At 67.1% G+C, this 56,545-nt stretch carries 49 protein-coding genes and 2 tRNA genes (2 of these 51 cut by a window edge); 34 read left to right on the plus strand and 17 right to left on the minus strand.

The genetic code is table 11. The annotated features are described in order from the left end of the window. Positions 1-1,082: the 3' portion of an NRAMP family divalent metal transporter gene (locus tag AC3WT0_RS04340; protein WP_492751748.1), read on the plus strand. It extends 214 nt beyond the left edge of the window; only the last 1,082 of its 1,296 coding nucleotides appear in the window; its start codon lies beyond the left edge, outside the window; it ends in the stop codon at positions 1,080-1,082. A gap of 250 nt (positions 1,083-1,332) precedes the next feature. Here the strand turns inward: AC3WT0_RS04340 and AC3WT0_RS04345 are convergent, their stop codons facing one another. Beyond that, complete coding sequence (locus tag AC3WT0_RS04345; RefSeq protein WP_492751749.1) at positions 1,333-2,118, minus strand: thioesterase family protein; 786 nt, start codon at positions 2,116-2,118, stop codon at positions 1,333-1,335. Between the two features lie 92 nt (positions 2,119-2,210). Then, a tRNA-Gln gene (locus AC3WT0_RS04350) sits at positions 2,211-2,284 on the minus strand. Positions 2,285-2,425: 141 nt separating this feature from the next. Between AC3WT0_RS04350 and AC3WT0_RS04355 the strand changes: the two genes are divergently transcribed. The 4 genes from AC3WT0_RS04355 to AC3WT0_RS04370 are packed head-to-tail and all read left to right on the plus strand — an operon-like array spanning position 2,426 to position 6,687. Next, positions 2,426-3,481 carry a Ppx/GppA phosphatase family protein gene (locus AC3WT0_RS04355; protein WP_492751750.1) on the plus strand — a complete coding sequence of 352 codons (1,056 nt, stop codon included), beginning with the start codon at positions 2,426-2,428 and terminating at the stop codon, positions 3,479-3,481. Further along, positions 3,478-4,149 (plus strand): RlmE family RNA methyltransferase, encoded by a 672-nt coding sequence (locus tag AC3WT0_RS04360; RefSeq protein ID WP_492751752.1) that lies wholly within the window; start codon positions 3,478-3,480, stop codon positions 4,147-4,149. The genes AC3WT0_RS04355 and AC3WT0_RS04360 overlap by 4 nt, the downstream gene beginning before the upstream one ends. 43 nt (positions 4,150-4,192) lie before the next feature. Next, positions 4,193-5,710 carry an alpha/beta hydrolase family protein gene (locus tag AC3WT0_RS04365; RefSeq protein WP_492751753.1) on the plus strand — a complete coding sequence of 506 codons (1,518 nt, stop codon included), beginning with the start codon at positions 4,193-4,195 and terminating at the stop codon, positions 5,708-5,710. Positions 5,711-5,742: 32 nt separating this feature from the next. After that, on the plus strand, positions 5,743-6,687 hold the full coding sequence (locus AC3WT0_RS04370; protein WP_492751754.1) for an alpha/beta hydrolase: 945 nt from the start codon (positions 5,743-5,745) through the stop codon (positions 6,685-6,687). A 104-nt stretch (positions 6,688-6,791) separates the two neighbouring features. On the opposite strand, the gene AC3WT0_RS04375 is transcribed toward AC3WT0_RS04370, so the two are convergent. From AC3WT0_RS04375 to AC3WT0_RS04385, 3 genes are all read right to left on the minus strand, one after another. Next, positions 6,792-7,517: a DsbA family protein gene (locus AC3WT0_RS04375; protein ID WP_492751756.1), complete on the minus strand. Its 726-nt coding sequence runs from the start codon at positions 7,515-7,517 to the stop codon at positions 6,792-6,794. Beyond that, on the minus strand, positions 7,517-8,896 hold the full coding sequence (locus tag AC3WT0_RS04380; RefSeq protein ID WP_492751757.1) for a M48 family metalloprotease: 1,380 nt from the start codon (positions 8,894-8,896) through the stop codon (positions 7,517-7,519). Before AC3WT0_RS04380 ends, AC3WT0_RS04375 begins: the two co-directional genes overlap by 1 nt. A 263-nt stretch (positions 8,897-9,159) precedes the next feature. After that, the gene (locus tag AC3WT0_RS04385; protein ID WP_492751759.1) at positions 9,160-11,799 is read right to left on the minus strand and encodes an Rne/Rng family ribonuclease; all 2,640 of its coding nucleotides are present in this window, start codon (positions 11,797-11,799) and stop codon (positions 9,160-9,162) included. 513 nt (positions 11,800-12,312) lie between these two features. Here AC3WT0_RS04385 and AC3WT0_RS04390 point away from each other — a divergent pair. The 6 genes from AC3WT0_RS04390 to AC3WT0_RS04415 all read left to right on the plus strand — a co-directional run bounded on the left by AC3WT0_RS04390 (position 12,313) and on the right by AC3WT0_RS04415 (position 19,703). After that, a complete protein-coding gene (locus tag AC3WT0_RS04390; protein ID WP_492751761.1) occupies positions 12,313-13,518 on the plus strand; it encodes an N-acetylmuramoyl-L-alanine amidase in 1,206 nt (401 codons plus the stop codon). Positions 13,519-13,703: 185 nt separating this feature from the next. After that, the gene (locus tag AC3WT0_RS04395) at positions 13,704-16,199 is read left to right on the plus strand and encodes a penicillin-binding protein 1A (protein ID WP_492751763.1); all 2,496 of its coding nucleotides are present in this window, start codon (positions 13,704-13,706) and stop codon (positions 16,197-16,199) included. A gap of 116 nt (positions 16,200-16,315) precedes the next feature. Further along, on the plus strand, positions 16,316-17,443 hold the full coding sequence (prfB, locus tag AC3WT0_RS04400; RefSeq protein WP_492751765.1) for a peptide chain release factor 2: 1,128 nt from the start codon (positions 16,316-16,318) through the stop codon (positions 17,441-17,443). Between the two features lie 77 nt (positions 17,444-17,520). Further along, complete coding sequence (locus AC3WT0_RS04405) at positions 17,521-18,243, plus strand: class I SAM-dependent methyltransferase (protein ID WP_492751862.1); 723 nt, start codon at positions 17,521-17,523, stop codon at positions 18,241-18,243. Between the two features lie 70 nt (positions 18,244-18,313). Next, the gene (locus tag AC3WT0_RS04410) at positions 18,314-19,108 is read left to right on the plus strand and encodes a thymidylate synthase (RefSeq protein WP_492751766.1); all 795 of its coding nucleotides are present in this window, start codon (positions 18,314-18,316) and stop codon (positions 19,106-19,108) included. Between the two features lie 130 nt (positions 19,109-19,238). Next, on the plus strand, positions 19,239-19,703 hold the full coding sequence (locus AC3WT0_RS04415) for a dihydrofolate reductase (RefSeq protein ID WP_492751767.1): 465 nt from the start codon (positions 19,239-19,241) through the stop codon (positions 19,701-19,703). Positions 19,704-19,714: 11 nt separating this feature from the next. On the opposite strand, the gene AC3WT0_RS04420 is transcribed toward AC3WT0_RS04415, so the two are convergent. Continuing rightward, a complete protein-coding gene (locus tag AC3WT0_RS04420; protein WP_492751769.1) occupies positions 19,715-20,248 on the minus strand; it encodes a hypothetical protein in 534 nt (177 codons plus the stop codon). A 221-nt stretch (positions 20,249-20,469) separates the two neighbouring features. Between AC3WT0_RS04420 and AC3WT0_RS04425 the strand changes: the two genes are divergently transcribed. From AC3WT0_RS04425 to AC3WT0_RS04445, 5 genes are all read left to right on the plus strand, one after another. Next, entirely contained in the window at positions 20,470-21,645 is a 1,176-nt protein-coding gene (locus tag AC3WT0_RS04425) for a dipeptidase (protein WP_492751771.1), read from the plus strand. Between the two features lie 146 nt (positions 21,646-21,791). Further along, a complete protein-coding gene (locus tag AC3WT0_RS04430; RefSeq protein WP_492751772.1) occupies positions 21,792-22,733 on the plus strand; it encodes a bifunctional riboflavin kinase/FAD synthetase in 942 nt (313 codons plus the stop codon). A gap of 13 nt (positions 22,734-22,746) precedes the next feature. Continuing rightward, positions 22,747-25,653: an isoleucine--tRNA ligase gene (gene ileS / locus AC3WT0_RS04435; RefSeq protein ID WP_492751774.1), complete on the plus strand. Its 2,907-nt coding sequence runs from the start codon at positions 22,747-22,749 to the stop codon at positions 25,651-25,653. Further along, positions 25,646-26,149 (plus strand): signal peptidase II, encoded by a 504-nt coding sequence (gene lspA, locus AC3WT0_RS04440; protein ID WP_492751775.1) that lies wholly within the window; start codon positions 25,646-25,648, stop codon positions 26,147-26,149. The genes ileS and lspA overlap by 8 nt, the downstream gene beginning before the upstream one ends. Next, positions 26,142-26,579 carry a DUF3035 domain-containing protein gene (locus tag AC3WT0_RS04445; RefSeq protein ID WP_492751777.1) on the plus strand — a complete coding sequence of 146 codons (438 nt, stop codon included), beginning with the start codon at positions 26,142-26,144 and terminating at the stop codon, positions 26,577-26,579. The genes lspA and AC3WT0_RS04445 overlap by 8 nt, the downstream gene beginning before the upstream one ends. 148 nt (positions 26,580-26,727) lie before the next feature. Here the strand turns inward: AC3WT0_RS04445 and AC3WT0_RS04450 are convergent, their stop codons facing one another. From AC3WT0_RS04450 to sseA, 3 genes are all read right to left on the minus strand, one after another. Then, on the minus strand, positions 26,728-27,471 hold the full coding sequence (locus AC3WT0_RS04450; protein WP_492751779.1) for a TorF family putative porin: 744 nt from the start codon (positions 27,469-27,471) through the stop codon (positions 26,728-26,730). Between the two features lie 187 nt (positions 27,472-27,658). Beyond that, on the minus strand, positions 27,659-28,900 hold the full coding sequence (metC, locus tag AC3WT0_RS04455; protein ID WP_492751781.1) for a cystathionine beta-lyase: 1,242 nt from the start codon (positions 28,898-28,900) through the stop codon (positions 27,659-27,661). Beyond that, complete coding sequence (gene sseA, locus AC3WT0_RS04460) at positions 28,855-29,694, minus strand: 3-mercaptopyruvate sulfurtransferase (RefSeq protein ID WP_492751783.1); 840 nt, start codon at positions 29,692-29,694, stop codon at positions 28,855-28,857. The genes metC and sseA overlap by 46 nt, the downstream gene beginning before the upstream one ends. A gap of 146 nt (positions 29,695-29,840) precedes the next feature. On the opposite strand from sseA, the gene queF reads away from it, so the two are divergent. From queF to AC3WT0_RS04480, 4 genes are all read left to right on the plus strand, one after another. Continuing rightward, complete coding sequence (gene queF, locus AC3WT0_RS04465) at positions 29,841-30,287, plus strand: preQ(1) synthase (protein ID WP_492751784.1); 447 nt, start codon at positions 29,841-29,843, stop codon at positions 30,285-30,287. A gap of 165 nt (positions 30,288-30,452) precedes the next feature. Next, positions 30,453-30,857: an acyl-CoA thioesterase gene (locus tag AC3WT0_RS04470; RefSeq protein ID WP_492751785.1), complete on the plus strand. Its 405-nt coding sequence runs from the start codon at positions 30,453-30,455 to the stop codon at positions 30,855-30,857. Between the two features lie 125 nt (positions 30,858-30,982). Further along, positions 30,983-31,681 carry a hypothetical protein gene (locus AC3WT0_RS04475; RefSeq protein WP_492751787.1) on the plus strand — a complete coding sequence of 233 codons (699 nt, stop codon included), beginning with the start codon at positions 30,983-30,985 and terminating at the stop codon, positions 31,679-31,681. Then, complete coding sequence (locus AC3WT0_RS04480; protein WP_492751788.1) at positions 31,678-32,301, plus strand: hypothetical protein; 624 nt, start codon at positions 31,678-31,680, stop codon at positions 32,299-32,301. The genes AC3WT0_RS04475 and AC3WT0_RS04480 overlap by 4 nt, the downstream gene beginning before the upstream one ends. 37 nt (positions 32,302-32,338) lie before the next feature. On the opposite strand, the gene AC3WT0_RS04485 is transcribed toward AC3WT0_RS04480, so the two are convergent. Both AC3WT0_RS04485 and AC3WT0_RS04490 read right to left on the minus strand, forming a co-directional pair. Then, positions 32,339-33,457 carry a dipeptidase gene (locus tag AC3WT0_RS04485; RefSeq protein WP_492751790.1) on the minus strand — a complete coding sequence of 373 codons (1,119 nt, stop codon included), beginning with the start codon at positions 33,455-33,457 and terminating at the stop codon, positions 32,339-32,341. Between the two features lie 63 nt (positions 33,458-33,520). Next, positions 33,521-34,186 carry a nitroreductase gene (locus AC3WT0_RS04490; RefSeq protein WP_492751791.1) on the minus strand — a complete coding sequence of 222 codons (666 nt, stop codon included), beginning with the start codon at positions 34,184-34,186 and terminating at the stop codon, positions 33,521-33,523. 96 nt (positions 34,187-34,282) lie between these two features. Here AC3WT0_RS04490 and AC3WT0_RS04495 point away from each other — a divergent pair, with 96 nt between their 5' ends. The 3 genes from AC3WT0_RS04495 to AC3WT0_RS04505 all read left to right on the plus strand — a co-directional run bounded on the left by AC3WT0_RS04495 (position 34,283) and on the right by AC3WT0_RS04505 (position 37,030). After that, positions 34,283-35,452 (plus strand): acetyl-CoA C-acetyltransferase, encoded by a 1,170-nt coding sequence (locus AC3WT0_RS04495; protein ID WP_492751793.1) that lies wholly within the window; start codon positions 34,283-34,285, stop codon positions 35,450-35,452. 231 nt (positions 35,453-35,683) lie between these two features. Continuing rightward, complete coding sequence (locus tag AC3WT0_RS04500; RefSeq protein ID WP_492751795.1) at positions 35,684-36,466, plus strand: SDR family NAD(P)-dependent oxidoreductase; 783 nt, start codon at positions 35,684-35,686, stop codon at positions 36,464-36,466. Between the two features lie 132 nt (positions 36,467-36,598). Beyond that, positions 36,599-37,030, plus strand: a complete 432-nt coding sequence (locus tag AC3WT0_RS04505) for an acyl-CoA thioesterase (RefSeq protein WP_492751797.1) — start codon at positions 36,599-36,601, stop codon at positions 37,028-37,030. A 55-nt stretch (positions 37,031-37,085) separates the two neighbouring features. Here AC3WT0_RS04505 and AC3WT0_RS04510 read toward each other — a convergent pair. Together AC3WT0_RS04510 and recJ are read right to left on the minus strand one after the other, a co-directional pair. Further along, positions 37,086-37,160, minus strand: a tRNA-Glu gene (locus tag AC3WT0_RS04510). 49 nt (positions 37,161-37,209) lie between these two features. After that, positions 37,210-38,967 (minus strand): single-stranded-DNA-specific exonuclease RecJ, encoded by a 1,758-nt coding sequence (gene recJ, locus AC3WT0_RS04515; protein WP_492751798.1) that lies wholly within the window; start codon positions 38,965-38,967, stop codon positions 37,210-37,212. Between the two features lie 82 nt (positions 38,968-39,049). Between recJ and AC3WT0_RS04520 the strand changes: the two genes are divergently transcribed. After that, a complete protein-coding gene (locus AC3WT0_RS04520) occupies positions 39,050-39,841 on the plus strand; it encodes a c-type cytochrome (RefSeq protein WP_492751800.1) in 792 nt (263 codons plus the stop codon). A gap of 88 nt (positions 39,842-39,929) precedes the next feature. Further along, positions 39,930-40,124: a hypothetical protein gene (locus AC3WT0_RS04525; protein ID WP_492751801.1), complete on the plus strand. Its 195-nt coding sequence runs from the start codon at positions 39,930-39,932 to the stop codon at positions 40,122-40,124. A 46-nt stretch (positions 40,125-40,170) separates the two neighbouring features. On the opposite strand, the gene AC3WT0_RS04530 is transcribed toward AC3WT0_RS04525, so the two are convergent. Further along, positions 40,171-40,803, minus strand: coding sequence for an Npun_F0296 family exosortase-dependent surface protein (locus tag AC3WT0_RS04530; protein ID WP_492751802.1), 633 nt, complete (start codon positions 40,801-40,803; stop codon positions 40,171-40,173). Positions 40,804-41,146: 343 nt separating this feature from the next. Here AC3WT0_RS04530 and AC3WT0_RS04535 point away from each other — a divergent pair, with 343 nt between their 5' ends. Genes AC3WT0_RS04535 through AC3WT0_RS04550 form a run of 4 tightly spaced genes read left to right on the plus strand, consistent with a single transcriptional unit; the run spans position 41,147 to position 47,154 of the window. Beyond that, a complete protein-coding gene (locus AC3WT0_RS04535; RefSeq protein WP_492751803.1) occupies positions 41,147-42,091 on the plus strand; it encodes an ABC transporter ATP-binding protein in 945 nt (314 codons plus the stop codon). Continuing rightward, positions 42,088-42,849: an ABC transporter permease gene (locus AC3WT0_RS04540; protein WP_492751804.1), complete on the plus strand. Its 762-nt coding sequence runs from the start codon at positions 42,088-42,090 to the stop codon at positions 42,847-42,849. Before AC3WT0_RS04535 ends, AC3WT0_RS04540 begins: the two co-directional genes overlap by 4 nt. 54 nt (positions 42,850-42,903) lie before the next feature. After that, positions 42,904-45,228, plus strand: a complete 2,325-nt coding sequence (locus AC3WT0_RS04545) for a heavy metal translocating P-type ATPase (protein ID WP_492751806.1) — start codon at positions 42,904-42,906, stop codon at positions 45,226-45,228. Positions 45,229-45,288: 60 nt separating this feature from the next. Continuing rightward, positions 45,289-47,154, plus strand: coding sequence for an ABC-F family ATP-binding cassette domain-containing protein (locus AC3WT0_RS04550; RefSeq protein ID WP_492751807.1), 1,866 nt, complete (start codon positions 45,289-45,291; stop codon positions 47,152-47,154). A 44-nt stretch (positions 47,155-47,198) separates the two neighbouring features. Here AC3WT0_RS04550 and AC3WT0_RS04555 read toward each other — a convergent pair whose 3' ends face one another. Beyond that, complete coding sequence (locus tag AC3WT0_RS04555) at positions 47,199-47,771, minus strand: TetR/AcrR family transcriptional regulator (protein ID WP_492751809.1); 573 nt, start codon at positions 47,769-47,771, stop codon at positions 47,199-47,201. Between the two features lie 81 nt (positions 47,772-47,852). Here AC3WT0_RS04555 and AC3WT0_RS04560 point away from each other — a divergent pair, with 81 nt between their 5' ends. After that, complete coding sequence (locus AC3WT0_RS04560; RefSeq protein ID WP_492751811.1) at positions 47,853-49,598, plus strand: CocE/NonD family hydrolase; 1,746 nt, start codon at positions 47,853-47,855, stop codon at positions 49,596-49,598. A gap of 8 nt (positions 49,599-49,606) precedes the next feature. Here the strand turns inward: AC3WT0_RS04560 and AC3WT0_RS04565 are convergent, their stop codons facing one another. After that, positions 49,607-50,389, minus strand: a complete 783-nt coding sequence (locus tag AC3WT0_RS04565) for an SDR family oxidoreductase (protein ID WP_492751813.1) — start codon at positions 50,387-50,389, stop codon at positions 49,607-49,609. A gap of 170 nt (positions 50,390-50,559) precedes the next feature. On the opposite strand from AC3WT0_RS04565, the gene AC3WT0_RS04570 reads away from it, so the two are divergent. The 3 genes from AC3WT0_RS04570 (at position 50,560) to AC3WT0_RS04580 (ending at position 53,595) form a co-directional block, all read left to right on the plus strand. Next, entirely contained in the window at positions 50,560-50,910 is a 351-nt protein-coding gene (locus tag AC3WT0_RS04570) for a winged helix-turn-helix transcriptional regulator (protein ID WP_492751815.1), read from the plus strand. A 133-nt stretch (positions 50,911-51,043) separates the two neighbouring features. Continuing rightward, positions 51,044-52,378, plus strand: coding sequence for an amidohydrolase (locus tag AC3WT0_RS04575; RefSeq protein ID WP_492751816.1), 1,335 nt, complete (start codon positions 51,044-51,046; stop codon positions 52,376-52,378). A 233-nt stretch (positions 52,379-52,611) separates the two neighbouring features. Further along, positions 52,612-53,595: an endonuclease/exonuclease/phosphatase family protein gene (locus tag AC3WT0_RS04580; RefSeq protein WP_492751818.1), complete on the plus strand. Its 984-nt coding sequence runs from the start codon at positions 52,612-52,614 to the stop codon at positions 53,593-53,595. A gap of 117 nt (positions 53,596-53,712) precedes the next feature. Here AC3WT0_RS04580 and aceA read toward each other — a convergent pair whose 3' ends face one another. Then, a complete protein-coding gene (gene aceA, locus AC3WT0_RS04585; protein WP_492751819.1) occupies positions 53,713-54,996 on the minus strand; it encodes an isocitrate lyase in 1,284 nt (427 codons plus the stop codon). 162 nt (positions 54,997-55,158) lie between these two features. Here aceA and AC3WT0_RS04590 point away from each other — a divergent pair, with 162 nt between their 5' ends. Continuing rightward, positions 55,159-56,545 carry the 5' portion of a helix-turn-helix domain-containing protein gene (locus AC3WT0_RS04590; protein WP_492751820.1) on the plus strand. The gene runs 5 nt beyond the window's last position, so the window shows 1,387 of its 1,392 coding nt (coding positions 1-1,387); its start codon is at positions 55,159-55,161; its stop codon lies beyond the right edge, outside the window.

Genomic DNA, 56,545 nt, shown 5'->3' on the forward strand with positions numbered 1-56,545 from the left:
TGATGTGCGGCAATCTGGGGCGCGTCACCGGCAAGGGGCTGTCGGCGAACATCAAGGCCGTCTTCTCGCCGGCATTGCTGCGGGCGCTGGTCGCGCTGCTGCTGATCGCCAACATCCTCAACATCGCCGCCGACGTCGCCGCGATGGGCGAGGCGGCCGAGCTGGTGACCGGTATCGGTCGCCACTGGATGACGCTCGCCTTCGTTGCGCTGACCCTGGTCCTCCAGATTTTCGTGCCTTATCACCGTTACGTCAACATATTGAAATGGCTGACCTTATCCCTGCTCGCCTATATAGCGGTGCTGTTCACCGTGCATGTGCCATGGGGTGAGGTGCTGGCGCGCACCGTCTGGCCGCACCTGACCTTCGACGGCGATACGGCGACGATGATCGTCGGCGTCTTCGGCACGACGATCAGCCCCTATCTCTTCTTCTGGCAGGCATCGGAGGAAGTGGAGGATCTGCGCGGCGGCCCCGGGCTGATCGACGCGCCCGAGGCCGCGCCGACCGAACTGCGCCGCATCTCGTGGGATACGTGGAGCGGGATGCTCTATTCCAACGTCGCGGCCTGCTTCATCATCCTCGCGACCGCCGTGACGCTGCATGCCGACGGGCTGACGACGATCAACACCGCCGCCGAAGCGGCGAGCGCGCTCAAGCCGCTGGCGGGCGAATCCGCCTTCGCGCTGTTCGCGATCGGCATATTAGGCGTCGGGCTGGTCGGCGTGCCGGTGCTGGCCGGTTCGGCCGCCTATGCGATGGCCGAGGCGATGGGCTGGCACACCGGGCTGGAACGCAAGGTGATGGAGGCCAAGGGCTTCTATGGCGTGATCGCGGTCTCGGTGCTGGCCGCGCTGATCATCCAGTTCTCGCCGATCAACCCGATGCGCGCGCTGTTCTGGAGCGCGGTGATCAACGGCGTGGTCGCGGTGCCGCTGATGGCCGTGCTGATCCTGCTCGTCTCGCGGCGATCGGTGATGGGCGATTTCGTCGCCTCCAAGCCCATCCGCCTGCTCGGCTGGGCCGCGACCGGCCTGATGGGCGGCGCGGCGGCGCTGATGATCGGATCGATCTTCTTCTAGGCGAGGGCGTTCGCCCTTTCTCCGTTCGCGTCGAGCCCTTCGGCTGGCTGGCAAGCCAGCCGCTCAGGACGGGCTTCAACCCATCGGGTTGAAGTCGAGACACGTGTGCGCGATGCCGAACGTCCCTCGACTTCGCTCGGGACGAACGGAGATTGGCTCGTCATTGCGAGCGCAGCGAAGCAATCCAGCCTGGCGTCCAGCATTTCTGGATTGCTTCGTCGGCTGCGCCTCCTCGCAATGACGGGAGGAGTCAGGCGTAAACGGCGACCGTCTGGCGGCCGACGAGCGCGAGGCGGCCGCTTTCGTGCCAGAGCTTCATGTCCTGCACGCTGTAGCCGTTGCCGACCGTCTCGCCGCGCGTCTCGAACAGATACCAGTCGCCGCCGGGGAGATCGTCGCCCGTCGGTAGTTCGACCGACCAGGTCATCGTCGAGATCGGGGCGAAGCTGGTGAACATGCTGAGCGCCGCCGGGGGCAGCGCGTCACCCAGCGCGATCAGCGATGCCGCGCCGTCGGGCGCGCCACCGCGATGGCGCACCCAGACGCGCAGGAACGGCGTATCGGTGCCGCTGCCCGGCGGGCGTCCCTCGACGAGTATGCCTTCGAAATTGACGGTGAAGCCCGGCACGCCGCGCACCTGGAAGAAGAGTTCGCCCGCGTCGCGCGACGGGACCGCCGGCATCGGCACGTCATCATAGCTGTAGGCCGAATCGCGATCGCGCCCGTAGCAGAGCAGCGCCTGCGTCGCCGGGCCCGCCTCGCCGCTTGCCGCGACCGAGACGAAGGCGCTCGACTTGCCCTGGCGGACCATGGTGGTGCGATAATCGAGCGCGCCGACCGCCGGCCCGACGAAGGCGAACTGCGCCGAGCGCAGCATCGGCAGACCGGGATGATCGAGCCCCGCCGCCTTCACTGCGAACGCCGCTGAAAGCCCGCCATAGAGCGTCTGGCCCTGCCGCCAGCCCTCGCCGGGTTCGGCACGCCAGCCTTCGCCCGCGCGCGTCAATCGTTCCAGTGCTTCGCCGAGTGCGCCCACAGATGCTCCGATCCTATATTCCGAACCGGCGACCAGCCTTAGGCCTGGGGAGCCCGTCCGATACAGGCCTGCGGCGGATCGGACGGAAAAATTGGATGCCCCGCGTGGATTCGAACCACGATAAACGGAATCAGAATCCGTTGTCCTACCATTGAACGACGGGGCATCGGAGGCGCGCCAGATAGGGCGGCGAATCCACTCTGTCAACGCCGATACCGCCCTTGCCGCGACGAAGCGCACCCGATAGGCTGCGACCCAAGTACCGGCGGCGCATGCCGTTTCGGATGAGAACAGATTGGTGCGGCAAATGGTGGGACGGTCCACTGCGATGCCGCGGCGGGCCGGAAATCCGGTGCGCGCGGCGAAAGAACAGGCGGTGGGCGGCGTGGCCCCCGGTCGCCGCTGCTACGGAGCGTTGGACCTCGGCACCAATAATTGCCGCCTCCTGATCGCCCGCCCGGCAGTCGAAGGTTTCGTGATCGTCGACGCATTCTCGCGCATCGTGCGGCTGGGCGAAGGGCTTGCCGCCACCGGCCGCCTGAGCGATGCGGCGATCGAGCGCGCGGTGGGCGCGCTTTCGATCTGCGCCGAGAAGCTGCGGCGCCGCCACGTCCATATCGCGCGATCGGTGGCGACCGAGGCGTGCCGCCGGGCGACCAACGGCCGCGCCTTCATCGAGCGCGTCCGCCGCGAGACGGGAATCGCGCTCGACATCATCAGCGCCGAGGAGGAAGCGCGGCTGGCGGTGATGGGCTGCCATGCGCTGCTCGAGCCCGGCGAGGGACCGGCGCTGATCTTCGACATTGGCGGGGGATCGACCGAGCTGGTGCTCGTGGACACCAGCGGGCCTTCGCCGCGCACGATCGACTGGTTCAGCGCGCCGTGGGGCGTCGTCTCGCTGACCGAGGTCGAGCATCAGGGCGATCTGGCGACGACCGATGAGCGCATGGACGCCTATCGGCGGATGAAGGCGCGCGTGGCGGCGAGCTTCGCGCCCTTCGCGGCGCGGCTGCCGAAGGAACCGTCGGGCCGGCGAAGGCTGCTCGGCACCAGCGGCACGGTAACGACGCTCGCCAGCGTGCATCTGGGCCTGCCCTGCTATGACCGGCAGGCGGTCGACGGGCTGATCGTGCCGGCGACGGCGATGCGCGAGATCAGCACCGGGCTGGCCACGATGCCGATCGACGAGCGCAAGGCGATGCCCTGCATCGGCCCCGAGCGCGCCGACCTGGTCGTCGCGGGCTGTGCGATATTGGAGGCGATTTTGGACATCTTCCCCGCCGACCGTCTCGGCGTCGCCGATCGCGGCATCCGCGAAGGCATTCTCCGCTCGCTGATGGCGCGCGACGGGATCGGCTGGTGAGCCGCCCAGGACCCGGCGGGCGCCAGCGCGTCCGCACCGCGCGGAACCGCACCGCGGCCTCGACCCGCTGGCTCGAACGCCAGCTCAACGACCCCTATGTCCGCAAGGCCAAGGCCGAGGGTTATCGCAGCCGCGCGGCCTACAAGCTGATCGAGCTCGACCAGCGCTTCGGCCTGATCAAGGGCGCGGCGCGCGTCGTCGACCTCGGCGTCGCGCCGGGCGGGTGGAGCCAGGTGGTGCGCAAGCTCGCCCCGCGCGCGATCGTCGTCGGCATCGACCTGCTGCCGACCGACCCGATCGACGGCGTGACCTTGTTCCAGATGGACTTCATGGCCGACGACGCGCCCGAGAAGCTGACCGAGGCGCTCGGCGGGCCGGCGGACATCGTGCTCTCCGACATGGCGGCCAACACCGTCGGCCACCCGCAGACCGACCATCTGCGCACCATGGGGCTGGTCGAGGCCGCGGTGCAGTTCGCGATCGAGACGCTGCGCCCCGGCGGCGGCTTCGTCGCCAAGGTGCTGGCGGGCGGCGCGGACAACAACCTCGTCGCCGAGCTCAAGCGCAATTTCACCACGGTGAAGCATGCCAAGCCTCCGGCAAGCCGCAAGGAATCTTCCGAATGGTATGTGATCGCGCAAGGGTTTAAGGGTCGCGCCGACGGGTAAAAGAGGCAGCCGAGGGAGAGCGATGCCGGTGCCGGAGAGAAGGATGCGCTGGGCGATCGCCCTGGGCACGATGACGCTGGCCGGCGCGGCTTCCCCGCCCCCGCCCGTCACGATGAGCGCAGACCAGGACCGGCAGGCGATGATGGACCGGCTGGGCATCGCGGCACTGCGACCGGGGCCGAGCGGGGACGAAAGCGCGCCCAACCACGCCAATTACGACGAAGCGGAGGCCAACCCCTATCCCGGCCTGCCCGATCCGCTGACCAGCTTCGACGGGCGCGAGGTGGCGACGCCCGACATGTGGTGGAAAATCCGCCGGCCCGAGATTCTCGCCGTCTATGAGCGCGAGGTTTACGGCGCCATCCCCGCCGGCACGCCCCATGTCGACTGGCGCGTGGTCGCGACCGACCGGGAGCGGCTCGGCTTTCCCGGCGTGCCGGTGATCGCACGCCAGATCGTCGGCCATGTCGACAACAGCGCCTATCCCGCAATCTCGGTCGACATCCGCATGACGCTGGTGCTGCCCGCCGGCGCCAAGGGGCGCGTGCCCGTACTCATCATGTTCGGCCGCGACGGCTTTCCCGCGCCGAGCCAGCCCGATCATGCGGAGTTCGCGCGAATCAACGCGGCGCTGCGCGCGGCGATCGTCCGCGAAGACCCGTCGCTGAAAGCGGTGCTCGACGCGCATCCGGGCTTCGTCGTCGCGCCCGAGCCGCCCTTCTTCCGCCCGCCCGAGAAGAATGAGGACGGAGACCCGCCCAATTACGAGCAGCTTGCCGCCGCCGGCTGGGGCTTCGCGATCCTCGACCCGTCGAGCATCCAGGCCGATGACGGCGCCGGGCTGACGCGCGGGATCATCGGGCTGGTCAACAAGGGCCGGCCGCGCCAGCCCGGCGACTGGGGCGCATTGCGCGCCTGGGCCTGGGGCGCCAGCCGCGCCTTCGATTATCTCGCCGCCGACCCCGCCGTCGATGCCAAGCGCATCGGGATCGAGGGCGTATCGCGCTTCGGCAAGGCGGCGCTGGTGACGATGGCGTTCGACCAGCGCTTCGCCGTCGTCCTCGTCGGATCCTCGGGCAAGGGCGGCGCGACGCCGCTGCGGCGCAACTGGGGCGAGGACGTGTCCAACCTCGCCACCGGCGGCTATTACTGGTTCGCCGGCAATCTGATGAAATATGACGCGGCGCCGATCCCCGGCAAGGCCCGCCCGCTCGACCCTGGCGACCTGCCCGTCGATTCGAACGAGCTAATCGCACTGGCCGCGCCGCGCCCGACCTTCATCAGCTATGGCGTGCCCGAACGCGGCGACGCACGCTGGCTGGACCATAAGGGAAGCTGGATGGCGACGGTCGACGCCAGCCGCGTCTTCGCGCTGCTCGGCGCGAAGGGCGTGGCAGCGGGGCGGGACTATCGCCATGCGCCGATGCCGGCGGTCAATGAAGGGCTGCTCGACGGCCAGCTTGCCTGGCGGCAGCATGACGGCGGCCATAACGACGCGCCCAACATGAAATATTTCATCGCCTGGGCAGACCGGATGCTGGGCCGCGCAAGCGACCGGTAGTCAATAATCGGACGATCGACGGAGAGGACAGGATGAAAATCACGCCCCTGAAAATGTTAGCGCTCACATTGACGATGCTCGCGGGGACGGCGGCCGCCGCCCAACCTGCCCCCGGCCCATCCGCCGCCCTGCCTTCGCGCGCGCCCTGGCCGCTCGACATGCCCGCGCCCGAGCGCGTGGCGCTATGGAGCGGCGGCGCACCCGGCACGACTGCAGCCCAGCGCGCCGAGCCCGAAGTCGCGCAGGATTATTGGGTGAAGCATGTCAATGATCCTTCGCTGACCATCTTCCCCGCCGATCCGCGTCACAATAGCGGCGCGGCGATCATCATCGTCCCCGGCGGCGCGCACAAGATGCTGGTGTGGACGACCGAAGGCGTCGACGTCGCCCCGCGCCTCAACCAGATGGGCGTCGCGGCTTTCGTGCTCAAATATCGGCTCGGCCGCGAGGAAGGATCGCCCTATTCGATCGAGCGCGACGCGGCGGGCGACCTGCGCCGTGCGATCCGCTGGGTCCGCGCCAATGCCGCGCGCTACGGCGTCGATCCGCACCGCGTGGGGGTGATGGGCTTTTCGGCGGGCGGCGAGCTGGTCACGCTGGTCGCCGACAATCCCGAGCCGCCCGCCGCGCCGCCGGCCGACGCGATCGACCGGCAGAGCGCACGGCCCGATTTCCAGATCCTCGTCTTTCCCGGACCGCTCGGCATCCCCGCAGCGGCGGCGGCGAGCGCGCCGCCCGCCTTCCTGACCGCCGGCACGCTCGACAAATGCTGCGCGATCCCGGCGCTGCGGCTCTATGAGCAGTTGCGCACGGCAGGCGTTTCGGCGGAGCTGCATATGTATGCCGATGCCGACCACGCCTTCAACATGGGCGAACGATCGAGCCTCTTGTCGATCATCCATTGGCCCGACCGGCTCGCCGACTGGCTTGCGGACGGCGGCTGGTTCGACGGACGCAGCGGATCAGGGAAGCACTGAAATCGCCGCTATTGCGGGCATAGCGAAGCAATCCGGGTCATCCCGGAGCATCGCGGGGCTGGATTGCTTCGCTGCGCTCGCAATGACGGGGAATTGTGAGGGACTCAGCTCTTCGCCGCGCGTGCCTCGGCGATCGCCTTCTTGAGCGCGTCATAGCCGACCGCGCCCGACAGCATCTGATCGCCGACCACCCAGGCCGGGGTGCCGGCGATGCCCAGCGTGCGCATCAGGCCGATATTCTTGACCAGTTCCTGCTCCACCGCCGGCGATTTCGCAGTCGTGGCGGTGGTGGCGGGGTTGAGCCCGGCCTTCGCCTCGGCGCTGGCGATCGTGTCGGCGGCGGGGCGGCCGGCATCCCACATCGCTTCGTGGAACTGGGTGAAGCGGCCCTGCTCTGCGGCGGCGAGGCTGACGCGCGCGGCATCCTCGCTTTCGGCGCTGAGGATCGGCAACTCGCGATAGACGATCCGGATCTTGTGATCCTCGGCCAGCAGCCGCTTGATGTCGGGCAGGCTCGCGCGGCAATAGCCGCAGGCATAATCGTAGAACTGGACGAGGGTGACGTCGCCGTCCTTCGCGCCGGCCCAGGCGCCGGCGAAGGGCGTTTCGATCGCCTTGCGGTTCTGGTCGACGAGGCGCGCCGCATCCTTCTGCTTCAGCTTCTCCATCGCCTCGGGAATGACTTCGGGATGGGCAAGCAGATAGTCGCGCACCGCCGAGCCCGAGGCCGCTTCGTCCGCCGGGCGCATCGCCACTGTCACCGCGACGGCAGTCAACGCCGCCGAGCCGAGCGCGACGACGCTCAGCAGCTTCCAGCCGGGAGTGCTCATTATCTTCTCTTCTTTCCGGACGCTTCGCGCGACACCATTTCGATATCCTGCGCCCGAAGCCAGTCGGGCGTGCCTTCCTTGAGGCCGATGAGCGCCTGCCGCGCGCTGAGCAACGCAAGCTGCGGCTGGCCGATCAGATTATAGCGTTCGGCCGTGGCGAGCGCCGCGCGCGGCTGATCGCCCTCGCGGTCATAGACGATGCCCAGCTGATACCAGGCGAAGGGATTGCTGTTGTCGCGCGCCACCGCGACGCGCAGCACCTGGCGCGCTTCCTCGAAATTGGCGCGGTCCTCGGTCGAGATCAGCGCATGGCCGAGCATCGCGGCGATCAGCGGCTGATCGGTTTCGGCGACCGCCTCACGCAGCGGCGCGATCGCATCCTTGGGGCGCCCCGATTCGAGCAGCACCTGCCCCTTCAGCTCGAGGAAATAGGGATCGTGCGGCGCGGTGGCGAGCAGCGCATCGACCTCGCCCACCGCCTTTTCCGGATAAGCCGATTTATGCCAGGCATAGGCGCGGGCATAGCGCGCGGGCACGCTGAGATCGCTTTCGGGATATTGGCGGAAGGTTTCTTTCGGATCCTCGATGAAGCCCGTCAGCTTCGCTTTCACGCGGCGGAAGCGCGCGTCGAGCCGGGGATCGGTCTGGCTGTTCCACGCCGCATCGCTTTGATAATGGACGGTCAGGAACGCGATGCGATCCGCCGTCATCGGGTGATCGTTGCCGAAACTGTCGGTATTGAGCGTGCGGCCGTAGCGATATTCCTGGCTCTGCAGCTTCTTGAAGAAGCTGAGCGACCCCTTGCCGCTGACGCCGGCCTTGCTGAGGAAGGTGACGCCCGCCTCGTCGGCCGAAGCCTCCTGCGCGCGGCTGAAGGTCAGGAAGCGGTTGACCGCGACCTGCTGCCCCAGCCCCATCGCGCCCAGCCCCGCCTCGCCCGCACCCGCCGCCACGGCGGCGATGCCGATGAGCAGGCTGACGATGGTGATGCCGGTGGCTTCCTTCACGCCATCGTTGAAGCGGATGATGTGGCCGCCGGTGATGTGGCCAAGCTCGTGCGCGATCACGCCCTGCAGTTCGTTCGTGTTGTCGGCAGCCTCGATCAGCGCGCTGTGCAGATAGACGATCTGCCCGCCCGCGACGAAGGCGTTGATCTCGTCGCTGCCGACGACGACGACCGAGACGTTGCGCGGATCGAGCCCCGCCGCTGCGATGATCGGACGCGAGATATCGGCAAGGTAGGATTCGGTTTCGGCATCGCGCAGGATCGACTGGGCGGCGACGGGCTGGACGCCCAGCGACAGCGAAACGGCGAGCGCGACGACCAGGCGCGGGGCCATGCCTGCAATGCCGCCTTTCAGCTCAACGCCTTTCGCCATGTGTCGCTCCTAGCGCGTGATGCCATCGCGTCAAAGCATCAACCGTTCGTGTCGAGCCCTTCGACTGGCTGGCAAGCCAGCCGCTCAGGACGGGCTTCAGTCCATCGGGCTGAAGTCGAGACACGTCCACGCCGATGCTTCTCGACTTCGCTCGAAGCGAACGGGGAAGGGAATGATTCAGCCAATTCGGGCGAGAGCCTATCCCGCAGGCGATGAACGGGCAATGACCCGGCCGGTTTCAAGCCGGCCGGGCCTTTGTCGGATCACTCGCCGCCGAAGGTCCGCTGCCACCAGCCGCGACGCGGCTGACCGGCATCGTCTTCCGCCGCCTGATCATTGGCGGGTTCGGCGGCCGGTGCGGCATCGGCCGCAGGGGCTTCCGCGGGTGCAGCGGCTTCCTCGACGACCGCAACGGCCTCGTCGGCTTTCTTGCGGCGCGTGCGCTTGGGCTTGGCCGGCGCTTCCTCCGCGACCGGCTCGGCGGGAGCAGGCGCTTCCTCAGCGACCACGGCAGGCGCTTCGGCCGCATCGGCCTTCTTCCGGCGCGTGCGCTTCGGCTTGGCCGGTGCTTCCTCCGCAACCGGTTCGGCCGGTGCCTCGACAGGCGCCGGCGTTGCCTCGGCGACCACGGCAGGCGCTTCGGCCGCATCGGCCTTGCGGGCGCGCGGACGGCGACGGCCCTTCTTGGGCGCCTCCTCCTCGGCGGGGGCTTCGGCCTCGACCGGAGCCGGTTCCGCCGCGACGACGGTTTCGGCATCGACCGCGACGACAGCCTCGCCCTCGGTCACGGCCGGCTGCTCGCCGCCACCGCGCCGACGACGCCCGCCGCGACGACCGCGACGGCTGCGGCGCTGCTCGCCCGCTTCGCCTTCGCCGGCTTCGGCCTCGACGATCGCTTCGTCCGCACCGGCCTCTTCGCCGGCCTCGGCGGCTTCGTCACCCTCCTCGGCCTCGTCGGACTGCGGCTGGCCTTCGCCCTGCTCGCGATCGCGATTGCCGCGACGCCCCCGGCGGCGGCGGCGGCGACGGCCACGGCCCTCGCCATCACGGCCTTCCTCGCGCTGGCGCGGCTGCTGCTCGCGCTCTTCCTCCTCGATCTCTTCCTCTTCTTCCTCGTCCTCGATCTCGTCGACGATGTCGTCATCGATCTCGATCGGCGGCGGGGTGAAGCGCGGCGCATGGGCGGGCGGCGGACCGTTCGATTCGACGCTCATCCGCGCGCCTTCGATCTCGCCGTCATGGACGACCTGGATGCGGACGCCGTAGCGATCCTCGATCTCGGCCAGTTCCGCGCGCTTGTGGTTGAGGACGTAGAACGCCGCTTCCTGGCTGGCGCGCAGCAGCAGCAGCGAGCCACGCCCGCGCGCCGCTTCGTCTTCCAGCATGCGCAGCGCCGAGAGACCCGCCGACGATGCGGTGCGGACGAGCCCGGTGCCTTCGCAGTGCGGGCAGGTGCGCGTCGATGCCTCGAGCACGCCGGTGCGCAGGCGCTGGCGGCTCATCTCCATCAGCCCGAACGAGCTGATCCGGCCGACCTGGATGCGCGCGCGATCATTGGCGAGCGCGGCCTTCATCGCCTTTTCGACCTTACGGACGTTGGAGCCATTCTCCATATCGATGAAGTCGATGACGACGAGGCCCGCCATGTCGCGCAGGCGGAGCTGGCGGGCGATCTCGTGCGCGGCTTCGAGGTTGGTGGCGACCGCCGTCTGCTCGATGCCGTGCTCGCGCGTCGAGCGGCCCGAGTTGATGTCGATCGACACCAGCGCCTCGGTTGGGTTGATGACCAGATAGCCGCCCGACTTGAGCTGCACCACCGGCTGGTACATCTGCGACAGCTGATCCTCGACGCCGAAGCGCTGGAACAGCGGCACCGCATCCGAATAGGCCTGCACGCGCCGCGCATGGCTGGGCATGAGCAGCTTCATGAAGTCCTTAGCGAGGCGATAGCCTTCCTCGCCCTCGACGATCACCTCGTCGATGTCGCGATTATAGATGTCGCGGATCGCGCGCTTGATGAGGTCGCTGTCGCCGTAGATCAGCGCCGGGGCCGCGGACTTCAGCGTATTCTCGCGAATCCCGTCCCACAGGCGGGCGAGATAATCGAAATCGCGCTTGATCTCGGTCTTGGTGCGCTGGAGGCCGGCGGTGCGGACGATGCAGCCCATGGTGCGGGGCAGCTTCATCTCGGCCATGATCGACTTCAGCCGCTTGCGATCGGCGGCGTTGCTGATCTTGCGGCTGATCCCGCCGCCATGCGACGTGTTGGGCATCAGCACGCAGTAGCGGCCGGCGAGCGACAAATAGGTGGTCAGCGCCGCGCCCTTGTTGCCACGCTCTTCCTTGACGACCTGGACGAGCAGCACCTGCCGCCGGCGGATCACGTCCTGGATCTTGTAGCGGCGGCGCAGGTTCATGCGCTTCTGGCGCAGATTCTCGACCGCGTCGTCGCTGCCACTGGCGTTGAGCGCCTCGGGACGGGGCGCGTCCTCGCCCAGTTCCTCGCGCGTCTCGTGGCCGCCGTCATCCTCGTAGCGCTCGACCGAATCCTCGTCGATCTCGCCTTCGTCCTCGTCGTCCTGCTCGCGGGCGCGCAGTGCCTCTTCCTCGGCCGCATGCTCGGCTTCCTCGCGGAGCAGGGCCTCGCGATCCTCCTTGGGGATCTGGTAGTAATCGGGGTGGATTTCGCTGAAGGCGAGGAAACCGTGGCGGTTGCCGCCATAATCGACGAACGCCGCCTGAAGCGACGGTTCGACCCTGGTCACCTTGGCGAGATAGATATTGCCCTTGAGCTGCTTGCGCTCAGCGGACTCGAAATCAAACTCCTCGATGCGGTTTCCCTTGACGACGGCCACGCGGGTTTCCTCCCGGTGGCGCGCGTCGATCAACATGCGCGTGGTCATTCATGATACTCCGCGCGCGCCGGATCATGGCCCTTTCGGCCGCCGGCGCGCGATTATAGGGGGACGGCGGCTGGATGCTCTGCATCGCCTCGCTCGTCCGGATGGTTACGATGGAAAGCGCCTTCGCCGCATCGGCACGGCCGGACTGTCCGTCCGTCCAAAGCCCCCGGCCATGCACATCGCCGGCGATGGCCGGGCGATGGAAAGCGGGGGAAACATGCCTCATGCAGCGTCAACCTGTTGTGTCGCCGCGTCTTTCGGCGACAATATCGAACCGGGCACGGGCGGATTACGCCCTCCGGCACTTGAGTTAGCTAGCATCGCCGATCCCGAACGGCAACCATCGCGCCGAATTATTCATGCGCGATCATGCGAAATGGCGGCGTTAACGCCCTGTTTAGACTTTCATTGCAGAAATGGTTAATAAGACATTGGAAGCGCGTCAGGGAGTGCGCGGGGGACGTCATGATTTCCGTCTGGACGGCCGGTCGGCCGACAATGCAAAGGGCGCCGATGATCGCCCTCCTGGTTTCGCTGGCAGCGATGCTTTTCGGCACGCCTGCGCACGGCACGGTCGTGCAGACCGTCGAGGCCTCGCCGAGCGCGATCACCATCCGCTTCGACGGGCCGGTCAACGCGGCATCGGCGTTCGTGATCGACGCGCCGCGCCGCATCGCGGTGGACGTGAGCGGCGCCGAGCCGGGCGCGCTGGTAACGCCAGGCGGCCCCGTGGCCAGCATCCGCCAGGGGCGCTTCGACAAGGCGACGACGCGCCTCGTCTTCGATCTTTCCAAGCCCGCCGTCGTCGCCGGCGGCAGCTATTCGGCCGACGGGCAGACGCTGACGCTGGCGCTGCGCCGCGTCGATGCCTACAGCTTCCAGACCGGGGTGCGCCGCGGGCGCGCCAATTTCGCACCGCCGGCCGCCGCCGTCGCAGGCCTGCGCAGCGCGCGCTACAACGTCTCGGTCGCGCTCGACCCGCCCCAGCGCGGCGTCGCGCTGCCGCGCGTCTATGGCACCGACCGCAGCCGCCCGCTGGTGGTGATCGATGCCGGCCATGGCGGGCATGACCCCGGCGCCATCTCGCCCGAGAAGGGCACGCGCGAGAAGGACGTGACGCTGGCCGTCGCCCGCGCGATCCGCGACGAACTGGTCAAGAGCGGGCGCGTGCGCGTCGCGCTCACCCGGTCCGACGACCGTTTCATCGTGCTGCGCGACCGCTTCGAGATCGCGCGCCGGCTGGGCGCCGACATGTTCATCTCGATCCACGCCGACAGCGCGCCTTCGCCCGATGCGCACGGCGCGACCATCTATACGCTGTCCGAGGTCGCATCGGACCGCGAGGCGGCGCTGCTCGCCCAGCGCGAGAACAAGGTCGACATCGTCCACGGCGTCAACCTGTCGGGCGAGAATGCCGACGTGACGTCGATCCTCATCGACCTTGCCCAGCGCGAGACGATGAACACCGCCGCCGGCTTCGCCCGCCTGCTCCAGCGCGAGGCAGCGAGCGACGTGCCCTTCCGCTCGACCCCGCACCGCATGGCGTCGCTGATGGTGCTGAAGGCGCCCGACGTCCCGTCGCTGCTGTTCGAATGCGGCTACATCACCAACGAGATGGATCACGACTTCATCAGCTCGAAGGATGGGCAGGAGCGTATCGCCAAGGGCTTCCGCCAGGCGATCGAGATTCACTTCGCGCGCAAGATGGCCTCGCGCTAGGTGAGCCGCCATCTCGTCATCGCGAGCGCAGCGCGGCGATCCAGCCCGATGCCCGGCATTTCTGGATTGCTTCGCTGTGCTCGCAATGACGGGGAGGCGACACAGGCGACGCGCCTGCCCCTCCCGCCCCGCCCTGTCGCATCCCCGCTGGCAAAGCGCCCGAACTTTGCTAGAGCCGCACCCACATGGTCGACGCGTCTCCCAGCAAGGTCCGGTTCCGCCTGCGCCGCGATGGCGGCGAATCCTTTCTCGCGCCCTGGCTCGCACGCTGGTGGGTGAAGGCGCTGATCGGCATCTTCGGCCTCGCGCTGATCGCCTGGCTGCTGATCTGGTTCCTCTTCGCGCGCGGTCTGCCCTCGGTCGACAATCTGCGCACCTACGAGCCGCCGCTGCCGACAAACCTGCGCGCCGCCGATGGCACGCCGGTCTACAGCTTCGCGCGCGAACGCCGCGTCCAGCTGCGCTACGACGAATATCCCAAGCTGCTGGTCGACGCCTTCATCTCGGCTGAAGACCGCACCTTCTTCACCCATGGCGGCGTCGACTATCCCGGCATCATCCGCGCGATGGTCACCAATATCGGGCGCTCGGGCCGCCCGGTCGGCGCATCGACGATCACCCAGCAAGTCGCCAAGAATCTGCTGCTCACCAACGAGCTGAGCTATGCGCGCAAGGTCAAGGAAGCGATCCTCGCCTACCGGATCGAAGGCGCGCTGACCAAGCAGCAGATCATGGAGCTCTACCTCAACCAGATTTTCCTCGGCCGTAACGCCTATGGCGTGCAGGCGGCGTCGCGCGCCTATTTCGACAAGGATGTCGATCAGCTGAGCCTGCCCGAGATGGCCTATCTCGCCATCCTGCCCAAGGCACCGTCCAACTATGATCCCGAACGCCACAGCGACCGCGCGCTCGAGCGCCGCCGCTATGTGCTGCGCGAGATGCAGCGCAACGGCTACATCACCGCCGCGCAATATGCCGCAGCCGATGCGACGCCGATCGGCGCGGTCAAGCGCACCCAGCCCAAATATGACAGCAATGGCGGCTATTTCATCGAGGAAGTCCGCCGCGAGCTGATCGAGAAGTTCGGCGAAAGCGCGCAGGACGGGCCGCACAGCATCTATGCCGGCGGCCTGTGGGTGCGCACCTCGCTCGACCCGCGCCTGCAGGATCTGGCGCAGAAGGCGCTGCAGGACGGCCTCGTCCGCTACGATCGCGGGCGCGGCTGGCACGGCCCGCTGGGCAGCATCGATCCGTCCGAGGGCTGGGTCGGCCGGCTCGCCGCGCTCAACCTTGGCGTCGACTATGACGACTGGCGGATCGCGGTCGTGCTCGACAAGGCGGGCGGCACGGCGACGATCGGCTTCCAGGACGGCACGACCGGCACCCTCCCCGCATCGGGCGCGCAGATGCCGCGCAGCGGCACCGCGACATCGGCCTTCCAGGCGATGAAGGCGGGTGACGTGATCGTGGTGAAGGCCGATGGCGGCGCATGGTCGCTGCGTACCATCCCCGCCATTTCCGGCGGCATGGTGGTCGAGGACCCGCACAATGGCCGCCTCTATGCGATGCAGGGCGGCTTCGACGCGCGGCTCCACAGCTTCAACAACGCCACGCAGGCGATGCGCCAGCCGGGTTCGACCATCAAGCCGTTCGTCTATGCCGCCGCGCTCGACAACGGCATGACCCCCGCCTCGATCATCGTCGACGGGCCGTTCTGCATCTATCAGTCGGCCGCGCTGGGCCAGAAATGCTTCCGCAATTTCGGCAATATGCGCGGCGCGGGGCCGCAGACGATGCGCTGGGGCGTCGAACAGTCGCGCAACCTGATGACGGTGCGCGCCGCGTCGCAGACCGGGATGCCCAACGTCGTCAAGACGATCAAGGCGATGAACATCGGCGACTATCAGCCCTATCTCGCCATCGCGCTGGGCGCGGGCGACACGACGGTGATGAAGCTGACCAACGCCTATGCGACGCTGGTCAACCTTGGCCGCGAGCTGAAGCCGACACTGATCGACTATGTGCAGGACCGGAACGGCAAGGTCATCTTCCGCGCCGACGCGCGCCCGTGCAACGGCTGCAACGCGAAGGACTGGGACGGCAAGCCGATGCCGCGCCCGCCGGTGCGCGGCAAGCAGCTGCTGGACGCGATGACCGCCTATCAGGTCGTCCACATCCTCGAAGGCGTCGTCCAGCGCGGCACCGCCGTGACGCTGCGTGATCTGAATCGACCGCTGATGGGCAAGACCGGCACGACGAGCGGCCCGACCAACGTGTGGTTCGTCGGCGGATCGCCCGACCTGATCGGAGGGCTCTACATGGGCTACGACCAGCCCCGTTCGCTCGGCGGCTATGCGCAGGGCGGCACCGTCGCCGCGCCGATATTCAAGCAGTTCGCCAAGGAAGCGATGAAGGACATGCCGATCGTGCCCTTCCGCGCCGCATCGGGCATCCGCATGGTCCGCATCGATCGCCGTTCGGGCCGGCGCGTCTATGGCACATGGCCGGACGACGACCCCAAGGCGGCGGTGATCTGGGAAGCCTTCAAGCCCGAAAGCGAACCGCGCCGCACCATCCGCCGCGAGGAACTGCTGGCCGAGCGCGCCAAGGAAAAGACCGCCACGGGCGCCGCGCGCGGCCGCGACAGCGACTTCCTTGAGCGCGAGGGCGGTATCTACTAAATCGCAGCAAACACCCCGCCGTTCGTCCCGAGCGCAGTCGAGGGACGTCCGCGCGAGACCCGGCGTCCCTCGACTGCGCTCGGGACGAACGGATATTTGAATAGAGGAACGAGACTATGCGCGCCGAAGCGCAAGCCCATGCCGATCAGATCAAGGATGCGCTCGCGCTCCTGCGCCGCTTCCTTGACTGGGACCGCGCGCTGCGCCGCCTGGACGAATTGAACGCCCGCGTCGAGGACCCGACGCTGTGGAACGACGCCAAGGCCGCGCAGGACGTGATGCGCGAGCGCCGCCGCCTCGACGAGGCGATCACCGCGACGCGCGCGATCGAGACCGAGCTGAACGACACCGTCGAGCTGATCGACCTTGCCGAGGCCGAGGGCGACAATGCGCTGGCCGACGAAGGCGTCGCCAACCTCGCCGAACTCGCCCAGCGCGCCGAGAAGGACAAGGTGAAGGCGCTGCTCGCGGGCGAGGCCGACGCCAACGACACCTATCTCGAGATCAATTCGGGCGCCGGCGGCACCGAGAGCAACGACTGGGCCGAGATGCTGCAGCGCATGTACACGCGCTGGGCCGAGCGCCACGGGCTGAAGGTCGAGCTGGTCGATTATCATGCCGGCGAGCAGGCGGGCATCAAATCCGCCACCCTGCTCATCAAGGGCGAGAATGCCTATGGCTATGCCAAGACCGAGAGCGGCGTCCACCGCCTTGTCCGCATCAGCCCCTATGACAGCTCGGCCCGGCGCCACACGAGCTTTTCGAGCATCTGGGTCTATCCGGTGATCGACGACAATATCGACGTCGAGATCAACGAGAGCGACCTGCGCATCGACACCTATCGCGCATCGGGCGCGGGCGGCCAGCACATCAACACCACCGATTCCGCGGTGCGCATCACGCACCTGCCGACGGGCATCGTGGTGCAGTGCCAGAACCAGCGTTCGCAGCACAAGAACAAGGCCGAGGCGTATAACCAGCTTCGCGCCCGCCTCTACGAGCGCGAGCTGGCCGAGCGCGAGGCCGCGGCCAATGCGCAGAACGCGACCAAGACCGACATCGGCTGGGGCCACCAGATCCGGTCCTACGTCCTCCAGCCCTATCAGCTGGTGAAGGACCTGCGCACCGGCGTGACCTCTACCAGCCCGTCGGACGTGCTCGACGGCGATCTCGATCCGTTCATGGCCGCCGCCCTTTCGCAGCGCGTGACTGGCGAGACCGTGGAAGTCGAGGACGTCGACTGACCGTGGGATCGCCCGCTCCCCTCCGTTCGTCCCGAGCGCAGTCGAGGGACGTTGGGTATCGCGCGGGCGTCCCTCGACTGCGCTCGGGACGAACGGTAGCCATTGCCGCTCTGCTGGTCCTCGCCGCCTGCAAGGTCGCGCCGCCGGGCAACAACAGCCACGAGGCCGCCGGCCCCGATCCGCGCTTCCCCATCGCCGCGCGCCCCGTCGCGCCGATCGTGTCGAGCCGCTGGTCGAACGAGGAAGCGCGCGACCGGCTGAGCGAGGCGCGCGAGGTGATGGACCGCGCGGGCATCGCGCAGGGGATGACCGTGGCCGACATCGGCGCGGGCGAAGGCTATTACACCATCCGCCTCGCCGCGCGCGTGGGCGCCAAGGGACGCGTGCTGGCGCAGGATATCGTGCCCGACGTCCGCGATGCGCTGGCCGAGCGCGTCAATCGCGAGCGGCTCGACAATGTCAGCGTGAAGCTGGGCGAGCCGGCCAACCCGATGCTGCCCGCCGACAGCTTCGACCGCATCCTCATGGTCCACATGTATCATGAGATCAGCTCGCCCTACGAATTTCTGTGGAACCTCCGCCCGGCGTTACGCGCGGGCGGGCGGGTGATCGTGGTCGACGCCGATCGCCCGACCAACAAGCATGGCACGCCGCACACGCTGCTCGACTGCGAGTTCGCCGCCGTCGGCTATCGCCGCGTCGACATGCAGGCGATGCCGAGCGCGGGGGGCTATCTTGCCGCCTATGAGGCGGTCGGCCCGCGCCCAGACCCGGAAACGATCACCGCCTGCGCGAATTGAGGCGCGCGGAAGCGGCGCCCCCGCCTATTCTCCCCTTGGCCTGCCCGCGCCCGCGCCATAGAAGACTCGCATGCGCCAATATCTCGATCTCATGCAGCGCGCGCTCGATCATGGCGCGATCCAGGACGACCGCACCGGGGTGGGCACGCGATCGGTGTTCGGCCACCAGATGCGTTTCGATCTGGCCGAGGGCTTTCCCGTCCTCACCACCAAGAAGCTGCACCTGCGATCGATCATCGTCGAGCTGCTGTGGTTCCTGCGCGGCGACACCAACGTCAAATGGCTGCAGGACCGCAAGGTCAGCATCTGGGACGAATGGGCGCGCGAGGATGGCGACCTCGGCCCCGTCTATGGCAAGCAATGGCGCGACTGGGCGACGAGCGATGGCGGCCATGTCGACCAGATCGCCGAGCTGATCGAGACGCTGAAAGTCAATCCCGCCAGCCGCCGCATGATCGTATCGGCGTGGAACCCCGGCGATCTCCATGCGATGGCGCTGGCGCCCTGCCACTGCCTGTTCCAGTGCCATGTCGCGAACGGCCGGCTGTCGCTCCAGCTCTACCAGCGCTCGGCCGACATCTTCCTCGGCGTGCCGTTCAACATCGCGAGCTACGCGCTGCTCACTCACATGCTGGCGCAGCAGACGGGGCTGGAGCCGGGCGAGTTCATCTGGACGGGCGGCGACTGCCACCTTTATTCCAACCATCTCGATCAGGCGCGCGAGCAACTATCACGCGAACCCGGGCCGCTCCCCACGCTCGAAATCCTGCGTAAGCCGGCCTCGATCGACGCCTATGACTATGAGGATTTCCGCCTCGTCGGCTATGAGGCGCAGGCGCATATCAAGGCGCCGGTCGCGGTCTAGTCCATGCATCCGTCATTGCGAGGAGGCGGAGCCGACGACACAATCCAGGGTGATGCCGAGCGTCGGGCTGGATTGCTTCGGCCTGCGGCCTCGCAATGACGATGATGATTCCAAGGGATTGCCGACAAAGATGATGCTCCATCCCCAGCTCACCCTCGTCGTCGCGCGCGCCGACAATGGCGTGATCGGCCGCGACGGCGCGATGCCCTGGCACCTGCCCGCCGACCTCAGGCGCTTCAAGGCGCTGACGCAGGGCGCGCCGATGATCATGGGGCGCAAGACCTTCGAGAGCCTGCCCGGTCTGCTGCCCGGCCGCCGCCATATCGTGCTGACGCGCGGCGACTGGCGGGCCGAGGGTGCGGAGGTGGTCCATGATGTCGAGGCGGCGCTGGCGCTTGTCGGCGGCCCGCGCGCCTCGATCATCGGCGGCGCCGAGATATACCGCCTGTTCCTGCCCTTCGCCGACCGGATCGAGTTGACCGAAGTCCATGCCGCGCCCGAGGGCGACACGCACCTACCCGCCTTTGCCGGCTGGGGCGAAGTCGCGCGCGAAGATTTCGACACGCACAGCTTCGTGACGCTGGAACGCGGCTGAACGCCGGGACGCTAGTCGTCCTGCCCACTCAACCTGTCGGTCAGCTTCACCGCGACGACCAGCGCGGCGATCGTCAGAAACACGCCGAAGCGGTGCGCCTGCGGCGCGCCGAGCATGGCGATGTCCGCGATCACCAGCACCGCGAAGGCGCCTGCCCATACGCCCGTGATGCGCTGGTTGATGCGCATGAATTCCGGGCTGCCCCATTGTTCGCTGGGCACGCGTTCGCGCGCATACTGGATGGTGAAAGGGCGGCCGACGAGCAACGAGCCGAGCACGATAACCAGCAAGCCGCAATCGACCATCAGCCTCACCTCGATCAGCGACCAGTCAGGCTGCGCGACGAGCGCATAGCAGAGCAGCAGCGCGAACAGCACGAACGTCGCGATCTCGAGCAATTTGGGCGAGCGGCCGGGGGTCAGCGCGTCGCGGACATTGAGCGCCAGCGAAACGACCGCGCCCGCCGCCAGCGCCGGAACGGCCCCGACGAGATGACAGACCAGCGCAAATGCAAGGAAGGGCGCAAACGCCAGCAACAGATTCATGATATCCCCCTCGGGAACCGGCCCCATGCGGCCCTGCGACCAATTTACCCGAGAATCGCCTGCGAAACAAGTTATTATACACTTGGCAAATATCGATCGCGCCGCGCCGGAGGACAGGCGCTCGTCGTTCGGGCGGCGCTTGTCGAAGCGCTTTTCTTCTGCAACCTAAGGAGCGGGAAAGAAAGGGCACCCGAAGGCCAGGCCCGAACGGAGGGGAAAAGATGACCGGAACGCGCAAGATCGTGCTGACGATCGTCCTGCTGCTCATCCTCGCCGCGATCCTGTTCTTCACCCTCGCGCCCGGCATCGTCGAGCGCGGGATGAACAAGGTCAGCCCCAAGGGCATATTGACCGTCTCGCCGCGCGCGGCGGCGCTCCACAAGAGCCTGCAGATCGCCGACACCCACGCCGATACGCTGCTGTGGAGCCGCAGCCTGCTGACCCGCGCCGATCGCGGGCAGGTCGACCTGCCCCGGCTGATGGCGGGCAATGTCGCGCTGCAGGTCTTCTCCTCGGTCACCAAGACGCCCAAGGGCCAGAATTACGACGCCAATGGCGCCGACAGCGATAACATCACCATGCTTGCCATCGCGCAGCTCCAGCCGCCGCGCACCTGGGGCTCGCTGCTCCAGCGTTCGCTCTGGCACGCCGAGAAGCTGCGCCGCGCCGAGGCGGGATCGGACGGGCATCTGCGCATCATCCGCAGCGCGACCGACCTGCGCAGCCTGCTCGCCGACCGGGCGAAGGGCAGGCAGGTGACCGGGGCAATGCTCTCGATCGAGGGGCTGCAGGATCTGGAAGGCAGGATCGGCAATCTCGACACGCTCTACGACGCCGGTTTCCGCATGGCGGGGCTTGCCCATTTCTTCGACAATGAGGTGGCCGGATCGATGCACGGCGTCGCCAAAGGCGGGCTCACCCCGCTCGGCCGGCAAGTGGTGCGCGCGATGGAGGCCAAGGGCATGATCGTCGACATCGCGCATTCGAGCCATGCCGCCGTCGCCGAGATTCTCGCCATGGCGAAGAAACCCGTCGTCTCCAGCCATGGCGGCGTGCAGGCGACCTGCAAGGTCAACCGCAACCTGACCGACGACGAGATAAGGGGCGTCGCGCGCACCGGCGGCGTGGTGGGCATCGGTTACTGGGACGGGGCGGTTTGCGACATCGCGCCCGCGTCGATCGCCAAGGCGATCGCGCATGTCCGCGACCTTGTGGGCATCGCGCATGTCGGGCTGGGCAGCGATTATGACGGCGCAGTCACCACCGCTTTCGATACCTCGCAACTGGCCCAGATCACGCAGGCGCTGATCGACCGCGGCTTTACCGACGACGAGATTCGCGCGGTGATGGGCGGCAACACGCTACGCCTGCTGATGCAGAACCTGCCTCAGCAATAAACCCCGCCGTCATTGCGAGGAGGCGGAGCCGACGACGCAATCCAGCTGCGATGTCGGACGTCGATCTGGATTGCCGCGCTTCGCTCGCAATGACGAAGCGGCACGCGAGGGATGGATTCCCGCGCAGCACCGATTATAGCGCGCGCATGGAGCGCCTCGACGGAGCCGCGCCGGTCCCTTCGCATCTGCGTGGCGGGATCGTCGCGCTCGGCAATTTCGACGGATTTCATCTCGGCCATCAGGCCGTGGTCGGGCGCGCCGTGGCGATGGCGCGCGCCGAGCATCGCCCCGTGCTGGTCGCGACCTTCGACCCGCATCCCGTGCGCTTCTTCAAGCCCGATGCCCCGCCCTTCCGGCTGACCACGCTCGACCAGCGCGAGCGGCTGTTCGCCGCCGCCGGGGCCGACGCGATGATCGTCTTCCGCTTCGACGCCGAACTGGCCGGGCTGAGCGCACGCGAATTCGTGACCGAACGGCTGATCCAGGCGATCGGCGCGGCGGGCGTCGTCACCGGCGAGGATTTCACCTTCGGCAAGGGCCGCGACGGCAACACGCGCGTCCTCGCCGAACTGGGGCGCGACTATCAGTTGCTGGTCGAGACGGTGGCGCCCGTCGCGGCGGGGGGCGAGACCATATCCTCCAGCCGCATCCGCGAGGCGCTGGAGGCCGGCGACTGCGAGACGGCGACGCGCCTCCTCACCCGCCCCTTCGCGATCGAAGGCATCGTCCAGCATGGCGACGCGCTGGGCCGGACCATCGGCTATCCCACCGCGAACATCGCGCTCGGCCCCTATCTGCGCCCGCGCTACGGCGTCTATGCGGTCAGGGGCCGCCTGCCCGACGGCCGATTGCTCGACGGCGCGGCGAGCCTCGGCATCCGCCCGACCTTCGATCCGCCCAAGGAGCTGCTCGAGCCCTATTTCTTCGATTTCTCGGGCGATCTCTATGACCAGCGGATCGAAGTGGAGCTGCACCACTTTCTCCGCCCCGAGACGAAGTTCGATAGCCTCGACGCGCTGAAAGAGCAGATCGCGCAGGATTGCGCCGATGCCGCGCAAATCCTTGCGGAGCGCCCGCGCCTCGCCTAAGCGCCGAAGCCTCATGAGCGACGCACCAGACTATCGAGACACCGTCTTCCTGCCGAAGACCGAGTTCCCCATGAAGGCCGGCCTTGCCGCCAAGGAACCGGCGATTCTGGAACGGTGGGAGAAGATCGGCCTTTACCAGCGGCTGCGCGAGCAGCGCGCGGGGCGCGAGCGCTTCATCCTTCACGACGGCCCGCCCTACGCCAATGGCGACATCCATATGGGCCATGCGATGAACAAGGTGCTGAAGGACATCATCGTCCGCAGCCAGTCGCTGCTCGGCAAGGACGCGCCCTATGTTCCGGGCTGGGATTGCCACGGCCTGCCGATCGAATGGAAGATCGAGGAACAGTATCGCGCGAAAAAGCTGAACAAGGACGACGTTCCCGCCGCCGAGTTCCGCGCCGAATGCCGCGCCTATGCCGAGAAGTGGGTCGACATCCAGCGCGAGCAGTTCAAGCGTCTTGGCGTGATGGGCGACTGGGCCGATCCCTATCTGACGATGAAATATGAGGCCGAAGCCGCGATCGCCGGCGAGCTGCTGAAATTCGCCGAGAGCGGCCAGCTTTATCGCGGCGCGAAGCCGGTGATGTGGTCGCCGGTCGAGAAGACCGCGCTCGCCGAAGCCGAAGTCGAATATGAGGACATCACCTCGACGCAGATCGACGTGGCGTTCGAGATTGTGGAGAGCCCGATCCCCGAGCTGGTCGGCGCTTATGCGGTGATCTGGACGACGACGCCGTGGACGATCCCTGTCAACCAAGCGATCGCCTATGGGCCGGAGGTTGAGTATGCGCTGGTCACACTGAACCTGCACACGCACAAGCGCGGCGAGTTCAGGGAAGGGCAGCCTCTTGCCGAGCATGAGGGCCGCGCGATCCTGATCGCCGAGCCTCTTGTCGTACAGCTATTGGATCGCTGGCGGCGCGAACTGGAGAAAGCCGACGACGGTTCGTCTGAGCACGTCTTCCTGCCGGCTGCGGAGTGGACGATCATCGGCAAAGGCTCCGACCTCGCCGGGACTGTCGTGCGGCACCCGATGCATCATCTCGGCGGCTTCTTCGCCAAGCCCCGTCCGCTCCTCGCTGGCGATTTCGTCACCACCGATGCCGGTACCGGCCTCGTCCACATGGCGCCGGACCATGGCGAGGACGATTTCGAGCTGTGCAAGGCGAACGGCATCGATCCGGTCTTCGCGGTCGAGGGCGACGGCAAGTATCGCGCCGACTGGGGCTGGCTCGGCGGCCAGGGATCGGTGATCAATCCCAAGTTCAACGCGCCCGACGGCCCGATCTGCAGCGACCTTAGCGACGTCGGCGCGCTGCTCGCGGCCAGCGCCGATTACAGGCACAGCTATCCGCATAGCTGGCGGTCCAAGGCCAAGGTGATCTTCCGCGCGACGCCGCAATGGTTCATCCCGATGGACCGCGCGACGCCGCCGCCGATCAGCCATGGCAGCGAGGAAAGCGCGACCGGCGCGAGCATCGCCCCGATGGGCAATGGCGCGACGCTGCGCGAGATCGCGCTCGACGCGATCGAGCATACGCGCTGGGTGCCCGAGAAATCGCGCAACCGCATCCATGCGATGGTCGCCGGCCGCCCCGACTGGGTGATCAGCCGCCAGCGCGCCTGGGGCGTGCCGATCGCGCTCTACGTCAATCGCAAGACGGGCCATTATCTGCGCGACGCCGCGGTCAACGCGCGCATCGTCGATGCGTTCAAGGCCGGCGGCGCCGACGCCTGGTTCACCGGCGATCATCAGGCGATCCTCGGGCCGGCCTATGATCTGGCCGACTATGAGGTCGTCACCGACATTCTCGACGTGTGGTTCGACAGTGGATCGACCCACGCCTTCGTGATCGAGGCGCGCTATGGCGAGGGCGTCCGCGCCAACCTCTATCTCGAGGGATCGGACCAGCATCGCGGCTGGTTCCAGTCCTCGTTGCTCGAATCGAGCGGCACGCGCGGCCGCGCGCCCTATGACGCCGTGCTCACCCACGGCTTCGCGCTCGACGGGCAGGGCCGCAAAATGTCCAAGTCGCTCGGCAATGTCGTCGATCCGCTGAAAGTGATCGGCGAGAGCGGCGCCGACATCCTGCGCATGTGGGTGGCCTCGACCGATTATTTCGAGGATGTCCGCATCGGCAAGGAAGTGCTGGCCGGCACCTCGGACGCCTATCGCAAGCTCAGGAACAGCTTCCGCTACCTGCTCGGCGCGCTCGACGGCTTCACCGATGCCGAGCGCGTCGCGGTGGCCGACATGCCCGAGCTGGAGCGCTACGTGCTTCACATGCTCGCGCGGCTGGACGCCGATCTGCGGCAGGCGGCAGAGAATTACGAGTTCAACCGCTATATCCGCGCGCTGACCGATTTCGCCAACGATGACCTGAGCGCCTTCTTCTTCGATATCCGCAAGGACAGCCTCTATTGCGACGCGCCCGGCGACGTGAAGCGCCGCGCCTATCGCACCGTGCTCGACACGCTGTTCCATGCGCTCGTCCGCTACGCCGCGCCGATCCTCGCCTTCACCGCCGAGGAAGTGTGGCAGAGCCGCTACCCCAGCGACGAAGGATCGATCCATTTCGAGGAATGGCCGACGATCGACGCCGGATGGACCAATGAGGCGCTAGGCGACAAGTGGACCGCGCTGCGGCTGCTCCGCTCGCAGGTGACCGAAGCGATCGAGCCCTATCGTCGCGACAAGATCATCCGATCGAGCCTTGAGGCCGAAGTGACCGTGCCCGGCGCGCACGACGGCATCGATCTGGAAGAATTGTTCATCGTCTCGAAGGTCGGCGCGGCCGATGCGATCACCGTCGCACGCACTGAGCGCGAGAAGTGCGGCCGCTGCTGGCGCCATATGCCCGAGGTCAAGACCGACGGCGAGCTTTGTGATCGCTGCGCGGAGGTGGTCAATGGCTAATCCCCGCGCGATCGGCCTCGTCGCCGCCGCGATCGTCTTCGCGGCCGATCAGGGCGTCAAATATGCGGTCACCGGCCCGCTCGCGCTGAAGGACGTGCTGAGCATCTACATATTGCCGATCTTCAACCTGACCTGGGTGGAGAATTACGGCGTGTCGATGGGCTTCCTCACCGCCGACAGCAATCTTTCGCGCTGGCTGCTCGTGGCGCTCACTGCCGCGATCAGCCTTGCCGTGCTGGTGTGGATGTGGCGCGAGAAGAGCCGGGCGGACGTGATCGCGCTCGGCCTCGTCCTCGGCGGCGCGCTCGGCAACATCACCGATCGCATCCGCTTCGGCCATGTCATCGACTATGCCGATCTGCACTTCGGTGCGTGGCGCCCCTTTTTGGTCTTCAATCTGGGCGACGCGGCGATTACCATCGGTGTCCTCATCCTGCTCGGCCGCGCCCTGTTCGTGCGCGACAAGAAGTCTGTTTCGGAGAATGCGAATGCGTAAGGCTGTTCCGGCGTCCCTGATCCTCGCCGTAGCGCTTGGCGGCTGTTCGAGCGGCCTGTTCAACCGCCGCGGGCCGGACGAGTTCGCGGTGGCGCGTCGCGCGCCGCTCGTCGTGCCCCCCGATTTCGCGCTCGCCCCGCCTTCGCCCGGCGCGCCGCGCCCGCAGGAAGCCGATTCGAGCACGCAGGCGCTGACCGCGATGTTCGGCGGCCCCGCCCAGCGCAGCGCCGGCGAGACCGCCGCGCTGCTTCAGGCCGGTGCCGATGTCGCCGATCCCGGCATCCGGTCGGCCGTCGCCGATCCGGGCACCAATGCCGTCGACAAGGGCGCCGTGACGCGCGACATCATCTCGGCGCCCGAGGGCGACGGGCAGGATGCGCGCGCCGCGACCAACGCGGCCCCGGCGCCCGGCCCCTCGCCCAAGCCGTAATGACCGCCTGAGCGCTCCTGCTTTCGCGGGAGCGCGCGGCAAAAAATCAAAGCCCGTCCCGGTCCTGATCGAACCGGAACGGGCTTTTTTCTTCTGTCGTGATTTCAGCGCTGGCGGACTGCTCCGTTCGCGCTGAAACCCGTCGCGATCAGAAGGCTACGCCGATCGAGCCGACGACGCCGGCCTTCGACGCATTGCGCCCGCTGGGCACGAACAGCGACTTGTTGGTGTCGACATAGTTCACGCCGAAGGTCATCACCTTCCACGTATAGGACACGCCGAGACCCCAGTCGGTATAGCCCTTGCCGATCGTCAGATAGCTGGGACCGAAGCTGTGGGCGATGTGCGCCGAAACGCCGATCGGCGTCTTGGGAACGGCAAGCGAGAAATCGCCGGCGAGGTAGAAATTATCCTCCTTGCCGTTGCCGACCGAAAGCGCCTTCGCCTTTGGCGCGTAATTGCCGGTGATCTTCGCGGTCGCCGGGCCAAACGTATGCGAAACCGCCACATAGGGCTCGACGAAGTCGGTATTCGCGCCGTGGCTGCCCGGATAGTAATAATAGAGGACGCCGACATCGACGGTGGTGCCGCTGAACGTCTTCTTGAAGCCGCCGATGAAGTCGATTTCCTGATCGCTGCCATTGGCGACATAGTCGTCGATCGAGGAACCCCAGACCGATGCGTAGAAGCCGCTTTTGTGCGAGACGCTGAAGCCGCCCTGCACCGCGAAGCGCTTGTCGGTCTGCGAAATGCCGCGGAAACGATAGTCGGAGACCAAGGTCGCGCTGCCGTTGATCGTGAACGCCGGCGGCGGCGCGGTATCGTCGGCAAGCGCCGGAGCGGCGCAGGCAACGAGGAATAGGCCCGAAAGGGCCTGGATGGACGTGCGCATATTCTTCCTTCCCTGGAATGTGCGTTCGTCCCACCTGCATCACGGTCTCCGCTTCTGTGGCCTCATTGGGTCGAGCGGATTGACGCGATGACAGGGATGTGACGGAATCCGTTGCGCTGCACAACGCAAAAATGTCGCGATATGTCCTTGCTGCGACAGGCTGTTGCGCGGTCGCAACAGTGAGGGATCAGTGCGTCGCCGCAAAACGGGCGAGGCCGGCCTCCAGATCGGCGATCAGATCGTCGGGGTCCTCAAGGCCGATATGCAGCCGGATCGCCGGCCCTTCGGCCTGCCAGCGCGTCGCGGTGCGGATCGGCCGCGGATCGAAGGGAATGGCGAGGCTTTCATAGCCGCCCCACGAGAAACCGAGGCCGAACAGGCGCAGACCGTCGAGCAATGCAGTCCGACCGGCATCGTCCCCGCCTTTCAGGACGAACGAGAACAGCCCCGACGCCCCCCTGAAATCGCGCGACCACAAGGCATGCCCCGGATCGCCGGGCAGCGCGGGATGGAGCACGCGCGCGACCTCCGCCCGCCCCTGCAGCCAGCGCGCGACCCTGATCGCGCCGTCCTGATGCTGGGCAAGACGCACCGCCATCGTCCTGAGGCCGCGCGCCGCCAGCCAGGCATCGTCGGGGCTGACGCACTGGCCGAGCAGATAGGTCATCGAGCGCAGCTTCTGCCAGACGCCCGGCGCGGCGGTGACCGATCCGATCATCACGTCCGAATGGCCGACGACATATTTGGTGCAGGCGAGAATCGAGAGATCGACGCCATGCGCCATCGCGGAGAAATAGAGCGGCGTCGCCCATGTATTGTCGAGGATCGTCACCACGCCGCGCGCCTTCGCCGCCGCGACGATCGCCGGCACGTCCTGAACCTCGAAGGTCAGGCTGCCCGGGCTTTCCATGAAGATCGCCGCCGTCCGATCGCCGATCAGGTCGGCGATGCCGCCGCCGATCAACGGATCATAATAGCGCGTGGCAATGCCGTGCGATTTGAGCAGCTTGTCACACAAGGCTCGCGTCGGCTCATAGGCGCTGTCGACCATCAGAAGCTCGTCGCCGGGCTGGAGGACGGCCATCAGCGCACTCATCACCGCAGCGACGCCGGACGGGTAAAGCAACGTGCCTTCCGCGCCCGGCTCAAGCTCGGTCAGCGCGGCGGCGAGCGACCATTGGGTCGGCGTGCCGCGCCGGCCATAATAGAGCTTCTCATGCGTATCATGATGCCGCGCGCGCATGTCCGCGACGCTGTCGTAGAGGATGGTCGATGCGCGCCAGACCGGCGGGTTGACCACCCCTTGCGTCCATTCGGGGCGACGCCCGGCGGTGACCGCCTTGGTCGCCGGACGATCGTCTTCGCCGTCGCCGCCCTGCCCGCTCACGCTGCGCCGAGTTCCTTCGGCGTCGAGGGATCGCCGCCCCATTCGGTCCACGAACCGTCGTAGAGCGCGACATCCTTCTTGCCGAGCAGCGCCAGCCCGAAAGCCAGCACCGATGCGGTGATGCCCGAGCCGCAGGTCGTCACGATGCCGCGATCGAGATCGACGCCCGCCGCCTCGAACTCGGCCTTGAGCGCGTCGCCCTGCTTCCACGTGCCATCGGCGTTGATGGCCAGTTCATAGGGCATGTTCCTCGATCCGGGGATGTGGCCGGGGCGCACGCCGGCGCGCGTCTCGGGCTTGTCGCCGGCGAAGCGATCGGCCGAGCGGGCATCGAGCACCTGTTCCGCCCTGCTGCCGATATTGGCCTTCATCTGCGCGAGCGTGCGGACGCCCTTGTCGTCGAACCAGACCGTATAGTGGCGGTGGCGCAGCACAGGCTTGCCCGTCTCGAGCGCGCGGCCTTCGGCCTTCCACTTCGCGATGCCGCCATCGAGGATCGCCACGTCGTGCGCGCCGAAGGTCTTGAGCATCCACCAGGCGCGCGCCGCGGTGTGATAGGGCGAATCGTCGTAGACGACGATGCGGCTGCCGTCGCCGAGGCCCAGCGACTGCATGCGACTGGCGAATTTTTCTGGCGGAGGCAACATGTTGGGCAGGTCGGTCGTATTGTCGGCCAGCTCGTCCAGATCCATGAACACCGCGCCGGGGATATGCCCCGCCTCATATTCGGCGGATGCCTTGCGATCGGCGTCGAGGAACCAGGTCGCATCCACCACGCGAAGATCCGAGGCGCCCAGCTCGTTATCGAGCCACTCCGTCGTCACCAGCAGGTCCATGCGAGTCTCTCCTTCGCGCTACATATGATTCTCCAATGTCCTAGTCGGCGGCGCGGCTGGCGTCGAGACGGCCAAAGGGCGGGGCGGGCGATGGGAGCGTTACCCCGCATTTCCGCGCCGCGCCGAAATGCGCTAGAGGCTCGCGCATGACCATCACCCATCTCGGCCAGCAAAGCCCCCTGCCCGCGTCTCCCGAGGAAGCGGTGCTCGATTATGTCCCCAATCCGCGCCCGGGCCGGCCCTATCTGGTGCGCTTCACCGCGCCCGAATTCACCTCGCTCTGCCCGGTCACCGGCCAGCCCGATTTCGCGCATCTGATGATCGACTATGCGCCGGCTGAAACCATCGTCGAATCAAAGTCGTTGAAGCTGTTTCTCGGAAGTTTCCGCAACCACGCGGCCTTCCACGAGGATTGCACCGTCGGCATCGGCGAGCGGCTGTTCGCGGAGATGAAGCCGGTCTGGCTGCGCATCGGCGGCTATTGGTATCCGCGCGGCGGCATCCCGATCGACGTCTTCTGGCAATCGGGCGAACCGCCGGCCGGCCTGTGGCTGCCGCCGCAGGACGTGCCCAACTATCGCGGCCGGGGGTGAGAGCTTCCTGCCGCCATTGCGAGCGCAGCGAAGCAATCCAGAGGGATGCCGGACACATCGCACTGGATTGCTTCGCTGCGCTCGCAATGACGGCGGCGGCGCGGTGACGCGCGCGCGATTTTTCGCTGTCACAATTTGCTCATTACATTATTGTAAGTAGTAATGATGACTCGCGCGCTTCCGCATAGCCATCCGATCGAGATCGCCCCCGGCGACATCGACTTCATGGGGCATGTCAACAATGCCTCCTATCTCAAATGGGTGCAGGAAGCGGTGATCGCGCACTGGCAGAAGCTGGCGCCGCCGCAGGCGGTGGCCGCGCATCTGTGGGTCGCGCTGAAGCATGAGATCACTTACCGCAAGCCCGCCTTCCTCGACGATCAGGTGATCGCCACCGTCGTGCTGGAAAAGGTGCAGGGCGCGCGCGCCTTCTACGAAACGCTGATCAAGCGCGGCGAGGAGGTGCTGGCCGAAGTGAAATCGAGCTGGTGCTGCCTCGACGCCGACACGCGCCGCCCGGCCCGGCTGGCGCAGGACGTGATCGCGCATTTCTGGCCCAGAGGCGAATAGGGCCGCCCGGCTTTACCGCCTCGTCGGCGCGATATTCGTTTCGCCGTCGTCTGTTCCGTTGACAGGCCGATGGCGCGCTCTAGTGTCCGCCGTTGGACCGGCATGCCGGCCTTCGGGGGAACATCATGAAGAAGCTATTGTGCGCGGCGGGCGTTGCCGCCGCTCTTTTTTCGCCTACCGTCCTGGATCCGGCCGCCGCCAAGCAGCGCACCATCATCGAACAATTATCGCCTGAGTTCGTCGACAAAAATTATGTCGACCAGGTCGAGGTCGTCGTCGCCGACACTGCGACCAAGAAAATGACCGAGCTGGAAACCAAGGCGGGCGAAAAACGGACAGCGGCCGGACTGGCGCCCTATACCGTAGATGCGCCGGCGCCGGCGCAAAACCAATATGCGACGCTGCCCTTTGCGACGATGATGCCTCTCGTCATGCGCGACGTGACGCGCCAATGGGGGCTTACGCCGGAACGCGGCGGCAGACCCGTCAATCTCCGTATCACCGTCGAGAACATCAAGACCGCCAATGCCGGCATGGCCCTGCTTCTCGGCAGCAGCGACGAACTCTCTGGCGAAGTCGTCGTGCTCGATCCCGCCACGCAGCAGCAGATCGGCAATTTCTATGTTCAGGTCGTCAACAGCCATGGCGGCCTCGCAGGCCTTGCCATGCGCGGCGACGGCATCCGCGAAAAGCTCGTTGAGGAATTCGCGCTCGAAAGCTCGCGTATCCTGACCGGCAGCACCAAGAAGGACTGGAAAAAGCGCCTGAAAGCAACGCCGGCGACCGATAAGGGAGCTTCCAAAACCGGCGACGCGGGCCAGTGAAGCAGGTGGCGCTCAGGCCCCTCCGCAATAGCGCGCTGGCCGCCGCCGCCCTGCTTGCGGCGGGACCGGCGGTGGCGCGCAGCGTCGTCTACCTGAGCGACATGGCGGCGATCCGGGCGGCGGCCGAGGATCAGGGTATCGCTGGCCCCTTTGCGGAGCCACCCGGCCCGGACAGCGCAACGATCGCGCTGGAAACGCCCGCCGTCGCAGATCATCGCGTCATCGTCGCGAGCCTCTATTGCCAGGCCTATCACATCGAGAACCCGGTCTCGTCGCTGCTCCGGGATCTCGCCACAGCGGCCAATCAAGCGCCGCCCACCGGCGGCGGCGCGGCCGACCGTCCCGTGCTTACCCTGCACATCCTCTCCGGATCCACCGTCCTGCGGTGCATGGGCAAGAACGACCTCGAGGCGATCTGCAAGAATCGCGTGCGGATCACGGCCGAGGCGCGCTTCGCGCGCGCGGACGGATCGACCGCGACGATTCCCCTGACGGCCCAGGTCGAGCGCGAAGGGCGCGTGGGCGGCTTCTGCGGCAATATCGCGCGCTACACGGGCATCGTGACCCGCGAGGCGGCCATCGATCTGATCGCTCAGGCGCGCGCCGCCTCCGCGCAATAACCGTACTTCGGCCGGCAGGAACGCAGAGCCGGGCCGATCAGCCCCAGACCTCGCCATAGAGCCGCATCAGGTTCGCCCCCAGGACCTTCTCGATCCGCGCGCTGCTCCAGCCGGCCGCCGCCAGCCCGTCGGCGAGGTGGCGGAAGCGGAGATGATCGTCCCATTCGGCGACGATGTTGAAGATGTCCGCCCCCTCGCCCGGCGCGGCGATCCCCGCCTTGCTGCGATCCTCGAAGAATTTCTTCTGCGCCTCGCGCGCCTTGTCGTCGATCACCGTCTTGAACAGGATGCCGTCGGTGCCGATGGCGACATGATCCTCGCCGCAGACGTTCACGGCATGGCTCATGTGACGGATCAGGTCGGCCCCCGTCGGTTTGCCGTTCGCGACGAGGAAAGGCATCCAATAGATGCCGACCACGCCGCCCTTGTCGGCGCAGGCCTTGAGCTCGGCATCCCACTGGTTGCGCGGATTGTCGTTGAGCGCGCGACAGCCGGTGTGGCTGATCGTCGGCGGGCGCGTGGCCGCCGCCAGCCCTTCGGAAACCGTCCGCTGGCCGGCGTGCGAGAGATCGAGCAGCAGCTTTTCCTTCTCGATCCGCGCGATCGTCGCGCGGCCGAGCTTGGACAGGCCGCCATTGGCGGGCTCGAGGCAGCCGTCGCCCGACAGGTTGCGGAGATTGTAGGTGAGCTGGACGGTGCGCACGCCCAGTCCCTTGAGCGTGGCGATGCGATCGAGGTCCGTCCCTGCCCATGAAGTGTCCTGGACATTGTAGATGAGCGCAAAGCGCTTGCTCGCCTTGGCCGCGCGAATGTCGTCGACGCTGCGGACCTTGACCAGCGTCTCGCCATTGTCGGCGATCGCCTGATCATAGGCGCCGATATTGGCGATCGTCTTTTCATAGACGTCGGGCGCATTGCCGACTTCGTTCATCGTGATGCTGCACGCCGTCTGCCCCGATGCGCGCATCTCGGAAAGCGCGCGCGGCGAGATCTTCGCATCCTCGGACTTGCCATAGGGATCCCAGAAGCCGCCCAGCCCGTCAATCACGATGGCGTCGGCATATTGTCTGTCCGAGAGAACCGCAGCGCGCCCGGCGACGGCCGAAAGCGCGAAAGGCGTGGATGCGAGCAGGCGAAGGCAGTCGCGGCGATCCATGATCTTCCCCCTTGTTATGCGACGCCCAGACTGCGCGACCGCATCGTTCGACGCAAGCCGTCGTCAATCCATCACGCGCAGCCATTCCGCCTCGGGCGCGCGCGCGGTGCGCAGCGCGTTTGCCGGCTCGGCGGGGTCCTCATAGCCGATCGACATGCCGCAGAAGAGCATGCGGTCATCAGGCATTTGGAGGAAGCTGGCGACGGTCTCGGGATAGACCGCCCAGCATTCCTGCGGGCAGCTTGCCAGCCCCTCCTCGACGAGGAGGAGCATCAGCGTCTGCAGATACATGCCGAGGTCGGACCATTGCGGTGGCCCCATCCGCCGGTCGACCGTGCAGAACAGCGCCATCGGCGCGCCGAAGAAGTCGAAATTGCGCGCGAACCACATGCGCCGCGCCACCTTGTCGTCGCGCGGGATGCCGATATGCGCATACATCGCCTCGCCGACGGCAAAGCGCCGGTCGCGCCAGGGGCTGACGAGCGCGGGGGGATAGATGTCGTAGGCCGGTTGCTCGACCACGCCCGACATCAGCTTCGCGCGCATGATGCCGCGCAGCTCGGCGAACGAATCGCCGGTCACCAGATCGATATGCCAAGGCTGGAGATTGCCGCCAGAGGGTGCCCGCGCCGCCAGCCGGGCCAGCCGCTCGACCAGCGCCGGATCGACCGGCTTGTCGAGGAAACCGCGCACCGAACGCCTTGCCGCCACCGCTTCCCGCACATCCATCGCGCTTCTCCCGCCGATCGTCCATCCCCCTTGCCGCCCGCCTTCGCTTGCAGCAAGACTGGCCAAAACAATTTCCCTTTACGTAAGGAGCAGGAGATGGCCGAAGCCTATATCGTGGAAGCGGTGCGGACCGCAGGCGGCAAGCGCGGCGGCAGGCTGGCGGGTTGGCACCCGGCCGACATGGCGGGCGCGGTGCTCGATGCGGTGGTCGATCGCACGGGGATCGATCCCGCCGCGGTCGAGGACGTCATCATGGGCTGCGTCAGCCAGGGCGGCGAGCAGAGCTTTCAGGTCGGGCGCGGCGCGGTGCTCGCCTCCAGGCTTCCCGAAAGCGTCCCCGCCGTCACCATCGACCGCCAGTGCGGCTCCTCGCAGCAGGCGATGCAGTTCGCGGCGCAGGCCGTGCTCTCGGGCACGCAGGACGTGGTGATCGCCGCCGGCGTCGAATCGATGACGCGCGTGCCGATGGGGTCGACGGGCGTGCTGTTCGCGCAGGCGGGGCTCGGCAAGGCCAAGAGCCCGCGCCAGGAAGAGCGCTATCCCGGCATCCAGTTCTCGCAGTTCATGGGCGCGGAAATGATCGCGAAGAAGTTCGGCTTCTCGCGCGAGGAGCTCGACGCCTTCGCGCTCGAAAGCCACCGCCGCGCGTCGGCCGCGACGCAGGCGGGCGCCTTCGACGCCGAGATTCTGGGTCTCCAGATCGAGACGCCCGAAGGCGCGGAAATCCATAACCGCGACGAAGGAATCCGCCACGACGCGACGATCGAAGGCATATCCTCGGTCAAGCTGCTTGCCGAAGGCGGCGTCATCTCGGCGGCCAACGCCTCGCAGATCTGCGACGGATCGTCGGCGGTGATGATCGTTTCCGAACAGGCGCTGAAGGATCATGGCCTGACGCCCATCGGGCGCATCCATGCGCTCACCGTCACCGGCGGCGACCCGGTGGTGATGCTCGAAGAGCCGCTCTACGCGACCGACAAGGCGCTGAAGCGCGCGGGGCTGAAGATCGACGATATCGATCTTTACGAGGTGAACGAGGCGTTCGCGCCCGTCCCCCTAGCCTGGCTCAAGCATGTCGGCGGCGATCCGGCGAAGCTCAACGTCCATGGCGGCGCGATCGCGCTCGGCCATCCGCTCGGCGCGTCGGGCACCAAGCTGATGGCGACGCTGATCAACGCGCTCAAGCGCCATGGCGGCCGCTATGGCCTGCAGACGATGTGCGAAGGCGGCGGCATCGCCAACGTCACGATCGTCGAGCGGCTGTAGGTCACGATGGCCGCGGGGCTTTGCCCGTCATTGCGAGGGGCAAAGCCCCGCGGCAATCCAGACCCTGGCACCACCCGCTGGATTGCCGCGCTTCGCCCGCAATGACGAAAGCGGATTCAGACGACGTCATCATGCGCCGGTTTCCTTCACCTATTCGTCTCGAGCGAAGTCGAGACACGCAGGCATATAAGCAACGTCCCTCGACTTCGCTCGGGACGAACGGAGAGACAGATGAAACTTGATTCCAGCATATCGGCCGTCGTCACCGGCGGCGCATCGGGTCTGGGCGCGGCGACGGCACGTGCGCTGGCGGCGAAGGGCGTGAAGGTCGCGATCTTCGACCTTCAGGAAGGCAAGGGCACCGAGGTCGCGAACGAAATCGGCGGCGTGTTCTGCGAAGTGAACGTGACCAGCGACGAGAGCGTCGACGCCGGCTTCGCCAAGGCGCGTGCGGCGCACGGGCAGGAACGCATCCTCGTCAACTGCGCGGGTACGGGCAATGCGATCAAGACCGCCAGCCGTTCGAAGGAGGATGGCAGCATCAAGCATTTCCCGCTCGATGCCTTCAACTGGATCATCCAGATCAACCTCGTCGGCACCTTCCGCTGCATCGCCAAGTCGGCGGCGGGGATGCTGACGCTCGATCCGCTCGAGGACGGCGAGCGCGGCGCGATCGTCAACACCGCCAGCGTCGCGGGCGAGGATGGGCAGATTGGTCAGGCGGCCTATTCGGCATCGAAGGCAGGCGTGATCGGCCTCACCCTTCCCGTCGCGCGCGACCTGATGGGCGAAGGCATCCGCATCAACACGATCCTGCCGGGCATCTTCGACACGCCGCTGCTCGCCGCCGCGCCGCAGAATGTGCGCGACGCGCTGGCCGCGTCGGTGCCCTTCCCCAAGCGCCTCGGCCAGCCGCACGAATATGCCCAGCTCGCCATGACCATGATCGAATGCGGCTATTTCAACGGCGAGGACGTCCGCCTCGACGGCGCGATCCGCATGGCCCCGCGCTAAGACCTTGCTCCCCTTCCCGCCTGCGGGGAGGGGGCGACAGACGGCCCGCGCGCCTCGCTGGACGCATACCCCGTCCATCCGCTAAATCCCTGCCCGCCCGCCTCTTGCCGGGCGGACGAGAAGGAGTCGCCAATGTCGAAACCGGAAGCCTGGCGGATGAGCCCCGGCACCTACCCCTTCTCGGATACGACGGCGACGCGATATCAGGATCTCGATCCGCACGATCACATCAACAATGTCGCGATGGCGGCCTTGTTCGAGAATGGTCGCGTCCGCTTCAACCGCACGCTCGTCATCTACAAGCGCGACGACCAGCGCTGGTTGACCGCCGCGGTCAACATCAACTATCTTGAGGAAGCCTATTTCCCCGCCGAGATCACGATCGCCAGCGGCATCGGCGAGATCGCCAACCGATCCTGGACCATCTATTCGGCCGCCTTCCAGCAGGGCCGCTGCGTGGCGACATGCGATAGCGTGATCGTGATCAGTGGACCCGAACATTCGCGGCTGATCGACACCGATCTGCGCACCGCGCTGGAAGCGTCGAAAGTCGAACGAATCTAGGAAAGCCGCACCATTCGCGGCCGGAGCGATCGCCCTCCGGCTATCGCGTCGCAAATGGTGACCCCTACGGGAATCGAACCCGTGTTTCAGCCGTGAAAGGGCCGCGTCCTAACCGCTAGACGAAGGGGCCGTGCGAAGGCCGGATGCCGTTATTCGCTTCCGGCCGGTCGGTCAATGCCTCAATCGGCCCAGGCCGCATCATCGAGATGCATTTCCGCTGCGGGCCTTGCGCCCCAGTCGTCGATCTTCACGCGCCCGGCCAGCCACAGCCGCCGATCGCGCGGCGCGCCGAGCAAAGCCTGCCCCAGGGCGCTATCGGCCGCGCGGAAGGCGACGGTCTTGAGGCTGCGCCCGTCGTCGCCCGCCACGATCGCACGGACATGCCCGCTGCCGACGATATCCGCCTTGATGATTCGCACCGGCCCCGTCGCGACGCGCGGCGCGGGCCAGCCCATGCCGTATGGTCCGCCGGCATCGAGCGCCTCGACCAGCGACGGCGCCACCCCGCCGGGCGCCACGACGGCGTCGAGCAGCAGCGCGCGTTCGCCCTCCGCGCGCGTCACGTCTGCGGCCAGCCGCTCCTCAAGAAACTCGGCGAGCGCATCGATGCGATCGGCGGCAATGGTCACGCCCGCCGCCATCGCATGGCCGCCGCCGGCGATCAGCAATCCGCTATCCTTGGCCGCAAGGATCGCCGCGCCCAGATCGACGCCCGCGATCGAACGCCCCGATCCCTTGCCGATCCCCGCCTCGTCGAGCGCGACGACGATCGCCGGCCGGCCGAGCTTTTCCTTGATCCGTCCCGCGACGATCCCGATCACGCCGGGATGCCAGCCCTCGCCCGCGATCAGCGCCACCGAGCGATTGCCCTGGCGATCGGCGGCGGCCTCTGCTTCGGCCTGCACCGCCGCCTCGATCGCGCGGCGCTCCTCATTGAGCCGGTCGAGCTCGGCGGCGATCGCGCGCGCTTCCTCGGGATCCTCGGTGGTCAGCAGCCGCACGCCGAGATCGGACTTGCCGACGCGCCCGCCGGCGTTGATGCGCGGCCCGAGCGCGAAGCCGAGATCGTGGCACAGCGGCGCCCGGCTGAGGCGCGACGCATCGATCAGCGCTGCCATGCCGATGTTGGGGCGCGCCGCCATCACCTTCAGCCCCTGCGCCACGAAAGCGCGGTTGAGCCCGCGCAGCGCCGCGACGTCGGCTACGGTGCCAAGCGCGACCAGATCGAGCAGGTCGAGCAGCCGGGGCTCTTCGCGCCCGGAGAAATAACCGCGCGCCCTGAGCGTCCTCAGCAAGGCAGCGCCGAGCAGGAAGGCAACGCCCACCGCCGCGAGATGGCCGTGCGCCGCGCCTTCATCCTCATCGAGCCGGTTGGGGTTGACCAGCGCCAGCGCCTCGGGAAGCGCGGTCGCGCATTTGTGATGATCGACGACGACGACATCGACGCCGGCCGCCTTCGCCATGGCGAGCGCATCGAAGGCCTGTGCCCCGCAATCGACGGTGACAATCAGCCGCGCGCCGCCCTCCGCAATGCGGACCAGCGCCTCGCCCGAGGGGCCATAGCCTTCCATCAGCCGATCGGGGATATAGGCTTTCGGGCTCAGCCCCAACGCCTTGAGCAGGCGTACGAGCAGCGCCGCCGACGTAGCCCCGTCGACATCATAGTCGCCGAAGATCGTCACCGCCTCGCCCGCCTCGACCGCGTCGGCCAGCCGTTCGGCCGCCTTGTCCATGTCGCGGAAGATGGAAGGATCGGGCATGAAGGCGCGGATGCTGGGCGCCTTGTGCGCGTCGATCGCGTCGCGCGGGCAGCCACGCGTCAACAGCAGGCGGGTGACGAGATCGTCGGGCTGGAAATCCGGATCGGCCGCATCGCCGCCGCGCCATTGCCAGGGCTGGCCAAGAATCGATCGGGCGATGTTGAGCGCGGCGGCCATCCCTCCCCCTAGACCTCGGCGAACGGAAAGTGAATCGGCAAGCATCGCCGATTGGGTTATTCTGGGCGACGGGGGTAGCGACATGGGGCGATGGATTTTCATCGGGCTGCTTCTGCTTGGCTTCGCGCTGGCAGTGCAGACGAGTCTCCGGCGCGGCGAGCGACCCGATGGCGCTGCCGCGCGGCGCGGCGAACATCTGGCGACCATCTATGGCTGCAAGGGCTGCCACCGCGCCGATCTGGCGGGCGACGAATGGGAGACGGACCCGAAATTCGCGATCCAGTTCAGCTCCAACCTGTCGCGCCTCGCGCCGCGCTCCAGCGACGCCGAGATCGAGGCTATGCTGCGCACGGGCAAGCGCCCTGACGGCAGCGTGCTGTGGGAAATGCCATCCTGGATGTTCGCGCGTCTCTCGGCTGCCGACATGCGCGATCTGATCGCCTATCTACGCACCGTCCCGCCCGCCGGCGTCGATCATCCGCGCATCGTCATGGGTCCCGGCGCGCGTGCCGAGATCAAGGCCGGCACTTTCTTCGACGAGACTGTGGCGATCGCTTGGTTCAGCCGCGCGCTTCCGATCGACACGGGGCCGGCAACGGCGCGCGGCCGCTACATCGCCAGCGTCACCTGCGCCGAATGTCACGGCCATGCGTTGGACGGCGGCAGGGGCACGCTCAGCACGCCCGATCTGCGCATCGTCGCGGCTTATGACGACGCCCAGTTCGCAACGCTGATGAACAGCGGCCGGGCCGCGAACGGGCGCGAGATGGAATTGATGTCAGTGGTGGCGCGCAGCCGCTTCTCCCACTTCACCGTGGCCGAGCGCGACGCCGTGCGCGACTATCTGCGCGCCCGCGCCGCGCTGCTCCGCTGAAGCTGCATATTTGCTGACTGGGGGGTTCGCGCCCGGTTCAGGCGCGATGCGCCAAGCCTTCGCCGTGGGAATGGAGGCAGTGGGACATATGGCCGCACGACATAATGGGCAGCGCTGGACGCCGGAAGCCGATGCCGAACTTGCCGAGCGCAGCGCGCGGGGCGAACTGCTTCCCGCCATGGCCAAGGATATGGGCCGCACGCAGGAAGCGCTGCGCACGCGCGCCAACATGCTGGGCATTCCGGTTCGTTCGACGCTGCGCCGCGCGCCGCCGGCACGATAACGCCCGCCGGCATTTGCAGCCGGCGGACGCCAATCAGATCAGATCGTCAGGCGAGGACGCGCTGACCCTGCCGCTTGCGGCGCGCCCGCAGCGCCAGACCCGCAGCACCGAAGCCGCCGAACAGCATCGCCCAGGTCGCCGGCTCGGGCACCGCCGAGGTCACCGCGATGTTGTCGACCTCGAACGAATTGCTGCCCGAAGTCAGCGTGATACCGGCAATCGTCTGCCCCGCATCGGCGAAGAAGCGGAAGCGGCCGTTGGTGCGGTCCTCGGTCTGGTTGCCGTCGGGCGTCGCGACCAGATCGGCGCCGGTAAAGCTCTGCGTCGTGCCGTCGGCGAAGCTCAACATGATCGTGTTGTAGCTGTCGACCGAACCGATATCGAGGCTGAAGCTGCTGAGCGGACCGGCGAACGCGATGCTCGCGCTTCCGCCACCCAGCACTGACAGATAACGCGTACCGTCGCCGGCGGCAGGCAACGCGCCCTGCCCGGACGAGCCGGTCAGAAAGGCGAAGCCCGATCCGGTGACGAGACCATCGGCACTGGGACTGTTGAAGTCGTAGGCAACCGATTCACCCGGCAGAAGCGCATCCGAACCGGGCACGAAGACGAACGTCGCCGCTGATGCAGCGCCGGCGGTGCCGGCGAGCAAGGCGGTCGCGACAAGAGCCTTGAGCATTTTTCATTCCCCTCGAAGCATACTGGCACACCGACGACCGACCGAGCCGCCGCAGACGAAGCCCCAGCTCCGCCCACGCGCTCAAATGCGGGCCGCCGGAACGGTTCCTGCATTGCAGCAATTTTCGCGGTGAGTGGAGCCCATCACAGGTTAAAATAATGTTAACCACGAAGCCTCGGGAAATATGGCGTTTCCTGCCCCTGCCATATGCCGTCGCCTGGAACACGCGGTTCACCCATTTCGCAGTCGCGAAAACACCGCGAAAGCTCTGCATCAGACGGGGGTTGGAGCCGGCGCTCCGACACCCTAGCTATGCGCCCTGTCTCGACGCGGGGGTTCGCTCTTGTCCGCCATCATCACCGTTGAAAATGTCTCCAAGACCTACAAGTCAGGCCACACGGCGCTTCACAAGGTCGACCTCGAAATCCGCAAGGGCGAGATTTTCGCACTGCTCGGCCCCAACGGCGCGGGCAAGACGACGCTGATCAGCATCGTCTGCGGCATCGTCAATCCGTCGACCGGCACCGTCATGGTCGACGGGCACGACGTGGTGCGCGAACCGCGCCCTGCCCGGATGAAGATCGGCCTCGTGCCGCAGGAGCTTTCGACCGACAGCTTCGAATCGGTCTATGGCACGGTGCGCTTCAGCCGCGGGCTGTTCGGCCGGCCGCCCAACCCCGCGATCATCGAGAAGGTGCTGCGTGACCTGTCGCTGTGGGACAAGCGCGACAGCAGGATCATGGAATTGTCAGGCGGGATGAAGCGCCGCGTGCTCATCGCCAAGGCGCTGGCGCACGAACCCGATATCCTTTTCCTCGACGAACCAACGGCGGGGGTCGACGTCAACCTGCGCCGCGACATGTGGAACCTCGTCAGCGATCTGCGCGACAAGGGCGTCACCATCATCCTCACCACTCACTATATCGAGGAGGCGGAGGAAATGGCCGATCGGGTCGGCGTGATCGATCGCGGCCGCCTGATCCTCGTCGAGGACAAGGCGGCGCTGATGGCCAAGCTCGGCAAGCGCCGGCTGGTCCTCACGCTTGCCGAGCCGCTTGCCGCCGTGCCGGCCCAGCTTGCCGAATGGGCGCCGGCGCTGATCGACGACGGCCATGGCCTCGTCCTCACCTTCGACGCCAATGCCGAGCGCACGGGCGTCCCCTCCTTCCTGCGCCGCGTCGCCGATCTCGGCATCCAGTTCCGCGACATGGACATGACGCGCAGTTCGCTGGAGGATATTTTCGTCGAGCTTGTCGCACAGGCCGAACGCGAAGGAGCCGCGGCATGAACTGGTACGGAATCCGCGCCATCTATCGTTTCGAGATGAACCGCGCGCTGCGGACGCTGTGGCAGAGCCTTGCCGCGCCCGTCATCACGACCTCGCTTTATTTCGTCGTTTTCGGCGGCGCGATCGGATCGCGGATGCAGCAGGTCGGCGGCGTCGACTATGGCGCCTTCATCGTCCCCGGGCTCATCATGCTCGCGCTGCTGACGCAGAGCATCTCCAACGCCTCGATCGGCATCTACTTCCCCAAGTTCACGGGCACGATCTACGAGCTGCTCTCGGCGCCTGTCTCGGCGACGGAGATCGTGATCGGCTATGTCGGGGCGGCGGCGACCAAATCGGTCGTGCTCGGCCTCGTCATCCTGCTTACCTCGGCTTTCTTCGTGCCCGTCAGGATCGAGCACCCGCTGGCGATGATCGCCTTCCTGCTGCTCACCGCGATTGCCTTCAGCCTGTTCGGCTTCATCCTCGGCATCTGGGCGGACGGTTTCGAGAAGCTGAGCTTCGTCCCCACGCTCGTCGTCACGCCGCTGACGTTCCTCGGCGGCGCCTTCTATTCGATCGACATGCTCCCGCCCTTCTGGCGCGCGGTCAGCCTGTTCAATCCGGTGGTCTATCTGGTGAGCGGCTTCCGCTGGAGCTTCTACGGAAAAGGCGACGTGGACGTGGGGGTGAGCCTGGCGCTGACCTTCGTCTTCCTGCTCCTGTGCCTGCTCGTCCTGCGCGGGATTTTCCGGACTGGCTATCGCCTTAAAAACTGACACTAATACGCCGGCGCGCGAAACCAGTTGGTTTTCGCGCGGCAGGAGGCGCGGATGGACGATCATCATGACCATCATGATCATGACGCAGCGGCGGCGGTGAAGGATCCCGTCTGCGGCATGACGGTCGATCCGGCGAAGACGGCGCATCATGCCGAGCATGGCGGCGCGACCTATCATTTCTGCAGCGCGCGGTGCCGCGAGAAATTCGTCGCCGATCCAGCCCCTTATCTCGCTCCCCAAACTGCTACGCCGGCGCCGGCCGCGCCGCCGGGGGCGATCTGGACTTGCCCCATGCATCCGGAGATCAGGCGGTCCGGGCCGGGATCATGCCCGATCTGCGGCATGGCGCTGGAACCCGAGGCGCCGACCGGGGACGAAGGCGCCAATCCCGAGCTGATCGATTTCACCCGGCGGCTGTGGATCAGCGGCGTTCTGGCAGTGCCGCTGCTGCTCGTCTCGATGGGTGCGGAAATGCTGGGAATCCATATCGTCCCGCCGCACTGGTCGGCCTGGGTGCAGCTCGCGCTTGCCGCGCCGATCGTGCTGTGGGCGGGGCTGCCCTTCTTTCAGCGCGGCTGGTCTTCGCTCAGGTCGCGCCACTACAACATGTTCACGCTGATCGCACTCGGCGTGGGTGCAGCCTTTCTCTACAGCCTCGTCGCCACGATCGCGCCGGGGCTTTTCCCGCCCGGTTTCCGCGATCATGGCGGGATGGTTCCGGTCTATTATGAAGCAGCGGGCGTCGTGGTGGTGCTCGTCCTGCTTGGGCAGGTGCTGGAAATGCGCGCCCGCGCCGCGACGGGGCAGGCGATCCGCGCGCTGCTCAACCTCGCGCCCAAGACCGCACGGCGCGTCGCGCCCGACGGCGATGAGCAGGAAGTGCCGCTCGATCAGGTCGTGGCCGGCGACCGGCTGCGCATCCGCCCCGGCGAGACCGTCCCCGTCGACGGCGTCGTCCTCGAAGGCAGTTCGAGCGTCGACGAAGCGATGCTCACCGGCGAGCCCGCCCCCGTCGCCAAGAGTGTCGGCGCGGACGTCACCGGCGGCACGGTGAACGGCACGGGCAGCCTGCTGATCGAGGCGCGCGCGGTGGGCGCCGATACGATGCTCGCGCGCATCGTCGCGATGGTCGCCGCCGCCCAGCGCAGCCGCGCGCCGATCCAGGCCGTCGCCGATCGCGTATCGGGCTGGTTCGTGCCGCTGGTCGTACTGGTCGCCGTCGCGACCTTCGTGATCTGGCTGCTGGTCGGGCCGGAACCGCGCTTCGGCCATGCGCTGCTCAACGCCATCGCCGTGCTCATCATCGCCTGCCCCTGCGCACTTGGCCTCGCCACGCCCATGTCAGTGATGGTCGGCACCGGGCGCGGCGCGCATGCCGGCGTGCTCGTCCGCAATGCGGAGGCGCTGCAGGCGCTCGACAGCGTCGATACGCTGGTAATCGACAAGACGGGAACGCTGACCGAAGGCAAGCCGCGCCTGATCGCGGTCGAGCCCGTCGACGGCGTCGACGCCGATACGCTGCTCGCGCTCGCCGCCGCGATCGAGGCGCAGTCGGAGCATCCGCTGGCGCGCGCGATCGTCGAGGGCGCGAGGCATCTGTCCATCGGCGCCGTCGCCGATTTCCAGTCGCAGACCGGACTTGGGGTCAGCGGCGCGGTCGACGGCAAGGCGGTGGTCGTCGGCAATGCCTCACAGCTCCGTCGCGTCGGCGCCGATCCCGCCGCGCTCGAAACACAGGCCGAACGCTATCGGCACGACGGCGCGGGCGTGATGCTGGTCGCGATCGACGGGCATAGCGCGGGGCTGATCGCGGTCGCCGATCCGATCCGCGCAGATGCGCGCGAGGCGATCGCCGCGCTCCATGCCGAAGGCCTGCGCATCGTCATGCTGACCGGCGACAATCGCGCCACCGCCGAAGCCGTCGCGCGTGCGATCGGCGGCATCGACACGGTCCACGCCGATCTTCGCCCCGAGGACAAGGCGCGGATCGTGGGCGAGCTGAAAGCCGGCGGCGCGCGCGTCGCGATGGCAGGCGACGGCATCAACGATGCACCCGCGCTCGCCGCCGCCGATGTCGGCGTGGCGATGGGCACCGGCACCGACGTCGCGATCGAAAGCGCGGGGCTGACGCTGACGCGCGGCGATCTGTCCGCGATGGTCCGCGCGCGGCGGCTGGCGCGCGCGACGATGGCGAACATCCGCCAGAATCTGTTCTTCTCCTTCTTGTTCAACGGCATCGGCATCCCGATCGCGGCGGGGGTGCTCTATCCGATCGCCGGCATCCTGCTCTCGCCGATGCTGGCAGGCGCCGCGATGGCGCTATCGTCCTTCACCGTCGTCACCAATGCGTTGCGTCTGAACCGGATACGGCTCTAGGCTCCAGAAGCGCTGAACATCGCTTGGGCTTGGCGCCTTCCCCTGCTAGGGAGCCGCGCCATGCTCAATATCAGCGACATAACGGTGCGCCTTGGCGGCCGCACGATCCTTGACGGCGCCACCGCCAGCCTGCCGCCGCGCGGCCGCATCGGGCTGATCGGCCGCAACGGCGCGGGCAAGACGACGCTGGTGCGCGTGGTCGCGGGGATGCTGGAGCCCGACACCGGATCGATCGACATGCCGCGCGGCGCACGCCTCGGCTATATCGCGCAGGAAGCGCCCGACGGCGACGCGACTCCGTTCGAGACCGTCCTCGCCGCCGATACCGAGCGCGCCGCCCTGCTTGCCGAAAGCGAGACCAGCCACGATCCCGACCGGCTGGGCGAGGTGCATGACCGTCTGATCGCGATCGACGCGTACAGCGCACCGTCGCGCGCCGCGCAGATCCTCGTCGGCCTCGGCTTCGACGAAGCGGCGCAACACCGGCCGCTCAGCAGCTTTTCGGGCGGGTGGAAGATGCGCGTGGCGCTCGCCAGCCTGCTCTTCTCGCAGCCCGACCTGCTGCTGCTCGACGAACCGTCGAACCACCTCGATCTCGAAGCCGTGCTGTGGCTGGAGGATTTCCTCAAATCCTACCCCGCGACCATCCTGCTCGTCAGCCATGAGCGCGATTTCCTCAACAATGTCGTCGATCATGTCCTGCATCTGGGCGGCGGCAAGCTGACGCTCTACCCAGGCGGCTATGACGCATTCGAGCGCCAGCGCGCCGAGCGCCAGGCGCAGATCGCCTCGGCCCGCGCCAAGCAGGAAGCCGAGCGCGAGAAGCTGCGCGACTATATCGCCCGCAATTCCGCCCGCGCCTCGACCGCCAAGCAGGCGCAGTCGCGCGCCAAGGCGCTCGCCAGGATGCAGCCGATTGCCGAATTGCACGACGATCCCAGCCTCAGCTTCGACTTCCCCGATCCCGATGCGCTGCGCCCGCCGCTGATCACGCTCGACATGGCGACGGTCGGCTATGGCGAGACGCCGATCCTCAAGCGTCTCAACCTGCGCCTCGATCCCGACGATCGGGTCGCGCTGCTCGGCCGCAACGGCAACGGCAAGACGACGCTCGCCCGCCTGCTCGCCGCCCAGCTTGCGCCGATGGAAGGCGGCATGACCGCATCGGGCAAGATGCGCGTCGGCTATTTCACCCAATATCAGGTCGAGGAGCTCGACCGTGACGAAACCCCGCTCCAGCACATGACCGCGCTGATGAAAGGCGCCAGCCAGTCGGCGGTGCGTGCGCAGCTCGGCCGCTTCGGCTTCCAGGGCGACAAGGCGACGACGCTGGTCGGCAAATTGTCGGGCGGCGAGCGGGCGCGGCTGGCGCTGGCGCTGATCACGCGCGACGCGCCGCACATGCTGATCCTCGACGAACCGACCAACCACCTCGACGTCGATGCGCGCGAAGCGCTGGTTCAGGCGCTCAACGCCTATTCGGGCGCGGTCGTGATCGTCAGCCACGATCGCCACATGCTCGAGATGACGGCGGACCGGCTCGTGCTCGTCGACAGCGGCACCGCGTCGGAGTTCGACGGGTCCATGGACGATTATATCGCCTTCGTCCTCCGCAAGGACAATGCGACCGCGAAGGCGCAGAAGGCCGATCGGAAGGAAGCCCGCCGCGCCGCCGCCGAAGCGCGCGAGAAGAATCAGGAATTGCGCAAGGTCGCCAAGGCCGCGGAAACCGAACTCGCAAGGCTCAACGAGCAGCGCGGCGCGATCGATCGTGCGATGTTCGATCCCTCCAGCGCCGACGCCGCGCTCGCGAAGCTGACGATGACCGAACTGATGAAGCGCCGGGCCGATCTGAACGATCGCATCGAAAGCGCCGAGTCCGCGTGGATGGAGGCAAGCGAGGCGCTGGAAGCGATCGAGGCCTGACGGCTGGCGACCGCAAGGCTCCGGCCTGCGGCCTCAGCCGAGCGCTAGACCAGCCGCGCTTCGTCCAGATAACGCTGCACCGCGCGGCCGACGCGCTCGATCACCACGGCGCGCGGCAGTCCGGCGACGACGGGTATCCTCCACACGAAACGCGCCATCGTGAGGCCCAATATCTGCGTCGCGACGAAAGGGGCTGCGCCCAGCGCCCATGGCCCGATGATCGCGAAGACCTGCGCAAGCTGTCCGCCAAACTGCGCGACCACGCCCTCGCGCGCCGCCTCGTTGGAGATCGACGCGCGCATCATCGCCGCCAGCGCCGCGCCGTCATGCTCGTCTTCCCACAGGTCGAGCACATGCGTGACCAGCGCCTCGCCCAGCGCTTCGGGCGCGATCCCCGCGAGCGACTCGGGCCTGAAGTTAAGCGTGGTCACCGTCGCGAACAGCCCCTCCTTCGAATCGAAATAGCGGATCACCATTGCGGGGTTGATCGCTGCCTCGGCCGCGATCGCGCGGATCGTCGCGCCTTCATAGCCTTCTTCCGCAAAGATTTTCCGCGCGGCGGCGGCAATGCGTTCGCGCGCGAGATCGGATTTTCTGATCGATTTGGTCTCGGTCATCGCATTAATTTGCAAACAATCGTTTACATTGTCCAGCCTTGATGATATGCAAACACGTGTTTACAATGTTGGAGACTGGTGATGGCGACGACGGTAGCTGGCATCGAACCCGGGCAGCGCAGGCTCAACGGACCGCAGACGACGGGCCGCACCTATCGCAACCTCTCCATTCCCCAATATGAAACGACCTGCGACGAGGATGTCGCCGCCGTCATGCGCGACGGCGTCGAGTTGATGGTCGATGTCCACCGTCCCGCCGCACCGGGCCGCTATCCCGTCCTGATCGCCGCTTCGCCCTATCCGCGCCAGATCCAGAACAGCGGCGCTCCGCTGGGTTTCGTCGAGGCGGGGGCGAGCGACTTCTTCGCGCCGCGCGGCTATGTTCACGTCATCGCCAATTGCCGGGGCACCGGCGGATCGGGCGGCACCTTCGGCTTCTTCGACGGCCAGGAACGGCAGGACATGCACGATCTGGTCGAATGGGCGGCGGCGCAGCCCTGGTCCGACGGCAATGTCGGCATGGTCGGAATCAGCTATTTCGCCTGTACCCAGATGGAGGCGGCGGTCGAACGCCCCCCACATCTGAAAGCGATCATGCCCATCGCCGGCACCTACGACCTCTATCAATCGGCCACGCACAACGGGCTGATGAGCAGCAGCTTCATCACCCCTTTCCTGTCGATGATCGGCATGACGTCGGGTCACACCAACAAGCTGTGGCGCGGCAGGCTGCTGCAGGCGGTGAGCGCGGTGCTCCACATCCCCGCGATCCACAAATCCTTCGAACATGCCAATGGCGAAGCGGCGATCGCGGGGATCAGGGAGATGCTCAAGCTCCACCACGATCCGCACCCATGGGACGATCACTGGCGCGCCATTGCCGTCGAGCACCCCTTCCGCGACGGCTGGTGGGACGAGCGCAACATCCTGCCGCTGCTCGACCGCGTCGATATCCCCGTCTATCTCGGCTGCGACTGGCAGAATGTGCCGCTCCACCTTCCCCACACCTTTACCGCGATAAAGGGGCTGACCAGCAGCCCGCATGTGCAGGTGGCGATGATGGGCGAACATGGTCTGTCATGGCCGTGGGAAAGCCTGCACATCGAGGCGCTGGCGTGGTTCGACCACTGGCTGAAGGGCGCCGACACCGGCATCCTCGAAGGCCCGCGCTTCCGCTATGTCATGCCCGGCGCTGAAGGCTGGCGATCGGCTGCGCAGTGGCCGGTCCCCGAGGCCGCCCCGAAAGCCTATGCGCTCGGCGCCGACGCAGTGCTGGGCAGCGCCGCCTCCGATGGCGAGCGGACTTATATGAACCTTGGCGCCGGGCTCAATCGCCCCCGCGCAAGCGAGACCGATCCCGCCGACCATCTCGCCTGGGATACCCCGCCGCTCAGCCAGGACGTCGAGATGTGCGGGCCGATCGAACTGGCGCTCGACGTCGTCAGCACCGCCCCCGACACCGCCTTCATCGCCATCCTGCAGGATATCGACGAAGCGGGCGTGGCGACGAATGTCACTGCCGGCTATCTCCGCGCCGGCCTCCGCGCCGTCGACGAGGCAGCCAGCCTGCCCGGCGCGCCCGTCCTGCCCTGCCGCGATTTCGAGGCCGTGCCGGTGGACAAGCCCGTCCACTACCGCATCCCGCTCGTTCCCAACGCGCGCTACTTCAGGGCCGGCCACCGCATCCGCCTCTATCTGACCTCGGACGATCAGGGCGAAGACAAGCCCGCCGCCCTCCTCTTCCGCCATGCCAGCATCGGCACGAGCACGCTCAACAGCGTCCTCGCCACGTCCAAGTTGCTGCTGCCGGTCGTGGGAGAAGGATGAGGTCCGCGTCAGGCCGTCGGCACCGTTCCGCCGTCGATGACATATTCGGTACCGGTAATTGCCCCGGCCAGCGGCGAGGCAAGGAAGCAGATGAGGTCGGCCACTTCGCGCGGCTTTGCCGGACGGCCCAGCGGGATGCCGCCCAGCGAATCCATGATGATCTGCTTGCCGCCTTCATAGTCGGTGCCGGCTTCGGTCGCGAGGCGATCCGCCAGCGCCACGGCGGCGTCGGTCTCGACCCAGCCGGGAGAGACGCGCACGACGCGGATGCCTTTCGGTGTCACTTCCTTCGACAGGCTCTTGCTGTAGGTCGAGAGCGCGGCCTTTGCGGCGGCGTAGGCCGTGGTCGATTCAGGAAGCGGCAGCACATGCTGGATCGACGTCACATGGATGATGACGCCGGCGCGCTGCGCGATCATCGACGGCAGCAGCGCGCGATCGATCCTGACCGCCGGCATGAGGTTGCGGTTCAATTCCTTCATCCATTGATCATCGTCCAGCGCGGCGAAACCGCCCGCAGGCGCATCCGATCCCCCGAGCACATTGACGATGACGTCCACGCCCCCGAAAAGATCGAGCACGGCATCGACGGCGGCTGCACAACCATCGGCGGTCGTAAGGTCCGCCGCGACATAGTGAGCGCCATCCAGTGGGGCGGCGGGGGTATTGCGCGCCGTCGCAATCACCTGAGCGCCGGCGGTTAGCAGCGCCTCGACGACGGCAGCGCCGATACCTTTGGTGCCGCCGGTCACCAGCGCCCGCCGTCCGGCCAGGGCAAGATCCATGGTCATGACTTGTCTCCAATCCTGCAATAGCGCCGTCGTCCGCCCGCACCGGTGACGAAATAGTCGGCAATGGATCTCGGCAGGTGCGTTCCATCGGCGTTGTTCATCGGGGCAGATCGGCCTAACTTCAGATCGATGCAAGAACGCACGAAAAAGTAAGATACTCACGGAAAAGTATGCGACACCAATATACGCGCGAGACGGCGACCCAAGGCATCGAGAATGCGCTTAAGCTGATCGACGGCCGCTGGAAATTGGTGATATTGTTTCACCTGTTCGGCGGGCGGATCATGCGCTTTTCCGATCTCGAGCGGGCGACCCCCGGCATTTCGCAGAAAATGCTCGCCCAGCAACTCAGGCAAATGGAAAGGGACGGGATCGTTTGCCGGACGGTCCACCAGGAGGTTCCGCCAAAGGTCGAATATGGTTTGACCGACTGGGGGCAGGCGCTTTGCCCCGCGCTCGATGCGCTGCTGTCGTGGATCGCGCAGCGGGCCGATAAGGAGACCACATCCGATACGGATTAGGCTTCCACCGGATAAGAGCACGCGGCAGCTTCGGGTTTCCGCGCCACATCGATCTGATCCGCGCTCGCCCCCTCTTCACATCGCGCGCGGCAGCGCCGATGGTGGCGGCTTCGATCATAGACCGGAGTCCTTCGTGCGCGCCTTTGCCCTGCCTTTGCTTCTCGCCGCCGTCGCCGCCCCCGCAATCGCCCAATCATTGCCGCAGCCCGACGCCGCGCTGCGCACCGATGTCGCGAAGGAAATGCCGTCGCTGATGACGCTCTACCGTACGCTCCACGCATCGCCCGAGCTCAGCACGCAGGAAGTGAAGACATCGGCGCGGCTGGCGGAAGAGGCGCGCAAGGCGGGCTTCGCCGTGACCACAGGGGTCGGCGGCACCGGCGTCGTCGCGATACTGAAGAACGGCGCGGGGCCGACGGTGATGCTGCGCACCGACATGGACGGACTTCCCGTCACCGAGCAGACCGGCCTGCCCTTCGCCAGCACCGTCAAGGCGACGGGCGCGGACGGGCAGGAAACCGGCGTAATGCACGCCTGCGGGCATGACACGCACATGTCGACATGGGTGGGCACCGCGCGGCTGATGGCGGCGCTCAAGGGCCGCTGGTCGGGCACGCTGATCATGATCGCCCAGCCCGCCGAGGAGATTAACGCCGGCGCCACCGCGATGATCAAGGATGGCCTGTTCACGCGCTTTCCCAAGCCCGACTATGTCGTGGCCTTCCACGATTCGGCTTCGCTGCCCGCCGGCGTCGTCGGCTACACGCCTGGCTATGCGCTTGCCGCCGTCGATTCGATCGACATCGTCGTGAAGGGGATCGGCGGCCACGGCGCCGCGCCGGCGACGACCAAGGACCCGATCGTGCTCGCCGCGCGCATCGTCGGCGCGCTCCAGACGCTTGCCTCGCGCGAGATCGATCCGCAGGAACCGGTCGTCGTCACCGTCGGCTCGATCCATGGCGGCACCAAGCACAATGTCATCCCCGACAGCGTGAAGCTGCAGCTCAGCGTGCGCAGCTATGCGCCCGAAACGCGCGCGAAGTTGCTCGAAGGCATCCGCCGCATCGCGCGAGGCGAGGCGATCGCGGCCGGGCTGCCCGATGATCTGATGCCCGTCGTCACGCAGTTCGGCACCTATGCCGATCCGACCTTCAACGACGAAGCGCTGACCGGCCGCATCGCGACATCCTTCGTCGGCGAATTCGGCAAGGACCGCGTCCGCGCCGTCAAGCCGGCGATGGTCAGCGAGGATTTCGCGCAGTATCGCCTCGTCGACCCCCAGCATATCCAGAGCCTGATCTTCTGGGTCGGCGGCGTGCCGCAGGCCAAGTGGGATGCGGCAAAGGGCGATCCCGCCAAGCTGCCTTCGCTCCACAATTCGGGCTGGGCACCCGATGCCGAAGCAGTGATCTCTACCGCGACCGAAGCGATGGTGACGGCGTCGCTGGATCTGCTCGCGAAGCGTTGAGCCCATCCCCGTCATTGCGAGCGCAGCGAAGCAATCCAGAGTGTCGCCGGACATTTCTGGATTGCTTCGCTGCGCTCGCAATGACGGCTGCGGCGGCCGTAACCAAAGCGCAGCCTTTCGGTCATCGCTTCGTAGTATGCGCGTAACGCCCCCGTCCCCGTCCTCCGATAGGTGGATGGGGCCGGGATGCGGGCCGCAGGGGGCCATGGCGTCTTCCCGGCATGGGAAACGCGATGCGCAAGACCGCCCTTCTCCTTATCGCCGCGCTGGTGCCGGCGAGTGCCGCGCTTCAGGCGAGCGCATCGGGCGTGGGTGTGGACTGGGCGGCGCTCGGCGCGCGCATCCATGCCCCGCAGCCGGCGGCCGAACGCCAGCTCGAGGTCATGACCTATAATGTGAAGGGCCTGCCCTGGCCCGCCGCTTTCGGACGCCCGGGCGCGCTCGCGGCGATCGCCGACCGGCTCGGCCAGCTGCGCGCCGAAGGCCGCGCGCCGCAGGTCGTGGTGCTGCAGGAAGCCTTCACCGACGAAGCGCAGTCGATCGGCGCGCGCGCGGGCTATCGCTACCGCGCCATCGGCCCGGCGGGCAACGCCGCGCTCGGCAGCGGGCTCGTCATCCTCTCCGACTATCCGATCGTCTCGCTGCGCTCGATGCTGTTTCCCCACGGCGCCTGTGCGGGGGTCGATTGCCTCGCTTCCAAGGGCGCGATGGCGGCGCGGATCGCCGTGCCGGGCGTCGTCCTTCCGGTCGAGGTCGTGACGACGCACCTCAACGCCAATGGTCGCTCGCGCGCCTCGGTCGCGGCGCGCAGGCAGGCCTATGCCGCGCAGATCGCCGCGCTGAACGGTTTCGTCGATCACGCCCCTGCACCGGTCGCCGCGCGCATCGTGGCGGGCGACTTCAACGTCGGCCACAGCGACGAGCGGCTGGGCGCGCTGCTGGGCGGTGCGCGCAACTGGGGCGCCCGCCCCGTCTCCGCCTTCGGCCGCCCCGAATTCACCCCCGAATGCCGCGCCGCGCCGCAAAACTGCGGCGGGGCTGCCTCAATCGCCGCCAACGTCCCGCTGCGCCACGCCAGCGACTGGCAGTTCGTCGAGCGCATGGCCACCGGTGGAGTATCGGCAGGCGCGCCGCGCATGATCTTCACGCTCGACCGCGAGGATAATTCGCTGTCCGACCATGCCGGCTACAGCATCACCTATCGCTTTCAGGGCTAGTCCACAGCTTCGTTCGTCGCGTTCCGTGCTCGCGTTCGCGTAACCCCCAAACTGAACGCCCGCCGGTGGTCTCCCACCGGCGGGCGCCTTCTCCTCCCCAGGAAAAGATCGGTCGGATCAGGCGGCGTGCGCCTTCTTGAACTGGTCGGCCTCGGTCGATTCGGCGAGCGCCGTGGTCGATGCCTGGCCGCCGCCGACTGCCGTCGCCACCGCGTCGAAATAGCCGGTGCCAACTTCGCGCTGGTGGCGCGTCGCGGTGTAGCCGTCCTTCTCGCTCGCGAACTCGGCCTGCTGCAGCTCCGAATAGGCCGCCATGCCGCGATCCTTGTAGCCGCGCGCCAGCTCGAACATGCCGTGGTTGAGCTGGTGGAAGCCCGCCAGCGTCACGAACTGGAACTTGTAGCCCATAGCACCCAGCTCGCGCTGGAACTTGGCGATGGTTTCCTTGTCGAGCTTGGCTTCCCAGTTGAAGCTGGGCGAGCAGTTATAGGCCATCAGCTTGCCCGGATGCGCCTTCTGCACCGCCTCTGCGAAGCGCTTGGCGTCGGCGAGGTTCGGGTGGCTGGTCTCCCACCACAGCAGGTCGGCATGCTCGGCGAAGGCGATGCCGCGCTTGATGCAATGGTCGACGCCGGTGCCGTCCTTGAGGCGGAAGAAGCCCTCGGGGGTCCGCTCGCCGGTGAGGAACTCGTGGTCGCGCTCGTCAATGTCCGAGGTGATGAGCTTGGCGCTTTCCGCGTCGGTGCGAGCGACGAGGACGGTCGGCACGCCGCAGACGTCGGCGGCGAGGCGCGCGGCGTTGAGGTTGCGGATATGCGCCTGCGTCGGGATCAGCACCTTGCCGCCCAGATGGCCGCACTTCTTTTCCGATGCCAGCTGGTCCTCGAAGTGAACGCCGGCGGCGCCCGCCTCGATATAGGCCTTCATGATCTCGAAGCAGTTGAGCGGGCCGCCGAAGCCGGCTTCGGCATCCGCGACGATCGGCACGAACCAGTCGCGCTTGGCACCGCCCTCGCTATGCTCGATCTGGTCCGCGCGCTGGAGCGTGCGATTGATCTTGCGCGCCAGTTCCGGCCCGGCATTGGCGGGATAGAGCGACTGATCGGGATACATGGCGCCGGCGGTGTTGGCGTCTGCCGCGACCTGCCAGCCCGACAGATAGATCGCCTTCAGCCCGGCGCGGACCATCTGCATCGCCTGGTTGCCGCTGAGCGCGCCAAGCGCGTTGATATAGTCTTCGGTGTTGAGCAGCTCCCACAGCTTCAGCGCGCCGCGCCGCGCCAGCGTATGCTCGATCGGGAAGGAGCCGCGCAGCTTCTCGACATCCTGGGGCGTGTAGGTGCGATTGATGCCGTTGAAGCGCCCTTCGGGAGCCGCGATCAGATCGGAGAAGCTCAACATTGGTTAATCCTTCACAAAATCCGGGCAACCCCGCCCGCTGGATGAAAGCGAGATACGCGCAGATCGTATGATTCGAGAGTGATATTGCCCGATTTCGGCGTGTTCGCGTGCGCAGTGCTATGCGAAGTTGAGTAAACTTGTAAATTAAATTACAGACCGGATATGGCGGAACGGAAGATCTTCGCGGGGCATGCGGTGCGGCGGCTGCGGCGCAGCGTGGGCGTGACGCAGGCGGCGATGGCCGAGATGCTCGGCATCTCGCCCAGCTATCTGAACCTTGTCGAGCGCAACCAGCGCCCGCTGTCAGCCGTGCTGATCCTCAGGCTGGCCGAGAATTTCGACTTCGATCCGCGCAGTCTCTCGACCGACGATCCGGGCGGCGGGGCCGATGCGATCCGGCGCAGGCTCGCCGATCCGATGTTCGGCGATCTCGAGGTCGATCGCAGCGAGGTCGAGGAATGGCTGGCGGCGGCGCCGGGCGGTGCGGCGGCGTTTGCGCGCGCGTTCGACGCGCTCCACGCCGGCGGCGCCACGTCCGTGCCCGGCCAGGCCGATCCGATCGATGCGGTGCGCCGCGAAATCGCACGCTGGCGCAATCACTATCCCGACCTCGATGCCGCAGCCGAAGCCGTCGCCGACGAGCTTCGCCTCGGCGCCGGCGATCTTTATGGCGCGCTGTCGGAGCGGCTGCGCATCAAGCATCAACTCGCCATCCGCATCCTTCCCGTCGACGTGATGCCCGACAAGCTGCGCCGGCTCGATCTTCACGCCCGCCAGCTCCAATTGTCCGAGCTGCTCGATCCCGCCTCGCGCACCTTCGCCCTCGCCTATCAGCTTGCCCAGATCGAGGCGCGCGCCGAAATCGAGGCGCTGGCGCGCGGCGCCGCCTTTGGCGATCGACTCCCCGAGCGCTTCTATCGCCGCCACCTCACCAGCTATTTCGCCGCCGCCGTGATGATGCCCTATGCCCGGTTCCTGCGCGCGTGCGAGACGACGGGCTATGACACCGCGCTGCTCCAGCGCCGCTTCGGTGCGGGATTCGAACAGGTGGCTCACCGGCTAACCACGCTCCAGCGCGTCGGCGGGCGCGGCCTGCCCTTCTTCATGCTGAGGATCGACCGCGCCGGTCAGGTTTCGAAGCGCTATGGCGGCGCATCCGGATCGCCGCTTGCGGAAACCGGCGGCCGCTGTCCGCTCTGGTCGATCCATGCCGCTTTCGATCGTCCGGGCGAAATCGTCACCCAGATGGTCGAGCTCGAGGATGGCAGGCGCTGGTTCACGCTGTCGCGCACCGTCCGCCCGCTGTCGGCGGGAACGGGGCGCAGCGACGCGATCTTCGCGATCGCACTGGGGGTCGAAGCCGGGCTTGCCGCGCCGCTTGCCGCCGCGCGCGGGATCGATCCTGTCAACGGCCTCGCCGCGCCGATCGGCCTTGGTTGCCGCGACTGCACGCGCGCCGATTGCGCTCAGCGATCCACGCCCCCCGCCGCCCGCGCGCTGACCGTCGACGATCGCGAGCGTGGCCTTTCCGCCTTCACTTTCGCAGGCG

The sequence above is a fragment of the Sphingomonas sp. EU05-FHT14C10 genome (assembly GCF_058790595.1).

What these genes read in the sequence shown, in the direction of transcription:
- AC3WT0_RS04355 (WP_492751750.1), top strand. Translation starts at nt 2,426, where the DNA reads ATGGTGGGACGGTCCACTGCGATGCCGCGGCGGGCCGGAAATCCGGTG.
- AC3WT0_RS04365 (WP_492751753.1), top strand. Translation starts at nt 4,193, where the DNA reads ATGCGCTGGGCGATCGCCCTGGGCACGATGACGCTGGCCGGCGCGGCT.
- AC3WT0_RS04370 (WP_492751754.1), top strand. Translation starts at nt 5,743, where the DNA reads ATGAAAATCACGCCCCTGAAAATGTTAGCGCTCACATTGACGATGCTC.
- AC3WT0_RS04375 (WP_492751756.1), bottom strand. Translation starts at nt 7,517, where the DNA reads ATGAGCACTCCCGGCTGGAAGCTGCTGAGCGTCGTCGCGCTCGGCTCG.
- AC3WT0_RS04380 (WP_492751757.1), bottom strand. Translation starts at nt 8,896, where the DNA reads ATGGCGAAAGGCGTTGAGCTGAAAGGCGGCATTGCAGGCATGGCCCCG.
- AC3WT0_RS04385 (WP_492751759.1), bottom strand. Translation starts at nt 11,799, where the DNA reads ATGACCACGCGCATGTTGATCGACGCGCGCCACCGGGAGGAAACCCGC.
- AC3WT0_RS04390 (WP_492751761.1), top strand. Translation starts at nt 12,313, where the DNA reads ATGATCGCCCTCCTGGTTTCGCTGGCAGCGATGCTTTTCGGCACGCCT.
- AC3WT0_RS04395 (WP_492751763.1), top strand. Translation starts at nt 13,704, where the DNA reads ATGGTCGACGCGTCTCCCAGCAAGGTCCGGTTCCGCCTGCGCCGCGAT.
- prfB (WP_492751765.1), top strand. Translation starts at nt 16,316, where the DNA reads ATGCGCGCCGAAGCGCAAGCCCATGCCGATCAGATCAAGGATGCGCTC.
- AC3WT0_RS04410 (WP_492751766.1), top strand. Translation starts at nt 18,314, where the DNA reads ATGCGCCAATATCTCGATCTCATGCAGCGCGCGCTCGATCATGGCGCG.
- AC3WT0_RS04415 (WP_492751767.1), top strand. Translation starts at nt 19,239, where the DNA reads ATGATGCTCCATCCCCAGCTCACCCTCGTCGTCGCGCGCGCCGACAAT.
- AC3WT0_RS04420 (WP_492751769.1), bottom strand. Translation starts at nt 20,248, where the DNA reads ATGAATCTGTTGCTGGCGTTTGCGCCCTTCCTTGCATTTGCGCTGGTC.
- AC3WT0_RS04425 (WP_492751771.1), top strand. Translation starts at nt 20,470, where the DNA reads ATGACCGGAACGCGCAAGATCGTGCTGACGATCGTCCTGCTGCTCATC.
- AC3WT0_RS04430 (WP_492751772.1), top strand. Translation starts at nt 21,792, where the DNA reads ATGGAGCGCCTCGACGGAGCCGCGCCGGTCCCTTCGCATCTGCGTGGC.
- ileS (WP_492751774.1), top strand. Translation starts at nt 22,747, where the DNA reads ATGAGCGACGCACCAGACTATCGAGACACCGTCTTCCTGCCGAAGACC.
- lspA (WP_492751775.1), top strand. Translation starts at nt 25,646, where the DNA reads ATGGCTAATCCCCGCGCGATCGGCCTCGTCGCCGCCGCGATCGTCTTC.
- AC3WT0_RS04445 (WP_492751777.1), top strand. Translation starts at nt 26,142, where the DNA reads ATGCGTAAGGCTGTTCCGGCGTCCCTGATCCTCGCCGTAGCGCTTGGC.
- AC3WT0_RS04450 (WP_492751779.1), bottom strand. Translation starts at nt 27,471, where the DNA reads ATGCGCACGTCCATCCAGGCCCTTTCGGGCCTATTCCTCGTTGCCTGC.
- metC (WP_492751781.1), bottom strand. Translation starts at nt 28,900, where the DNA reads ATGGGGCGGCGATCCCTCGACGCCGAAGGAACTCGGCGCAGCGTGAGC.
- sseA (WP_492751783.1), bottom strand. Translation starts at nt 29,694, where the DNA reads ATGGACCTGCTGGTGACGACGGAGTGGCTCGATAACGAGCTGGGCGCC.
- queF (WP_492751784.1), top strand. Translation starts at nt 29,841, where the DNA reads ATGACCATCACCCATCTCGGCCAGCAAAGCCCCCTGCCCGCGTCTCCC.
- AC3WT0_RS04470 (WP_492751785.1), top strand. Translation starts at nt 30,453, where the DNA reads ATGACTCGCGCGCTTCCGCATAGCCATCCGATCGAGATCGCCCCCGGC.
- AC3WT0_RS04475 (WP_492751787.1), top strand. Translation starts at nt 30,983, where the DNA reads ATGAAGAAGCTATTGTGCGCGGCGGGCGTTGCCGCCGCTCTTTTTTCG.
- AC3WT0_RS04485 (WP_492751790.1), bottom strand. Translation starts at nt 33,457, where the DNA reads ATGGATCGCCGCGACTGCCTTCGCCTGCTCGCATCCACGCCTTTCGCG.
- AC3WT0_RS04490 (WP_492751791.1), bottom strand. Translation starts at nt 34,186, where the DNA reads ATGGATGTGCGGGAAGCGGTGGCGGCAAGGCGTTCGGTGCGCGGTTTC.
- AC3WT0_RS04495 (WP_492751793.1), top strand. Translation starts at nt 34,283, where the DNA reads ATGGCCGAAGCCTATATCGTGGAAGCGGTGCGGACCGCAGGCGGCAAG.
- AC3WT0_RS04500 (WP_492751795.1), top strand. Translation starts at nt 35,684, where the DNA reads ATGAAACTTGATTCCAGCATATCGGCCGTCGTCACCGGCGGCGCATCG.
- AC3WT0_RS04505 (WP_492751797.1), top strand. Translation starts at nt 36,599, where the DNA reads ATGTCGAAACCGGAAGCCTGGCGGATGAGCCCCGGCACCTACCCCTTC.
- recJ (WP_492751798.1), bottom strand. Translation starts at nt 38,967, where the DNA reads ATGGCCGCCGCGCTCAACATCGCCCGATCGATTCTTGGCCAGCCCTGG.
- AC3WT0_RS04520 (WP_492751800.1), top strand. Translation starts at nt 39,050, where the DNA reads ATGGGGCGATGGATTTTCATCGGGCTGCTTCTGCTTGGCTTCGCGCTG.
- AC3WT0_RS04525 (WP_492751801.1), top strand. Translation starts at nt 39,930, where the DNA reads ATGGCCGCACGACATAATGGGCAGCGCTGGACGCCGGAAGCCGATGCC.
- AC3WT0_RS04530 (WP_492751802.1), bottom strand. Translation starts at nt 40,803, where the DNA reads ATGCTCAAGGCTCTTGTCGCGACCGCCTTGCTCGCCGGCACCGCCGGC.
- AC3WT0_RS04540 (WP_492751804.1), top strand. Translation starts at nt 42,088, where the DNA reads ATGAACTGGTACGGAATCCGCGCCATCTATCGTTTCGAGATGAACCGC.
- AC3WT0_RS04545 (WP_492751806.1), top strand. Translation starts at nt 42,904, where the DNA reads ATGGACGATCATCATGACCATCATGATCATGACGCAGCGGCGGCGGTG.
- AC3WT0_RS04550 (WP_492751807.1), top strand. Translation starts at nt 45,289, where the DNA reads ATGCTCAATATCAGCGACATAACGGTGCGCCTTGGCGGCCGCACGATC.
- AC3WT0_RS04555 (WP_492751809.1), bottom strand. Translation starts at nt 47,771, where the DNA reads ATGACCGAGACCAAATCGATCAGAAAATCCGATCTCGCGCGCGAACGC.
- AC3WT0_RS04560 (WP_492751811.1), top strand. Translation starts at nt 47,853, where the DNA reads ATGGCGACGACGGTAGCTGGCATCGAACCCGGGCAGCGCAGGCTCAAC.
- AC3WT0_RS04565 (WP_492751813.1), bottom strand. Translation starts at nt 50,389, where the DNA reads ATGACCATGGATCTTGCCCTGGCCGGACGGCGGGCGCTGGTGACCGGC.
- AC3WT0_RS04570 (WP_492751815.1), top strand. Translation starts at nt 50,560, where the DNA reads ATGCGACACCAATATACGCGCGAGACGGCGACCCAAGGCATCGAGAAT.
- AC3WT0_RS04580 (WP_492751818.1), top strand. Translation starts at nt 52,612, where the DNA reads ATGCGCAAGACCGCCCTTCTCCTTATCGCCGCGCTGGTGCCGGCGAGT.
- aceA (WP_492751819.1), bottom strand. Translation starts at nt 54,996, where the DNA reads ATGTTGAGCTTCTCCGATCTGATCGCGGCTCCCGAAGGGCGCTTCAAC.